Below are 56,620 nucleotides of genomic sequence, written 5' to 3' on the forward strand. Positions count from 1 at the left end.
GGCGTTGGTGACGACCAGATCGGCGGTGGGCATGTGCGGGGACTCCTCGGTCGGTACGGGCGGTCAGTCGCGCGGGAGCGCGGACTCGGTCGCTGTCGGGGTCGCGGGCAGGGGATCGGGTACGGGTTCGGCGCCGAAGCCGGCGTACACCTCCGGCCGGCGGCGGCGCAGCCAGGCGGCGAGGGCCAGGCCGGCCAGGAAGACGGCCGGTACGACGGTGGCGAGGACGGTGTTGACGGTGGCCGAGGCGCCGGTGAACAGGTCGAGGTGGGTGATGACCAGGACGATGGCGGTGGCCAGCAGCACCGCCGCGGCGACGGGCGCGACCACCGTGCGCAGCGCCCCCTCCTGGTGGCTGACGCGGCGGAAGTACAGGGGGACGGCGAGGGCGGCGAGCAGTTGCAGCGCCATCAGGCCGAGCATGCCGGGGGTGTTGACCCAGAGCAGCAGTTGCCGGTACGGGTCGGCGCCGGCCGCCGCGAAGACGAGGACCACGGCGGTGCCGAGCACGGTCTGGGCGATGCCCACCCGGTAGGGCGAGCCGTGCCGGGGGTGGACCCGGGCCAGTGCCCTGGGCAGGACGCCCTCCTCGGCGAGGGCGAGGCCGTAGCGGTTGATGGCGTTGTGGAAGGCCAGCAGGGAGGCCAGGACGCTGGTGACGATCAGGACGTGCATGGCGTCGGCCGCCCAGCCCCCGACGTAGGTGGTGATGGCGGAGAAGAACAGTCCGGCGGGGTCGCTGCCGGCGGCCTCGACGACCCGCTCGTCGCCGAACGCCTGGACGGCGGTCCAGACGATGAAGGCGTAGAACAGGCCGAGGAAGCCGACGGCGAGGTAGGTGGCGCGGGGCACCGTGCGGTCCGGGTCGCGGGCCTCGCGGCGGTAGATGACGGTCGACTCGAAGCCGGTGAACGCGGCGAAGGCGAAGGCCAGTACGGCGGCGGTGCCGGGCACCAGCACGTTGCCGGGGGCGAAGGAGGCCAGGGAGAGGCCGTGGGCGCCGCCCTCGATCAGTACCCCGGCGGCGAGCAGGGCGAGGATGCCGGTCTCGGCGACGAGGAGCACGCCGAGGACCTTGGCGCCGAAGTCGATGGAGCGGTACCCGCCGTAGCCGATGACCAGCAGGCCGGCCAGGGCGACGGGGAGCCAGGGCAGGTCCGTGCCGGTCAGCGCGAGGGCGGTGTCGTGGGTGGCGCTGCCGAGGAGGCCGTAGACGCCGATCTCCATGCCGTTGTAGCCGACCAGGGCGAGCAGGGCGGCGCCCACGCCGGCGGCGGGGCCGAGTCCTCGGGTGATGTACGCGTAGAAGGCGCCGCCGCCGCGGACGTGCCGGCTCATGGTGGTGAATCCGACGGCGAAGACGGCGAGGGTGAGGCCGGCCAGCAGATAGCCGACGGGGGCGCCGATCCCGCCGAGCACCAGGGCGAGCGGGGCCACCCCGGCCATGACGGTGAGCGGGGCGGCGGCGGAGACGACGAAGAAGGCGATGTCGCTGGTGCCGAGCGCCCCGGTGCGCAGGGCGGGCGGGGTGCCCTCGGCGGGGCGGGGGCTGGAGGTGGTGACGGGCACGGGAGGGCCCTTCTGGCAGCGGAGGGTCAGGGGGCGGGCGTGCGGGGTGTCCGACGGCAGTAAATCTAAAGGCTTTCGGTTTCCGCAATGTAACCTCCTCTTCGGACACCTGGGAAGACCCCGGAGGGGAGCGCACGACGTGGGACGGCCCCGCACACCTCTGTTGGACCGACGGCGCATCACGGCCACGGCACTGGAACTCGTCGACGAGCAGGGCGAGTTCAGCGTCCCGCAGATCGCGCGCAGGCTGGGGGTGCAGACCGGGTCGGTGTACCACCATGTGGACGGCCGGGACGGCATCGTGGAGCTGCTGCGGGAGCGGATCGCCGAGGCGATCGACGTGACCACCCTCGACCTGCGCCCCTGGGACACGGCCCTGGAGTCCTGGGCCCGTTCCTACCGGGCCGCGTTCGCCGCGCACCCCCGGGCCATCCCCCTGCTGATGATCAACCCGGTGCGGGCGCCGCGCGTCCTTCAGCAGTACGAGCGGGCGGTGGTGCTGCTGCGCGACGCGGGCTTCCCGGTCGCCGAGGTGATGCCGGTCATCGGGGCGCTGGAGAACGTGGTCCTCGGGTCGGCCCTGGACCTGGCGGCCCCCGCCGCCATGTGGGAGATCGGCGACGCGGCGGCCACCCCGCATCTGGCCGAGGCCCTGGACGCGGCCGGCGGCGACCGCGCCGACCGCGCCTTCGACCTGGCCCTGCACGGCTTCCTCACCCACGCCCGCGCACGGCTCGCCCGGCACACCGGGAGCCGGACGGAGTGACCCGCGGGGTGGTGCACGCGGGTCAGGGGTGACCCGCCGGGTCCGGTCAGGGCCGCCGGAACGCGCTCACGTCGAACCGGAGGGCCACCTTGTCGCCGATCAGGACGCCGCCCCGGGTGACGCCCCAGTCCGTGCGGTCGAGGGTCGCGGTGCCCGTGAGGGCGATGCGGAAGACGCCCCGCGGGTCGGGTCCGGCCCCGGTCAGGTCGCAGCGCACGGTGACCGGGCGGGTGACGCCGCGGACGGTCAGGGCGCCGGTGACCGCGAAGGCGTCCTCGGCCACCTGCTCGATCCGGGTCGAACCGAAGGCGATGACCGGGTGCGCCTGCGTGTCCAGGAAGTCCTTGCCGCGCAGGTGCTCGTCGCGCCGCCGGTTGCCGGTGCGGACGCTGTCCGCCCGGACGGTGAGCCGGACGGCGGACCGGGACGGGGTGGCGCCGTCCAGTTCGGCGGTGCCGTCGAACCCGTCGAACCAGCCGCGTACCCGGCTGACCAGCGCGGCCCGCGCGACGAAGCCGATCCGGGTGCGGGAGGTGTCGAGGACGTAGTGGCCGGTGAGTTCGCCGGGCCGGGCCGTGGTCGTCATGATGCTCGCTCCTGGGGCGGGAAGTGAAGTGACAGGGTGCCGGTTCAGGGGTTACGACGACACGGCCGCGCGGGATGTGAGGCGGGCGGCCGGGCTCACACTTCGGGGCGCCGCTCCGTCGAAGCGGTGAGAGCACACGCGACCGAGGGAGCTTCCGACACCATGACCACCCCGTCCGATCCGGACCTGAGCGCGCTCACCGGCGAACGGCACCACCTGATCAACCTCGCCTACCGGTTCCTCGGCTCGCTGGCCGAGGCCGAGGACGTGGTGCAGGAGACGTACGCCCGCTGGTACGCCATGCCGCCCCGGCAGCGGGAGGACATCGCCTCCCCCGGCGGCTGGCTGACGACCGTCGCCAGCCGGATCTGCCTCGACCTGCTCGGCTCGGCCCGCGCCCGCCGCGAGCGCTACGTCGGCGAGTGGATCCCGGAGCCGGTGCCCGACGGCACGGAGTGGATCAGCGGGCGGTGGGGCGGCACGGCGGTCGACCCGGCCGACCGGGTCACCCTGGACGAGTCGGTCGACATGGCCTTCCTCGTCGTCCTGGAGTCGATGACCCCGGCCGAGCGCGTCGCGTTCGTCCTGCACGACGTCTTCCGCTACTCCTTCGCCGAGGTGGCCGAGATCGTCGGCCGGACCCCCGGGGCCTGCCGGCAACTGGCCGCCTCGGCCCGCCGCCGTCTGCGCGCGGCCCGCCCCGCCACCGTCCCGGTGGCCCGGCGCGCCCATCTGGTGCGGGAGTTCAAGCGGGCCTGGGAGGCGAAGGACATCGAGGCCCTCGTCGGGCTGCTGGCCCCCGACGCGGTGGCGACCGGCGACGGCGGCGGCGTGGCCCAGGCGGCGCCCCGGCCGGTCCGGGGCGCCGAACGGATCGCGCGCTTCCTCACCGAACGGGCCCTCGCGGTACCGGGCGTCACCCTCCACGAGTCCACCGTCAACGGCCGGCCCGGCCTGGTCGCCCGGCTGGACGGCGCCACGGTCGCCGTGCTGGCCTTCGAGGTCACGGACGACCGGATCGGCCGGATCTGGGCCGTGCTCAATCCCCGCAAGCTCCGGGCGTGGACGGCGGGTTGAGCCCGGCGAGCGGCGGCCGGCGGCCGGCCCACGGGTGGGCCAGTTCCAGGAGGCGGGCGGCCCGCAGCAGCAGGTCCTCCCGCCAGGGCGCGGCGACGAGCTGCACGCCGACCGGGAGCCCGGTGGCGTCGTCGTGGTGCACGGGCACCGAGATCGCGGGCTGTCCGGTCACGTTGAACACCGAGGTGAACACCCCCATCGGGTAGCTGTTGCGGAACGCCCGCAGCGGATCGTCCTGCGGCCCGGCCCACCAGGAGCCGATCCGCGGCGGCAGGCACGCCGTGGTCGGGGTGACGAGGAGGTCGAACCCGGCGAGGAACCCCTCGACGATCCGCCGCGACAGGTGCTGGGTCCGCCGCACCCCTTCCGCGTACGCCCAGGAGTCGGTGGCCCGTGCCGCCGCGCGCAGGGCGCGGTTGTGCGGCTCGACCCGGTCGGGGTCGGCGAGCGGGACGCCGGCGCCGCCGATGTTCCAGATGGCGGTGAACGCGGCGACGAGTTCACCGGCCGGGGGCAGCGGCAGCGGGGTGTCGACGATGTGGTGACCGGCCTCTTCGAGGGTCCGGAGCACGGTGTCGACGGCCGCCGCGCAGGCCGGGTCCACGTCGATGCCGTCGAGGGGCGCGTCGGTGAGCACGCCGATCCGCAGTCCGGCCGGCAGGTCCGTCTCCAGCACGGCGGCGAAGGGCCGCCGGGGGGTCGGCGGCGACCACCAGGCGCCCGGGTCGTGCCGGGCCAGGACGTCGAGGACGGCGGCGGTGTCGGCCACCGAGCGGGTGACCGCCCCGCTGGTGCCCAGCCCCTCCACCAGTACCGTGCCGTTGGTGACCAGGCCGCGGGTGGGTTTGAGGCCGACCAGGCCGGTGCAGGAGGCGGGGACGCGGATCGAGCCGCCGCCGTCCTCGGCGTGGGCGAGGGGCGCCATCCCGGCGGCGACGGCCACGCCCGCCCCGCTCGACGACCCGCCGGGGGTGCGCTCCGGGTCCCAGGGGTTGCGCGTGATGCCCAGCGCCTCGCTCTCGGTGAAGGGCAGGGTGCCGAACTCGGAGGTCGTGGTCTTGCCCAGCAGGACGAACCCGGCGTCCAGGAACCGCCGTACCACCGGGTCGGACTCCGCGGCCGGTTCCTTCCCGGCCCCGGCGGAACCGTAGGTGGTGGGCCAGCCGGCCACCTCCACCAGGTCCTTGACCGGCAGCGGCACCCCGTGGAACGGCGGGAGGTCGTCCGCCGAGCCGGCCCGCGCCACCGCGTCGGCCGCGGCGGAGGCGGCCGCGCGGACCTCCTCGTCGGCCCGGTGGCAGAAGGCGTTGAGCCGGGGGTCGAGTGCGTCCGTACGCCGCAGGTAGCACTCCGCCACCTCGACCGGGCTCACCTCCTTGCGCCGTATGGCGGCGGCGAGTTCGACGGCCGGCGTGAACGGGTCGATCGACGAGGACATCACGAACGCTCCTTTCGTCCAGGGGGGGTCGGTGCCGTCAGTGTGGTCGCGGACCGGCCGTCGCGGCTTGGATGAATGTCGGGTTAACGTGACGCCGTGCGAGCGCCGGGAACGGATCGGGACGCCGCCGCGGTGTGGGAGATCACCATCCCCTCGCGGCCGGGAAGGCTGCCGGGTGTCAGCATGGCCGGGTTCCGCGCCCGCACCCCCGACCCCGTCGACCTGGGGGTGGTCCCCTACCCGGCGGTCACCGTGGCCCTGGACCTCGGCGACGGCCTGCTCGTCGCCGACGAGGCCAACGGCCGCCAGGAGAGCGGCAGTTCCGTGGTGGGGCTGGCGCCCGGCGGGGTGCGGGGCCGCGGCCGCGGCATCGAGTGCCTGCAGATACGGCTGTCGCCGGTCGTCGCCCACGCGGTGCTCGGCACGTCCGCGGGGTGGGGCGGGTCGGTGGTGTCCCTGGACGACCTGTGGGGCCGCGACGCCGCGCGGGTGCGGGAGCGGTTGCGGGCCGCCCGCTCGTGGGACGAGCGGTTCGCGCTCGCGGAGGCCGAGCTGGGCCGGCGGTGCGAGGCCGGGCGGGCGGTCGACGCGGAGGTCGCCTACGTCTGGGGCCGGACGGTCGCCGCGCGGGGCGCGGTACGGGTGGAGGAGCTGGCGGACGAGGCGGGCTGGAGCCGCAAGCGGCTGTGGTCCCGGTTCCGGACCCAGATCGGCCTCGGTCCCAAACGGGCGGCCCGGCTGGTCCGTTTCGACCACGCCGTGCACCGGCTCGCCGCCGGGCACGGTGCCGCGCGGGTGGCGGCCGAGACCGGCTACGCCGACCAGTCGCACCTCCACCGGGAGGTGACCGCCTTCGCCGAGGCGACGCCCACGGCCGTCGCCGAGGCGCCGTGGCTGGCGGTCGACGACCTCGCCTGGGCCTCCCCCGCGTATCTGACGGCCGCCCGCCCGATCAGTCCCGGTGGGCGCCCACGTCGCCGTTGACGGTGGTCAGCGTCATGACGGGGCCGTGCCCGGCGCCCCGCACCGGGAGGTCCACGCCGGTCCGGCCGTTGCCGGTGCGGGCGGTGACCCGGTAGGCGGGGCTGCCGTGCGGGACGGTCGCCTCGACCGAGCCGTTGGCGGTGGTCCCGGTGACGGCCGACGGGGCGGTGGCGCAGCCCAGGAGCACGTCCCCGTTGGTGGTGCGGGCGGTGAGCCGGTCCGCGGCGAGGGCGGCCGTCCGTACCGAGCCGTTGCGGGTGGACAGCCGTACGGCGGCGTCGTCGCGGCCGGAACGGGTCACCGTGACATCGCCGTTGACGGTGGTGAGGTCCAGCGCGGCGGCGACCCCCGCCACGTCGATGCCGGCGTCCCGGGCGGTGGCGGTGACCCGCGTCCCGCCGGGGACGCCCACCGTGGGCGTACGGGGGCAGGGGCCGGCGTCGCGGTCCCGGTCGGCGCAGGTCAGGTCGAGGGTCCAGGTGCCGTCGCGGTGGGACCAGCGGGGGTCGGCCCGGTCGTCCACGGTGATGTCCCGGCCGTCGGCGGGGCGCAGCCGCAGTCCGTCGCCGGTGGTGATGACCAGGGCCGCGCCCGGGGTCAGGGCGACCGGGTGCGCGTCCGCCCCGCCGCCGTCGCCGTCTGCGCCGCCGCACGACACGGCGGCCGGGAGCACGGCCAGGGCAACGGTCAGGCGCAGCAGGCACTTCGGTGTCATGCCGGTGCGGGTGCCCCGGCCCGGCGCCCTGATGACCGGGCGCGCGGCACCGCGGGGTACCGGACAGGACGTGTCCGCTACCCGTGCGCACAATGGGCGGCATGCAGAAGACGTCCTCGCGGCTGCTCGCGCTGCTCTCGCTGCTCCAGACGCGCCCGGACCGGTCCGGTGACGACCTCGCCGAGAGGCTGGGCGTCACCGCGCGCACGGTCCGCCGCGACATCGGCCGGCTCCGCGACCTCGGCTACCCGGTCACCTCCGTCAAGGGCCCGGCCGGGGGCTACCGTCTCGACGCGGGTACGCGGCTGCCCCCGCTGCTGTTCGACGACGGTCAGGCCGTCGCCCTGGCCGTCGCGCTGCGGACGGCGGCGGCCGGCAGCGGCGCGGTCGCCGAGGACGCCGCCCGCGCCCTGACCACCCTGCGCCAGGTCCTCCCGCCCCGCCTGCGCCACCGCATGGACCTGCTGAGCGTCACCGCCGTCCGGCCGCCCGGGGACCGGGACGCCGACCGGACCGACCCGGAGGTCCTCATCGCGCTGAGCCGTGCCGTCCGCGCCCGGGAGGAACTGCGCCTGGACCACCGCGACGGCTCCGCCGAGCGGCCGCGCCGGGTGCAGCCGCACCACCTGGTCACCCGGCGGGGCCGCTGGTACCTGGTCGCCTGGGACCTCGACCGCGAGGACTGGCGGATCTTCCGCGCCGACCGGGTCCGGCCCCGCACCCCGACCGGCCCCCGTTTCGCACCGCGCCCCCTGCCCGGCGGCGACGTCGGCGGCTTCGTCACCGGCAGGCTGCGCGGCGGCGACGGGACCACGGCCGACTGGCCCTGCCGGGGCGTCGTCGTCCTCGGCCGGCCGGCCGCCGAGGTCGCCCCGTTCGCCCCGGACGGGATCGTGGAGGAACTGGGCCCCGACCGCTGCCGGCTCACCCTCGGCTCCTGGTCCTGGACCGGACTGGCCGCCGCCCTCGGCCGCTTCGACACCGGCGTCGAGGTGGTCGGTCCGCCCGCGCTGCGCGAGGCGTTCGCGACGCTCGCCGCCCGGTACGCGGACGCCGCCCGGCCCCGGCCGTGACCGGAGGCGGCCGGAAGTCGCCGTACGGGCCTGGTGTGGCGGCAGGGAAAGCGGATACCGTCACGGACGGCGCACCGCAGGGCAGGACCGTCCGGTTCCGCACCGCCTCCCTCCCCCACGGCCGCCCCCGACGGGCCGGCCGGAGCCGCGGCCGAACGCGCTGCGGTGCCGCCGTGTTGCCAAGGAAGCGCCACCGCCGTGCAAGCGTCCTCGCTCCTGGAGCCGACATGTTACGACGCCGCTGGACCGGTCCCCTGCTGCTCCTCCTGCTGCTGACCGTGCTGGCCTCACCCCCCGCCGCCGCCTCCCCCACCACTGCCGACGCCGCGTCCGCGGTCCCCCTGCCGTCGCTGAAGGCGACCACCACCCAGGTCGCCTCCGGGCTGCGGCGCCCCACCGGCATCGCCGCCCCCGACGACGGCACCGGCCGGCTGTTCATCACCGAGAAGCCCGGCACCGTCCGCGTCTACCACCCGGACACCGGCCTCGCCGACACCCCGCTGATCGACATCACCTCGGCCATCGACGAATCGGGCAACGAGCGCGGCCTGCTCGGCATCGCCCTGCCCGCCGACTTCGCCGAGAGCCACACCGTCTACCTGGCGTACACCGCCAAGCCCGACGCCGCGGTCACCCTCGGCCGCTACCGCCTCGACGAGAACCGGCTGGAACCCCTGCTCTCCCAGCCGCACACCGAGTACAACAACCACAACGGCGGCCAGCTCGCCTTCGGCCCCGACGGCAACCTGTACTGGAGCATCGGCGACGGCGGCGGCTCGGGCGACCCGCTGCGCGCCGGGCAGCGGCTGGACACCCTGCTCGGCAAGATCCTCCGGATCGACGTCGGCCGGGCCTGCGCCCCGCTGGCGTACTGCGTCCCCGAGGACAACCCGTTCGTCGACACCCCCGGCGCCCGCCCGGAGATCTGGCTGTACGGGCTGCGCAACCCGTGGCGGTTCTCCTTCGACGCCGCCGACGGCTCGCTGTGGATCGGCGACGTCGGCCAGGGCCACTGGGAGGAGATCGACCACCTCGCGCCCGGCCGGGGCGGGGCGAACCTCGGCTGGTCCTGCTACGAGGGCCTGGAGAAGTTCGAGGGCGGCAACTGCCCGCCCGGCGAGCAGTACACGAAGCCGGTCTTCACCTACTCCCCCTACACCGGCGGCTGCTCGGTGATCGGCGGTCAGGTCTACCGGGGCTCGCGCTACGCCGGTCTGCTGGGCGGCACGTACATCGCCACCGACTACTGCTCGTCCACGGTGTGGGCGCTGCGACCCGACGGCCGGGGCGGCTACGAGCAGGCCGAGATCGGGCAGTTCCCCACGCAGGTGACGACCATCGGCACCACGGCCGAGGGGGAGTTCTACGTGGTCAACGACCTGCCCGGCGGGCTGCACCGGGTGTCGTTCAGCCGCGAGGAGCCCACCTGCCGCGTCGACCGCACGGTGCGGTCGTGGGGCACCGGCACGACGGTCGACCTCACCGTCACCAACACCGGCAGCACCCCGGTCGACGGCTGGACGCTGAAGTTCCCGCTGGCGTTCGGGCAGACCGTGATCTCCGACTGGAACACCGACCTCACCCAGCTCAGCAACACCGTGACCGCCACCAACGCCGCCCACAACGCCACCATCGCGCCGGGGGCGAGCGTGACCCTCGGCTATCTCGCCAGTCACACCGGCGACGCCTCGCCGCCCCCGCGGTTCACGCTGAACGACGACGCCTGCGCCATCGGCCGCTGACCGGTTCCGCTAGACGGTCTCCTCGGCCCTGGCCGGCACCGGCGCAACGGTGGGCGCGCGGCGCCACGGCGTCCACCAGTTGGCGCGGCCGGCCAGGGCCATCACCGCGGGGACCAGCAGCACGCGGACCACGGTGGCGTCGAGCAGCACCGCCAGGGCGAGGCCGGTCCCGATGGTCTTCAGGAGCTGGAGCCGGGAGGTGGCCAGGGCGCCCATGGTGACGGCGAAGGTCAGGGCCGCCCAGGTGAACAGGCGGGCGCTGCGGTCGATGCCGCGGGCCACGGCGGCCGGCCCGTCCCCGGTGCGGTCGTACTCCTCGCAGATCCGGGCCAGCAGCAGGATCTCGTAGTCCATCGACAGGCCGAAGGCGATGCAGAACAGCAGGACGGGGACGAAGACCTCCGTGTAGCCGGTGACGGTGAACCCGCCGAGCAGGCCCGCGAGACGGCCCTGCTGGAAGACGAGGACCACCGCGCCGAAGGAGGCGGCCAGGCTGAGCGCGTTCAGCACCAGCGCCTTGACCGCCAGGACCGGGCGCCGGGTGAAGGCCAGCACGAGCGCCGCCATCGCGGCGGCCACCAGGCCCAGCGCGAGCGGCAGGCGGGCGGTGACGGCCCGCTGGGTGTCGGCGAGCCGGGCGCCCGGGCCGCCGACGAGCACCGGGGCCGGGGCGGGCAGCGCCCTGAGACGTTCGGCGAGGACGCGGTTGGCGGGTGCGTAGATGTCCGCGCCGGTGGTGACCGCCAGCCAGGTCGCCCCCCGGCCGGTGAACTCCCGCCGGTCCGGGACCGGTCCGACCCGCCGGCCGTGCGCGTACCTGCCGGTGGCGGTGGTGACGCCGGTGACGCCGGGCCGGGCGGAGACGCGGCGGGCGTAGCCGTCGAGGTCGCCGGGGTGCCGGGCGGCGTCGAACCGGGGCAGCACGACACAGGCCCGGGTGAGCAGGTCCCAGGCGTCGAAATCCGCCCGTACCGTCTGGCCGGCGCGGCGAGTGTCGGAGTCCGGCGGCAGGATGCGGTCGTCGGCGAGGCCGAAGCGTACCTGCAGGAACGGCGAGGCCAGGACGAGCAGCCCGGCGGTGACCGCGACGGCGACCACGAGGGGGCGGCGGGCGACGCGCGAGGCGGTCCGCCCCCAGGCACCGAGCGGCACGGCCCCGGCGGGGGCGGGGGCGGGGACGGGGCGCCGGCGGCGGGCGAACGGGTCGTAGCGGTCCACGGCGTCCCCGCAGGCGCGCAGCAGCACCGGCAGGACGAGGAGCGTGCCGGCGGCGGCCAGGGCGACGACGATGACGCCGCTGTAGGCGACCGAACGCAGCACGGCGTGCGGGAAGGCCAGCAGCGCGGCGAGGCAGGTGGCGACGGTGGCCGCGGAGAACAGCACGGCCCGGCCCGCGGTGGCGAGGGCGACGGACAGCGCCCGGGCCGGGTCGGTGCCCGGCCGGCCGCGTTCCTCCCGGTAGCGGCTGAGCAGGAACAGGCAGTAGTCGACGGCGAGGCCGAAGCCGAGCGCGGAGGCGATGTTGATCGCGTAGGCGGACAGCGGCAGCCAGGTGTCCAGCAACCGCAGCGCGGTCCAGGTGCCCAGCACCGCGAACGCGCCGACCAGGACGGGCAGCACGGCGGCGACGGCCGACCGGAAGACCAGCAACAGCAGCAGCGTGGTCAGCGGCAGGACCAGCAGTTCGGCGCGGAGCTGGCCGTCGGCCGCCTGCCGGGCGACGGTGGCCCGTACGGCCGCCTCACCGGTCGCGGTCACCGCCAGCGGCCCCGGCCGCCCGGTGACGGCGGAGACGATCCGGGCGGCGGCGGGGGTGGTGCGCTCCTCGTCGCCGCGCAACCGTACGGCGATCAGGGCGCTGTTCCCGTCCCGGGAGCGCAGCAGCGGCCGGGGCCCGGGCCGCAGGTCCGTCCAGTAGGACACGACCCGCGCCACGTCCGGGTCGGCCGCCACGCGCCGGGTGAGCCGCTCCCCCGCCGCGCGGACCCGGGCGGTGTCGACGGCGGCGCCCGGTCCCGGCGCGCCGGACGGTCCCGGGCGTGCCGCCGCCACCAGGACCAGATCAGGGCTCCCGGCCCGGAATTCCGCCTCCACCAGCCGTTCGGCACGCCGGGATTCGGCCGACTCGGGGGTGATCTCGCCGATCACCAGCCGGTCGTGCAGCGGCGCCCCGAGCCATGCCGTCAGCGCGGTGGCGGCCAGGGCGAGGAGGAGCAGCGCCACGTCCCTTCCGCGTCGCTCGGGTCGGGGCTCGGTACGGCGTCGTCGGCGCACGCGGTCTCCTTCTTCCGGGCCCGGTCGGGCGGGGGCGGCCGCGTCCCGTCGGGCTGGTCCGTCCGTGTGAACTGCGGGGCGGGGGCGGTACGTACGGCGGCGGATGTCCGGTTGGGGCGGTGGGCGGCACGTTCGGGGCCGCCGTCGCACCGGGAGTCGACATGCGCCTGCTTCTCATCCGCCACGGCCGGACCCGCGCCAACCAGGACGGCGTCCTGGACACCGCGCCGCCCGGCCCCGCCCTGACCCCGGCGGGGCGCCGGCAGGCCGCGGCGCTGGTGGACGCGCTGGCCGGGGAGGACATCGGCGCGCTGTACGTCTCGCCGCTCACCCGGGCCCGGATGACCGCGGCCCCGCTCTCCGCGGCCCTCGCCCGTCAGGCCGTGGTGCGGGCCGGGCTGCGGGAGGTGGAGGCCGGTGCGCTGGAGGGGAGCACGGCGCCGGAGGACATCGGCCGCTACGCGGCGGTCGCGGCGGCCTGGGCGGCCGGCCGGACCGGCGTACCGATGCCGGGGGCGCCGTCCGGGGCGGCGTTCTTCCGCCGCTTCGACGGCGTCGTGGCGGAGGCGGCCGGCTGCGGGGCGGAGGTCGTCGCGCTGGTCACCCACGGCACGGCCGTCCGCGTCTGGACGGCGGCGCGGACGGCGAACGTCTCCGTGGACTTCGTACTGGAGCACGAGGTGTCCAACACGGGTGTCGTCGCGGTGGAGGGCACCCCGGAGACGGGCTGGCACACGGTGTCGTGGTGCGGCACCGCCCTCACGACCGACGCGCTGTCCGGGACGGGGGGTGCGTGAACGCCGCGGCCCTTCCGGGCGGCGTACGGCTCCGGGGGTGTTCGGCGGGCGGGACGTCCGGGAGCGCCCCCCGGGTCGCGGCGCGCCTCGGCGGCGGGGCGTCCGAGAACGCCGTGGTCCCTCCCCGCGACTCAAGGTTCCGCCCGGCACGTGTCGCGTCCCGGGCGGGGCGCCGGGCGGTCGGTGAAGGGCTGGCCGGAGAGGGCGGCGATGGCCGTCATCGTTCTCAGGGTCGTTTCGCGCAGTGCGGCGGTGGTGGGGAAGCCGTCGGGCCGCCGGTCACCCGGCAGCGCGCCGAGCGGCCGGCCGAACCGGATGCGGACGGGGTGCGGGCGCAGTCCGGCCGTGCCGAGGGGCTGCACCCGGTCGGTGCCGCTGATCCCGAACGGCACCAGCGGCACGCCGCAGGTGAGGGCGAGGGCCGCCGCGCCGGGGCGGCCGCGGTAGAGCCGTCCGTCGGGCGACCGGGTGCCCTCGGGGTACAGGGCGAGGGCCCCGCCCGCGTCGAGGACGCGCCGGCCCCGGTCGAGCGCCTCGCGCGCCGCGGCCGGCCCGGCGTCCCGGTCGACCGGCAGGAAGCCGAGCCGGCGGCAGAACCCGGCGACGGCCCGCCCCGTGGGGCCGGTGCCGGTGAAGTACTCCCGTTTGCTCAGGAAGACCAGCCGCCGCCGCACCGCCGCCATCAGGAAGAACGTGTCGCAGGCGGCGAGATGGTTGCCGGCCAGCAGCACGGGCCCGCCGGCCGGGACGTGTGCGGCGCCCTCCACGGTGATCGGGCACCAGGCGGTCCCGACCAGCCGCATCAGCGTCCGGGTGCCGTGGTAGACGTGCACGTACCGTCCTCTCGGTCCGGGGCCACCACGTCCGGTGCCAGTCGGCCGAGGGCCCGCTGCCAGGCCCCGGCGAGCTGCCGGGCCGCCGGCAGCGCGGCGTCCGCGGTGAACGCGCAGACCGCCTCGTCCCGCCACAGGGTCAGCACCGGCTGGTAGGGGAAGTCGGCGGGCAGGCAGTTCAGTCCGGTCAGGCGGCGGGCCCGGCGGCCGGCGAAGCCCAGGTCGGCGGCGGAGTGGAGGATGGTGGTCTGTACCCCGCAGCGCGCGAAGACCCGCTCCGAGAAGGCGCGGGTGCCCGCCGGGCTCAGCCGTCCGAGGGCGTGGCCCAGCGCCCAGCGGACGCCCGGGTCGCGCAGCGGCCCGGTCCGGCGGGCGATGATCCGCACCCGTTCGGCGAGGTCCCGCTCCCGCCAGGGGACGTCCAGCAGCGCGAGGGCGAACCGGTTGCCGCGGTAGGGCGTCGGACCGGCCGGTTCCAGGGCGACGGGCACCCCGATACCGCGCGGGCGGCGCCGTTCGGCGGTCCAGCCCGTCGGGTCGGCCGCCTCGGCCGCCGCGGACAGGGCGCCCAGGTGCACGTCGAGGACCGAGCAGTCCAGCGCGCGGGCCGCCGCGCGCAGCGCCGCCACGGGGACGACGGCCCGGGAGAGCACGCGCCGTCCGGCCGGTGCCCCGGGGAGCAGCGGCCGCCGGGGCGCGGGCCGCAGCAGCTTGGCCGAGGCGCCCAGGTTGCGCGCGTACCCGGCGGCGCGCGACGCGGCGGGCGGCCGTACCGGGTCCCTCGCGGGCAGCGGCGCGGCGCCGGGCTCGCGCAGGGCGAACAGCAGGCGGGCCAGCCGCAGCGCGCTGGTGCCGTCGTGCAGGGCGTGGTGCCCCCGGTAGCACAGCAGGTGGCCGTCCGCTCCGGCGCCGGTCACCAGCCAGACGCCCCAGGGCCGCCGCGCGCACGGCGCGACCTCGTTGACCAGCGCGTCGTACGCCGCCGGCCAGCCGGACGCGGCCCCGTCCGGCACCGCCAACTCCCGTACGTGGGCGTCGAGATGGTCCTCGCAACCGGTCAGGGGCGGCAGCAGGGGGAGCCGGGCGCGCAGGTGCTCGCGCACCTCCTCGCGGGCCGGTGCCGGGCCGTCCATCTCCAGGGCCGCGCCGATGTGGAGGTAGTGGGCGTCCCCCGTCATCGCGCCGATCGCCCGGTCGACCGCCGGGTACAGCGCCTCGTCGTCCGCCACCGGGACCCCTTCGTCCGTGCTCCTCCGCACCGTCACCCGCCGGCGGCCAGGTCGGGCCAGACCAGGGTCGTCGCGCCCCAGGTGAGGCCGGCGCCGAAGGCCGCGACCGCCACCCGCTGTCCCGGGGCCAGGGCGCCGTCGCGGACCGCGTGGTCCAGCAGCAGCGGCACGGAGGCCGCGCTGGTGTTGCCGACGTGCTCGATGTTGGACAGCCACCGCTCCTCGGGCACCTTCATCCGGGTGGCCAGCGAACGGGAGATCCGGGCGTTGGCCTGATGGATGGCGAAACGATCCACCTCCGCCGGCGTCCAGCCGGCCTTCTCCACCGCCCGGGTCAGGGCCCCGCCCAGGTGTTCCAGGGCCCGCCGGAAGACCTCCCGGCCGTCCATCCGGACCCGGGCGCGGGGTTCCTCGGCCGTGTACCGGTAGCGGGTGCGGGAGCCGCCGCGCGGTACCTGGATGAGGTCGGCGCCGCCGCCGTCGCTGCCCAGCACGAACGGGCCGAACGCGCCGGGTTCGCCGGGCCGGCCGGCCCGGACGACCGCGGCGGCGGCACCGTCCCCGAAGATCGGCCCGGTCGCGGGGTCCCGGGGGTCCACGACCGCGGACATGGTCTCGGCGCCGATCACCAGGACGCGTGCGAAGGTGCGGGCCGCGATGCAACCGGCCGCCAGCGACAGGCCGTACACGAAGCCCGAGCAGGCCGCCGACAGGTCGACCGCCGCCGCTCCGGACAGTCCGAGCCGCGCCGCGACCTCGGGGGCGCAGGGCGGGGTGACCCGGTCGGGCGTGGCGGTGGCCAGCAGCACGGCGTCCACCTGGCCGTGCCCCTGCGACTTCAGCGCCCGCGCGCCCGCCTCCGCGGCCAGGGCGACGGTGGCCGTCCCGTCGTCCACCCGGCGCCGGCTGCGCACGCCGGAGCGCTGGTGGATCCAGGCGTCGCTGACCCCGAGCGGCCCGGCCAGCTCGTCGTTGGGCACGACCGTCGGCGGCAGCCAGGAGCCCAGCCCGCACAGCACCGCCGCGGGGACGCCGTCGCTCGCCGGTGCCGTCATCGGGCGGCGGGCTGCCGGCGCGACTCCAGGTACGCGGCGACCTCGCCGATCGTGCCGAGGCCCGCCAGTTCGTCCTCGTCGGCGTCGAGCCCCAGTTCCTCCTGCGCGATCATGACCAGTTCGGTGACCGCCAGGGAGTCCAGTCCGGCCGCTTCGGCCGGGGCGTCGGGCCGGACGGCGTCCGCCGGCAGTTTCAGGCGCTCCACCAGGGTGTCCCGCAGCCACTCGTACATGGTTCTCCTCGGTCCGGTCGCTCGGCGGTACGCCGTCCGGCGCTCCGCGGAGGCCAAGATTCCACACGCCGCCCGGACCACCGGACGATCATCACTCCCACGGCTGACGACGCGGGACAGGTGAACTCCTTCGGGTGACGGCCCGCCGGAACGATCCGGCGCCCAACGTTTTTCGGCTCTTTCCCGCAAAGAGCGATACCGCTGACTTGTCCCGGCATAGCATGTGCGCGAAGTGTGCAGACCGAGCACAATGAGCACACAACCCAGCGGTGCCCAGGGGGGGTTACGGGGTGATGGGGACACCTGTGCGCGCTGCCGGGAGCGCCTGCCGATCCGGCGTCTGACGTCTGCTGCTCCACCGTCCGGCCGGTCATGACCCGACGGACACCAGTCTGTTCACCACAGGACCCACAGGGGGGTTGGTGTGTCCGAGAGATGACCACTTCACGTCTTGCGGCGCTCGACCGCGACGACCCGTCGCTGCTTCCGCTCGCCCGACGGCTGCTGTCCGTCGCGGAGTCGGGCCTGCCGTCGATGCTGCTCCCCGGCAAAGAGGCGTTCGCCTTCACCCTGGCCGGGACGCGGGCGCCCGACGGCTCCTGGCGGGTGGAGCAGCGCGGCACCAGCAGGCGGTACGCCGCCATCACCGCGCTCGGCGTCCAGTACCTGCCCGAGGACCGGCAGCGGGCGGTGCTCGGGGGGCGCACCGCGCAGGAGTTCACCGGTCTGCTGGTGGAGTCCCTGCCCTCGGTGACCAACCTCGGCGACGCGGCGCTGATCGCCTGGGCCGCCGCCGACACCGGGCACCCCAAGCTGTCCGACGCCCTCGCCCGGGTCGAGGCGCTGGACCACCGGGACCGGCCGCAGTACACCGTCGAGGCCGCCTGGGTGCTGTCCGCGCTCGCGGCGGCCCGCGACTCGGCCGACGTGGAGGGGCACTTCACCGCGGCGCGGGACCGGCTGCTGCGCTCCCGGACCGGCGGCAGCCCGCTCTTCCCGCACGCCACCGGGCCCGGCCTGGTGCCCGGCTACCGGGCGCACGTGGCCTGCTTCGCCGACCAGACGTACCCGCTGCAGGCGCTGGCCCGCGCCCACGCCAGCGGCCCCGGCGACCCCGAGGCGTTGGCCGCGGCGCAGGCGTGCGCGGCCCGCATCTGCCGGCTCCAGGGCACGGGCGGCCAGTGGTGGTGGCACTACGACGCGCGCACCGGCGGGGTGGTGGAGGGCTACCCCGTCTACAGCGTCCACCAGCACGCGATGGCGCCGACCGCCCTGTTCGACCTCACCGAGGCCGGCGGCGGCGACTTCGGCGCGGCCGTCCGCAAGGGACTGCGCTGGATGACCGACGTACCGGAGCTGGCCGGCCGCCCCGGCGGGCAAGAACCCTTGATCCTGGACGAGTTGGGCGTCACCTGGCGCAAGGTGCACCGGGGGGACCCGAGGAAGGCGGTGCGCGCGGTGCGCGGACTGGCCACCCGGGCCGTGCCCGGTGTGAGACTGCGGGTCCTGGACCGGGTGTACCGGCCGCTGTCGGTGGACCGCGAGTGCCGGCCGTACGAGTTCGGCTGGATGCTGCACGCCTGGCTGGGGGGCCGGATATGAACGGGCGCCGGACACTGTTCGGGTTCGAGCTGGACCCGCTGACCATGGACCAGACCGTCGAGCGCTGCCTCGCCGCCGTCCGCGAGGGCCGCAGGCTGGAGATCGGCGTGGTCAACGCGGCCAAGCTGGTCACCATGCGCCGCGACCCGCGGCTCGCCGAGGCGGTGACCAACTGCGACCTGGTGCTCGCCGACGGGCAGGCCGTGGTCTGGGCCGGGCGCGTGCTGGGCGCCCCGCTGCCGGAGCGGGTCGCGGGCATCGACCTGTTCCTGCGGCTGCTGGCGGAGGCCGAGTCGGCGGGCCTGTCGGTGTACTTCCTCGGCGCCCGCCCGGAGGTCCTCGACGAGATGCTGCGCCGGGTCGCCGACCGGTTCCCCGGGCTGAAGGTGGCGGGCAGCCGGCACGGCTACTTCTCCGACGCGGAGCAGCAGGCCGTCGCGGACGCGATCGCCCGCAGCGGCGCCCAGTTGCTCTTCCTCGGCATGACCTCGCCGAAGAAGGAGCTGTTCACCGCCGCCCACGGCACCCGCACCGGCGCCCTCGTGGTGCACGGCGTCGGCGGCTCCTTCGACATCCTCGCCGGAGTCACCCGGCGGGCCCCCGAGTCCTGGCAGCGCCGGGGCCTGGAGTGGCTCTACCGGGCGCTGCAGGAACCGCGCCGGCTGGGCCGGCGCTACCTCACCACCAACGCGGCCTTCGTGCTCATGACGGCACGCGAGCGCCTGCGCCCCGGACCGTCGGCCGCCCCGGCGAACAGGAGTCACTGATGCGCGTCGTCGTGGTCGGACAGGGATACGTCGGTCTGCCGCTGGCCATCCGGGCCGCCGAGACCGGACACGAGGTGATCGGCTACGACGTCGACACCCGGCGGATCAAGAGCCTCGCGGCCGGTGAGTCCTTCGTGGAGGACGTCTCCTCCGCACGGGTCCGCGCGGCCCTGGACAACGGCACCTACCGCCCCAGCGACTCGGCACGCGACTGCGGCGGCTTCGACGTCGCCGTGGTGACCGTGCCCACCCCGCTCCACGAGGGCACCCCCGACCTGCGGTACATCAAGGAGTCGGCGGTCACCCTCGCCCGCTATCTGCGCCCCGGCGCCACGGTCGTCCTGGAGTCGACCACCTACCCGGGCACCACCCAGGAGCTGTTCGCGCCGATCCTGGAGGAGGGCTCGGGACTCACCGCGGGCAGCGACTTCCGGCTGGGCTACAGCCCCGAGCGCATCGACCCGGGCAACGCGGTGTGGGGCTTCAAGGAGACCCCCAAGGTCGTCTCCGGGGTCGACGAGGCGTCCCTGGAGGCCGTCCAGGGCTTCTACGCCGGGCTCGTCGACACCACCGTGCCGGTCCGCTCGCCCAAGGAGGCGGAGCTGGCCAAGCTGCTGGAGAACACCTTCCGGCATGTGAACATCGCGCTGGTCAACGAGATCGCCATGTTCGCCCGGCACCTGGACATCGACGTCTGGCAGGCCATCGACGCCGCCTCCAGCAAGCCGTTCGGGTTCATGAAGTTCACCCCCGGCCCCGGGGTCGGCGGCCACTGCCTGCCGATCGACCCCTCCTACCTGTCCTGGCGGGTGCAGCGCGAACTCGGCCAGAGCTTCCGCTTCGTGGAGCTGGCCAACGACATCAACAACCACATGCCCGAGTACGTGACCCGGCGGATCGCCGACCTGTTCAACACCAGGCGCCGGTCGGTCAACGGCTCCCGGGTGCTGCTGCTCGGCCTCGCCTACAAGAAGAACACCGGCGACGCCCGCGAGTCGCCCGCGCTGCGCGTCTCCCAGCTCCTGCTGGACATGGGCGCGCAGGTCCGGGCGGCCGACCCGCACGTGGTGGAGAGCCTGCCGGTGGACACCCGGCTGGTGCGGGTCGAGGTCGAGGCCGAGGAACTGGCCGCCGCCGACGTGGTGGTGCTGCTCACCGACCACGACTCCTTCGACTACGACCTCATCGCCGAACACGCCCCCGTCGTCCTCGACTGCCGCCGCAGGCTGCCGTCCGGACCCACGATCGAGGTGCTCTGAGCAATGCCGCGCATCATCTGTGTCGCCGGGGCGCGCCCCAACTACATGAAGATCAAACCGGTGATGGACGCGCTGGAGCGCCGGGGCGCCGAGGTCCTCCTGGTCCACACCGGCCAGCACTACGACCCGGCCATGAACGACGTGTTCTTCGCCGACCTCGGCATCCGGCCACCGGACCGCTTCCTCGGCGTCGGCTCCGGCAGCCACGCCGAGCAGACCGGCCGGGTGATGACCGCGTTCGAGCCGCTGCTCGACGAACTCTCCCCGGACCTCGTCGTGGTGGTCGGCGACATCAACTCCACCCTGGCCTGCGCCCTGGTCACCGCGAAGGCGGGCCCGCTGCTGGCGCACGTCGAGGCCGGACTGCGCAGCCGCGACTGGTCCATGCCGGAGGAGGTCAACCGCGTCGCCACCGACCGGGTCAGCGACTATCTGCTGGCCCCCTCCCCCGACGCGGCCGGCAACCTGCGCGCCGAGGGCTACCGGGAGGACCAGATCCACCTGGTCGGCAACGTCATGATCGACACCCTGCTGGCCAACCTGGAGCGCGCCCGCGCCTCGGACGTCCTGGACCGCTCCGGGCTGACCCGGGGCGGGTACGGCCTGGTCACCCTGCACCGGCCCGCCAACGTGGACGACCCCGGGGTGCTCGCCGGGCTGCTGAAGGCGCTGGGCGAGATCGCGGACCGCTGCCCGCTGGTCTGGCCGGTGCACCCCCGCGCGGCCGGCCGGCTCGCCGAACTGGGCGTGCCCGGCGGCATCCGGCTGGTGCCGCCCGCCGGATACCTGGACTTCATCGCGTTGCAGGACGCGGCCCGGATCGTGCTGACCGACTCGGGAGGTGTGCAGGAGGAGACCACCGCGCTCGGCGTGCCGTGCGTGACGCTGCGGGAGAACACCGAGCGGCCGGTCACCGTCGAGGAGGGCACCAATGTGCTGGCCGGACGGGACCCGGCCCGCGTGGTGCGCACCGTGCACGGGGTACTGGACGCCCCGCCCGCGCCGCGCCGGCCCGAGCTGTGGGACGGCCGGGCCGGCGACCGGATCGCGGAGGTGCTGCTGCGCGGCGGCACCGCGCGCACCCGGCCGCGGCCCACCGACCTCCCGGAGACCGCCCCCGGACCGGAATCCCTGGCCCGGTCCGCACCCATGGACCGAACGTTCCCCATATGATCCGCTGGCAACAAATGACCGTCGAACGTGTGGTCGCTAGGGGGAACCACCATGGATCTCGCTGAGATCTTCCGGGTGCTGCGCAGGCGCTGGCGGGTGCTGCTGCCCGGACTGCTGCTGACCTCGGCTCTGGTGGCCGCCGTCACCGTGCTGGTCCCGGTCGACTACCGGTCGCAGAGCACGGTGGTCCTGCTGAACTCCGAGAAGGCCACCCGGGCGTACGACGGCAACCCCTTCCTGAGCACCCAGACCTCGCTCACCGGCATGGCCGACAGCCTGGCCCGCAGCCTCACCTCCGACGACGCGCTCAGGGAGCTGAAGTCCCGGGGCGCCCGGGGCACGTTCGAGGCGAAGCTCGCCGACAACGCCCAGGGGCCGCTGATGTGGCTCACCGTCACCGGCACCGACCCGGACACGGTGCTCGCCTCGGACAAGATCCTGACCGCGTACGCCAAGGAACGCCTCGACGAGTTCCAGCGGCGGCAGTCGGTCGACCCCCGGGCCATGATCCGGATGACCACGATCGTGCCGCCGCAGAAGCCGGTGGCGCAGTCCAAGGCCCGCCTCCAGTACATGATCATGGCCGGGTTGCTGGGGCTGGTCCTCACCCTGGTCGCCGTCTTCTACGTGGAGGCCCGCAAGCGGCCGCGGGCACCGGAACCGGCGGCGCCCGGCCCCGCCCCGGCGGAGCGGGAGACGGCGGCGCCGGACCCCGCTCCGGCCGCGGACGAGACGCTCGCCATCCGCCGGCCGCCGAGCTGGTCGCGGACCGCCGGGGACGACGGCACGGACACCGCGCGGACCGGGGCGGCCCGGCCGGTGGCGACGGTGCCGTCCGCAGCGCAGCCACGCGACGAGGAGTCGGGTCATGGACACCGCCCGCGCTCCGGACAGTGAACCGGGCGAGGCCGGCGAGGCCCCCGCTTCCGGCTCCTTCGGCCGCAAGGTCCGGTCGGCGGCCCGCTGGAGCCTGATCAACACCGTCGTGCTGCGCCTGGGCAACTTCGCCACCGGCATCGTCCTGGCCCGCTTCGCCCTGGGCCCCGCGGAGTGGGGGGTCTACGGCCTGGCCCAGACCGTGCTGCTGGTCCTGCTCTCCGCCAACGAGCTGGGCGTGGGCCTGGCCATCGTGCGCTGGGAGGGGGACCCCCGGCGGTTCGCGCCGACCGTGCTCACCCTGAGCACCCTCTCCAGCGGCCTGCTGTACGTGGCGCTGTTCGCGGCGGCACCGGCGGTGGGCGGTCTGCTGGGCTCGCCGGACGCCGCCGGGGTGCTGCGGGTGATGTGCCTGTGCGTGGTGATCGACGGGATCGCGCAGGTCCCGGCGGGCTTCCTGACCCGGGAGTTCGCCCAGGGCAAGCGCATGGTCATCGACACGCTGAACTTCGTGGTGAGCACCGCGGTGACGCTGCTGCTGGCCTTCGCCGACCGGGGCGCGATGAGCTTCGCCTGCGGGGCGGTGGCGGGGAACCTGGTGTCGCTGATCGGCTGCCGGCTGGCCGCGCCCGGCACGCTGAGGTTCGGCTGGGACCCGGGGCAGGCCCGCGCGCTGCTGCGGTTCGGGCTGCCGCTGGCCGGGGCGAGCATGCTGGCCCTGGCGGTGGTCAACGTCGACACCATGGTGCTGGGCGCCGCGCTGGGCAATGTCGCCCTCGGCTTCTACGTGCTCGCCTTCAACATCTCCGGCTGGCCGGTGCGGATCATCTCCGAGGCCGCCCGCCGGGTCTCCTTCGCCGGGTTCTCCCGGCTGGCCGGTTCCCCGGCCGCGCTCGCCCAGGGGTTCAGCCGCGCCCTGGGCGTGCTGATCACCGGCACGGTCCCGCTGTGCGTGCTGCTGGCGGGGCTCGCCGAGCCGGTGATCCGGCTGGTCTACGGCAGCCAGTGGACGCCCGCCGCCGGGGCGCTGCCCTGGCTGATGGTCCTCGGGCTGATCCGCATCGGCAGCGAACTGGCCTACGACTGCCTGGTCGCCATGGGGCAGCGCCGGTCCCTCTTCCTGGTGCAGGGCCTGTGGCTGGTGGCCCTGGTCCCGGTGCTGCTGGTCGCCGCCCGGCTCAACGGCGTCGTCGGGGTCTCCCAGGGCCATGTGCTGGTCGCCGGGGCGCTGGTGGTGCCCGTCTTCCTGGTCGCCCTGGGCCGTGGCGGGATCGGGCCCGGCCTGATCGCCCGGGCCTGCGCGTGGCCCTTCCTCGGCGGCGCGGTGATGGCCGCGATCGTCCTCGCGCTGCGGCACCCGTTCGGCGACGGACCGCTCGGCCTGCTGGCCGTCTCCGCCGTCGCCCTGACCGGGTACGCGGTGTGCGTCCTGCCCAGCCGGGACTTCCTGCGCGGCACCGGCCCCGGGGACCGGCGCCACCGCGGCCGGCACCGGATGTCCGCCCCGGTCCCACCCGCCCCCCAGGACACGAGGTGAGCCCGATGACCCGGCACACCGGCCGCAACCCGCTGGCCGCGTTACTGCTCACCGCCGTGCTGGCGGTCCTGGCGGCGGCCTGCTCGGAACCGGCGGGGTCCGCGGCGCCGCCCTGCCGGTCCGGCGCGCCGGCCTGCTCCCCGAGCACCACCGCGCCGCCGCCGAGCCCCGAGCCGTCCACCCCGGCCGTCGGCCCGCCGAGCGGCCCGGCCACCTCGCCCGCGCCCGCGTCCCCGGCGACCAGCCGCCCCGGCACCCCGTCCCGCACGCCCTCGGCCGGAGTCGACGGTTGTGCCTCGCCGCGCGCCTGCGGCTTCCCCGACGCCGCCGGCACCGGCCACCGCACCGCCCCCAGGACCCGCAAGTCCGGCCATCTGACCGTCCGTACCGACGGGGCGGTCATCCGGGGCTGGGACCTCGCCGGGTCGCTCGACATCTACGCGGACGACGTCACCGTCATCGACAGCAGGATCACCTCGGACAACTGGTGGGGCGTCAACCTGCGCCCCGGCCACCGCGGCCTGCGCGTCCTGCACTCCACCCTCACCGCCGTCCCCGGCGAGGGCCCGGACAACGGCGGCGTCGACTACGCGGTGTCCAACATGGGGACCAGCCCCGTCGAGGTCGGCTGGTGCGACGTGTCGGTGTTCGGCGACGCCCTCTCCACGGGACAGGGCGACCTGCACGACAACTACGTCCACGACCTCGCCCCCTTCGTCAACCAGGGCGGCGAGTGGCAGCACACCAACGCGGTGATCAGCGGCGGCGGCAACACCGGGCACCTGATCGTCCGGCACAACACCCTGCTCAACCCGACCCGCGTCGACCAGGGGGCGTCCGGCGGCATCGGCCTGTTCCCGGACAGCGGCCCGGTCCGCAACGTCACCGTCGACCGCAACTGGATCGCCGGGGGCGCCTACGCCCTCTACGCCGGCGGCGAGGGCGCCACCGGCATCCGCGTCACGGACAACGTCTTCTCCACCCAGTTCCACCCCGCCTCCGGCGGCTACGGCCCGGTCGCCCACTGGAACGCGGACGGCACCGGCAACGTATGGCGCGGCAACCGGATGTCCGACGGCCGTCCGGTCCGGCCGGAGCCGGCCGCGTGAGCGCCCGCCGGGTGGCGCGCGCGCCCTGGATCCTGCTGAAGGCGCTGTTCGGCTGGCTGGTGCTGTTCGAGGCCAGGAACAAGGTGGTGCTGGCCCCGACCGCGGTGGCGCTGCGCCGGTTCGAGGACGCCGAGACCCGGCGGCTGGCCGCCGCCGGTCCGGTCCCGCCGCCGGCGCTGGTCGCCACGGTGATCGCCACCCACCGGCGCCCCGAGACGCTGCGGGCCGCGGTCCGCTCGGCGCTGGACCAGACCGTCCGCGACCAGGTCGTCATCGTGGTCGACGACGGCGCCGGACTGCCCCCGCTGCCCGCCGACCCGCGGCTGTTCGCCGTCTCCCTGGCGCGGAACACCAAGGTGGCCGGGGTGGTGCGCAACGTGGGCATCCGCCTCACCCGGTCCCGGTACGTGGCCTTCCTGGACGACGACAACCTGTGGGAACCCGACCACCTCGAACGGGCCCTGGCCGTGCTGCGCTCCCCCGGCGGCCCCGACGGCGTCTACACGGCCCTGCGCCGGGTCCTGCCCGACGGCAGCGAACGGGACGTACTCTCGGTCCCCTACGACCGGCGCCGGGCCGCCCGCGAGGCGTTCCTGGACACCAACGCCTTCGTCGCCCGCCGCACCCGCGCGCTGCGCTTCAGCCGCCTGCGCCGGACCCCGGAGGTGCTGCCCCGGGAGGACTGGGAGCTGATCCACCGCTACGCCCGCCGGCACCGGGTGCTGCACCTGCCGCACCCCACCGTCCGCTACCTGGTGAACCCGTCCAGCTTCTACACGCGGTGGCGACCGACCAGGTGAGAACCGATCCGTTTCCCGTCCCCGACCACAGGTGGTTGATCCCATGCCCCACTCCCGCGCCCTGCGGAACAGATTCGTCGACGCGCCCGGCTCCCTGGGCGAACGGCTCCGGCTCGCCCGCTGGGAGCGGTTCCGGCGCTGCTTCCCCGGCATCGAGAACATGAGCGTGGTGGACCTGGGCGGCACCGCCGAGATGTGGCTGCGCGCGCCGGTGCGCGCCAAGCACGTCCACCTGATCAACCTGGAGTCGCACCCGGCCGGCCTGCCCGACTGGATCACCGCGGAGAACGCCGACGTCACCGACCCGGAGGTCGCGGCCGGGCTGAGCGCCGAGGGCGGCTACGACCTGGTCTTCTCCAACTCGACCATCGAGCACGTGGGCGGCCACAGCCAGCGCCGCCGGTTCGTCTCCGCCGTCGAGCGACTGGCGCCGCTGCACTGGGTGCAGACGCCGTACCGGTACTTCCCCGTCGAACCGCACTTCGTGGCGCCCGGGTTCCAGTTCCTGCCGCTGGCCGCGCGGGCGCGTCTGGTGCGGCGCTGGCCGCTGGTGCACAGCCGCCCGGACAGCCCGGAGTCGGCGATGGACGCCGTGGTCAACATCGAGCTGCTGACCCGGGCGGAGCTGCGCTACCTCTTCCCCCGGTCGGTGATCCTCAGCGAGCGGGTGCTCGGCGTGCCCAAGTCCCTCATCGCCGTACGGAACAGGGCGGCCTGAATCCCGGTCAGGGACCCGGCGTCGCCCGCAGGGCGCCGGGCCTGGCCAGCGCGGCGGCGGCCGCCCGGGCGGCCGGGCGGCCCAGCGCGGCCCGCGAGGTCTCCCGCAGCAGCACGGCGGCCCGGAACGCGGCCGTGGCGAGCGGGCCGTGCCGGCGCCGGTACAGCCGGACCCGGTTGAGGGTGAGCAGGGTCCACAGCCGGGGCGAGACCTGGGAGTCGCCGCCCAGGTGGACGGCCTCGGCGGTCGGCTCCAGACGGGTGGCGAAGCCCCTGTCCCGCGCCCGCAGGCAGTACTCGGTCTCCTCCGAGTAGAGGAAGAACGACTCGTCCCACCGGCCGCAGACGGCCAGGCAGTCGGCCGATACGGCCATCAGCGCGCCGGTCGCCCAGTCCGCGCGGGTGGGCTCCCGGTAGGCGGCGGGGTCGGTGACGATCTCGCTGAGCGCCGGGAAGCGGCCGGCCCGGGTGTTGCCGAGGACCGCCTCGCCCAGCGCCCGCAGCACGCCCGGCTCCCGGCGCAGCGAGTGCTGCGGCACCCGGCCGCCCTCCTCGTACAGCAGCGGGACGACGATGCCGACGCCGTCGACGAGGCCGTCGACGAGGCGCTTGGCGCAGCCCTGCCGCATCCGGATGTCGGGGTTGCACACCAGTACGGCCCCGTGGTCGCCGGCCGCGTCCAGGGCGGCGTTGACCCCGGCCGCGTACCCGGCGTTGCGGCCGGTCTCCACCACGACGGCGCCGGGGGCCAGCGTCCGCAGCAGGGCGACGGTGTCGTCGCAGGAGTCGTTGTCGGCGACGACCAGCCGCCAGTCGAGGCCGGCCATGCCCTCGGGCAGCGCGGCGAGGAAGCCGGGGAGCACCGGGGCGCTGTTCCAGGTGACGACGACGACGGTGACGGGGCTCATCGGGACTCCGCGAGTTCGGGTAGCGGGGCTTCGGGGGTCTTGCCGGGTGCGCGGACGGCGGCGGACGCCTCGGCGGCCTCGGCGGCCTCGCGGCGGATGAAGCCGAGGAAGCTGCCGCCCGCGCCCAGCAGCAGGAAGAACATGCCCGCGTACATGGGGAAGCTGAGGGCGTCGAAGGTGGCGCTGATGACCAGGGCGACCAGGGCGGAGGCGAGGAACGCCTGGCCCAGTTCGCGGTCCGACTCGGTGCGGGCGAGCCGGCGGACGGCACCGCCGGTGTGGATCTGGGTGACGATCAGGGCGAGGAAGGCGAGCAGTCCGACGACGCCCATTTCGGCCAGGATCAGCATGTACTCGTTGTCCGTGAAGAAGTACAGGTCGGGGGTGAAGGTCCCGAACCCGCGCCCGAACCAGGGGTGTTCCTTCAGGTAGGGCACGATGGCGCCGTACTTGACGGTGCGGGCCTGGGTGCTGCTGTCGGAGTCGGACAGGAAGCTGGCGAACAGGTTGGTGATGGTGCCGATCAGCCCCGGCACGATCACCTTGAAGCAGGCCACCGCGCCGAGGATCAGGCCGATCGCGGCCCAGCGGCGCTGCGGCTTCCAGCGGGGCACCAGCACCAGGATCGCGATGAACGCGCCGATGATGGAGGTCCGGGACACCGTCAGCGGCAGCGCGCCCGCCATGACCGCCACCGGGCCCCAGCGGCGCACCGCCCCGGCGTGCCGGCGCACCGGGTCGAACGCCTGGTGCACGGCGAAGGGCACCAGCAGGGCCAGCATGCCGCCGAACTCCAGCGGGTGGGCGGTGGTGGAGCGCGGCCGGGTGAAGGAGCCGCGGTCCATGGCGCTGATCCCGGCGCTGCTGGACTGCAGCCCGGGGATGCTGAAGGAGTCGGCGACGTTGGTGGCGGCGAAGAAGTCGTAGTAGCCGATCAGGGCGACGACCGTGCCGAGGACGACGAGCCGCCGCATCAGGGTCTCCAGCCGGTCGCGCTCCTGGATGCCGGCCGAGGCCAGCACCACCAGCGCCACCCACACCAGCAGCCCGATCAGGCCCCGGTCGGCGCCGAGGATCTCCTTGTGCGCGCTGCCCCGGCCGGCCGCGGTGAGGTAGGACAGCAGCACCGCCGCGGCGAGCGCGCACATGACCACGCGCGGCAGTCTGGTGCCCCGCGCGGGCAGGATGCGTCCGCCGAGCCAGGTGGCGAGGTACCACAGCAGGCCGAGCAGGGCGAAGACGTTGGCGGGGGTGCCGACGCCGCCCAGCGCGGGCAGGGTCAGGTTCGACGGGACGAAGACGGCCAGCACCAGGTAGCCGGTGAGCACGGTGGTGGCGTCGAGCCGGCGCACCAGCAGGCCCTTGGGGCGCTCGGGCGGCCGGGCGCGGTGGCGGCGGGGCACGTATCCGGCCAGGGCGCGGCCCCGGCGGCGTACCACGGCGACGCCCTCGGCCAGGATGGACAGCAGGAACGCGGCGACCAGGCCGACGATGACGACGGCGGCGATGCCCTGGTAGCGGCTCTTGGACCGGGAGACCGGTGGCTGCGGCTGCACCACCGGCGCGGACTGGACCGCGTACACCGCGGGCACCTTGGAGGCGTTCTGGAGGGCGGTCAACTGCTCCCCGGCGAACCCGGTGAGGGTGGTGGTCTCCCGGTACACCTTCGCCGCGTCGGTGCCGGTCACGCCGAGGGTGAGCAGCGGGCCGTCGGCGTCGGCCGCGAAGGCGACGGTGTACGGGTCGGTGACGCCCCGGGAGCGCAGTTCCTTCGCCGCCTCGGCCGACTGCAGGGTGCGGATCAGCACGTCGGCGGTGACGACCAGCGGACCGCCCGCGTTCGACAGCGGGTTGCCGAAGGTGGGCGGGAGTTCGGCGGTCGCCGTGGAGTCCAGCAGGGTGACCGAGCTCTGCGACTCGTAGGTCACCGGGACGGTCCGGTACAGGTACAGGCCGGCCAGCAGGCTGAGCAGGGTCAGCGGGACCACGAAGTACCAGCGGCGGCGCATGATGGCCAGCAGGTCGGCGAGGCTCATCGGCTCTCCCCCCGGTCGCGGGCGGCGGGGCCGGGCCGGGGGGCCCGGGTCCGGCGCGAGCCGGGTGATTCGGTGGCGGCGGGCCCCGGCGCCTGCGAGGATCGGTGCCGACGGAAGGATTGCCTGTGTCGCCCCGTGACGTCGCCGAAGCGCTGCTCCGCCGCTGGTACGTACTGCTGCTCGGGCTCCTGCTGACGGCCGCCGGAGCCTATCCGGTGCTGCATCCCGCGCCGCGGTACGTCAGTTCGGCGGTGGTCGTCCTCAAGCCGCCCGCGACCGGCAACCAGCCCAACCAACTGACCAACCTCCAGCCGCCGTTGGCCACCTTCTCGTACGGGGTCGTGCAGCGGCTGCGGTCCCCCGCCGGCCGCGCGGAACTGGCCGCCGCGGGGGTGCGGGGGCCGTACGAGCTGATCCCGCGCAACAGCGGCACCAGCGCCACCCCGCAGTATCTGATCCCCTCGCTCCAGGTGCAGGCGCGCGGGGCCGGGGCCGCCGAGGCCGACGCGGTGGTCCGGCGGATCATCGACGTCTACACCCGGCACGTGGACGGCATCCAGGCGGCCGAGGGCATCGCTCCGCGTACCCGGATCAGCGCCTCGGTGCTGGTCGCGCCGAGCGCCGCCCCGGTGGTGGGCGACCGGACCCGGGGGCTGGCCGGGACGGCGCTGCTGGGCGGGACCGCCTCGGTGCTGGTCGCGCTCTGGTGCGACCGGTGGGCGCGGCGCCGCGCCCAGGGGCGTGGCGGCCGGCCGGAACCGGTCCGCGGGGCCGGCCGGGTTCCGGTGGCGGGCTGAGCCGAACCGGGCGCGCATCAGATCCCGCGCCGCTTCCAGGACTCCCACCACAGCCACTCCCGGCCGCGCTCGGCCACCGCCGACCAGATCAGCGGCTGGAGGTAGGGCATGGCCCTGGGGCCGATCCGCCGGCGCAGCCGCAGCGCGCGGTACTCGGGCAGGCGCCGGTACCCGGGCAGGCAGTGTTCGGCGAAGGCCACGCACTCCTCGACCGGGACGACGGCGGTGCGGCCCCGGTCGTAGGCCCGGTAGGCGCGGCGCAGGGCGAACCGGGCGAGCCGGGTGTGCACCTGCTCGGCGAGGCGGTCGGCGTCCGGCAGCCGGTCGCCGCACTTGGCGAGCACCGAGTCGAAGGCGACCAGCCGCTGGCGCAGGTCGTCGAGCTGCCCGCCGAAGTCGGTGGTGGACATGTTCTGCCCGTGCACCCGGTAGAACGCCTGGTCGGCGCCGCGTACGTAGCCGACGTCGGCGTGCGCGGCCAGCCGCATCCACATCTCGATGTCCCCGGCGTGCGGGAGGGCGGGATCGTAGCCGCCGACCTCGCGCTGGAGGCTGGTGCGGACGACGACCTCCGGTGAGGTGATGCAGCCGGTGCCCTCGCGGAACCGGCGCTCCAGCCACCACCGCCCGGGGTAGACCACCGAACCGGTGGCGCGGGTGCGGGCCTCGGGCAGCGGTCCGCCGTGCCGGAAGCGCAGCGGCCGCCCGTAGGCGAACCCCGCCTCCGGGTGGGCGTCCAGCAGGGCGGCGGCCCGGACCAGGGCGCCGGGCACCAGCCGGTCGTCGGCGGAGAGCAGGGCCACGTAGTCGCCGTCCGCCCACTCCAGGAGGCCCTCGTTGTAGGTGGCGATGTGCCCCTTGTTGGTCTCGTGGACCCGGACCTCGATCCGCGGGTCGGCGGCGGCCAGCTTCCGCGCGACCTCGGCCGAGTCGTCGGGCGAGGCGTCGTCGATGACCAGGACCCGGACGTCGACGCCGTCCTGCTCGTCGAGGACGCTGCTCAGGCAGTCGGCGAGGAAGTGGCCGTACTTGTAGCAGGGGATGACGACACTGACGGTGCTCATCGTGGGTGACCCATCACTTCTTCGGGCGGCGGACGGATGCGGCGGTCAGGGTCCAGCTCCGGGACTCCACCGCCTCGCGGTGTCCGTCCCGGGCCTCGACCGTGATCCGGAACCGGGTGCCGTCCGGCAGCGGCGTGGAGAGGTGGACGGCGGCCCTGCGGCTCGCCCGGTCGTACGAGGTGACGGCCTGGACGCCCAGCTTCTCGGCGGCGGCCCGCTGGGCGCCGGGCAGGATGTCCAGGCTCGCCCGGACGGAGGACACCTCGGCGCCGGCCGGCACGGTGAGCGTCAGCGGGTGCGCGGCGTCGGCGGTGTACGTCACCGTGGACGCGGTCGGCTCCGCGGTGCCCTCCGCGCCGAGTGCGGCGCCCGGGTCGTCGGCGGTGAAGACGGGGCCCACCCAGTAGTTCGCCGAACCGTAGGAGCCGGTGGGGAAGGCGGGGTCGGCGCCGTACTTGTAGCGGCCGTTGGGGTGGGCGGCGGTGTCGGCGGTGGCGGTCAGCGGATAGGACTGGTGGGCGGAGGCGAAGTAGCCGCCGTCCACCGCGTACCGGCCGTTGGGCGCGTGGTAGGAGGCGATGTACGCGGTGCCCGCGGTGACCTTGACCGGGGTGGCGAAGACCAGGGTCTGCCAGCCGGAGGCGGTCTCGTCGACGAAGGTGCCGCCGGCCAGCAGCGTGCCGTCGTCGGACCACAGGCTGCCGGTGTGGGGGCCGGTGTTGCCGGTGCCCTTGTAGAAGGTGACGCCGGTGACCCAGCCGTCGGCCGAGGAGGTGAACCGGGTGCCCAGTTCCACCGAGTTGGTGTCGGCGGTCATGTCGGTGACGGCCGGCTCGGCGGACGGGCCCCACAGCGTGCACGGGCAGGTGACCGGGGGCGGGGTGGAGCTGGTGGTGAACGACCAGGTCACCGGTTCCGGCATGGTGTTGCCCCAGACGTCGGAGGCCCGTACGGAGGCGGTGTAGGTGGTGTGCAGGGACAGTTGGGTGGACGGGGTGAAGGTCACCCGGTCCGCCGCGGTCACCTTCACGGTGCCCGGCACGGTGGTGCCGCCGGGGCCCCGCACGGTGAACGTCAGGCCGTCGGAGTCGACGGCCGCGCTGAGCACAGCGGAGACGGAGGCCGTGATCGGGGTGTCGGTGGCCCCGGAGGTCGGTGAGGTGGAGGTGACGGTGGGCGGGACGGTGCTGGCCGTGGAGGTGTCCAGCACCACGTCGACCCAGTAGTTGCTGCCGTCGGACTGGGTGGAGGGGAAGGTGCTGGCGGAGCTGTACTTGTAGACGCCGTTGCCGCCGTCGGTGCCGGACTTCAGGGCGGTCAGCGGCGCCAGTCCCGCGTCCTTGCCGGTGAAGTACCCGGCGTCGTAGGAGTAGCCGCCCTTGGGGGCGAAGTAGGAGGCCACGTAGGTGGTGTTGGCCTTGACGGTGACCGGGGTGGCGAAGTTCAGCGTCTGCCAGCCGGAGGCCGTCTCGTTGCCGAAGGTGCCGGTGGCCAGCCTGGTGCCGGAGGCGCTCCACAGGCTGCCGGTGTGGGTGCCGGTGTTGGCGGGCGACTTGTAGAACCGCACCCCGGTGATGGAACCGGCCACCGTGGTGCGGAACTTGACGCCCAGCTCGACCGAGCTGCCGTCGCCCGAGTTCAGGGTGCCGGGCACGGACGAGGCCGGCCAGACGGTGCAGGGGCAGGTCTGGGGGCCGACGGTCAGCGCGATGGTGGTGACGGCGCCGATGTTGACGCTGTCGTCGACGGCGCGGACCTTGAGGGAGGCGGTGCCGGGGGCGGTCGGGGTCCAACTGTAGGACCAGGACGCCAGTCCGGTGGCGGCCTTCCAGGTGGTCCCGCCGTCGGTGGAGACCTCCACGCGGGCCACCACGCCGCCGGTGTCGGTGGCGGTGCCCTTGATGGTGACCGGTTTCAGCGCCGGTACGGTGGCTCCGGCGCTCGGCGCGGTCACGGTGACGGCCGGGCCGGTGGTGTCGGTGGAGGCGGTGGCGGCGACGAGGTTGCTCTGCCGGGTCAGCGGCTGGACGCCCATGTCGGCCAGGACGTTGACGGTGGCCTGCTGCATCCGGGCGTCCTCGGTGACCACGGTGTCCTCGGGGTCGTAGGTGGGGATGTTGGTCAGTCCCCAGGACCACTGCACGGTCCCGGTGCCGAACACCAGGGCCCCGGAGTCCTGGTCGCGGAACTCGACCAGGCTGTGGGTGGCGGTGCCGTTGCCGTAGACGTTGCCCCAGTCCATGCGGAGCTTGCCGTCGTCGATGTCGACGGTGGTGGAGGAGACGTCGATCGCCCCGGCGGGCCGGGTGCTGTTGTCGATGTCGCTGTCCCACTCGTAGCCGAGGGTGCCGGTCGGGAAGGTGGCGGTCTGGCTCGCGCTCAGCCCGGCGATGGAGGTGTTGCGCCAGATCCGGTTCCTGCCGTACGAGCCGGGCACGGTGATGGCGTCGGCGCGGTAGCCGTTCACGGTGAACATGGAGCCGGTGAGGATGTTCGGCGGCTGGTACGCCTGCCCGTACTGGGTGCTGGCCGGGTCCATCCAGGTGCCGGTCCAGGTGCCGCTGGGGTCGGCGACGCCGTTGTTCTGGGCCATCTTGGTCATCTTGTAGCAGACCAGGGTGCGGTTGGCGGTGTTGGTGCCGTCGTTGCTGGGGGCCAGCCGGGTCTTCCAGAAGACCTCGTTGCCGCTGAAGAAGCCCTGCCGCACCCCGGCCTTGCGGGCGTTGAGCACGTTGGTGTACTGGCTCTGCGTCCAGTACTCGTCGTGGCCGGAGGAGATGTACACCTTGTGCTTCTTCAGCAGGGTGGCGCCGTTGACCGACACGTCCACGCCGGACAGGTAGCTGACGTCGTAGCCGTTGCGTTCCAGCCAGGACAGCATCATGTACTCGGAGCCGTAGATGCCGTTGTCGCCGCCGATGTCCAGCGGCCGGTTGTAGCTGACCTCGTAGGCCCGGCCGTCCGGCGCGGGTCCGGCACCGCCGTACAGGTCCTGGCCGCCGTAGTCGTTGTACGCCTGCCAGGTCTGGTCGCTGGTCTGCACGACGATGTCGGAGGTGGAGGCGTCGTCGCGGACGACGAACGGGTACGGCATCATGCCGTCGCCGTCGGTCTGCGCGAGGTTGGCGATGTAGAGGCCGGAGACGGCGTCGGCGGGCACGGTCCAGGTCGCGGTCACCGGCCAGTTCCCGCAGTCCACCAGGCCGGTGCTGCTCTTGGGCAGGCAACCGGCGGGCTTCGTCGTGTAGTTGGCCGGGTACGTCACCTCCGCCTGGGCGGCGGTGGACATCCGCCGGGCGCCGTCGCCGCCGTACCAGCCCAGCCGGTAGACCTCCACGTGGTACGGCACCGGCGACTGCACCTTGAACTGGACGGTGTCACCGGCCCGCACGCTCTCCTTGGTGGTGAAGCCCTTGATGTCGCCGTAGGCGTTGGGCGCGAACCAGTCGGTGGTCGGGCTGCCCGGCTTGGAGTTCTCGCAGACGATCGGGTTCGAGCCCGTACCGCAGGGATCGGCCACCGCCTGCGCGGATGCCGCCGGCGGGAGCACCGCCCAGATCAGCGCCGCCACGACGGCCAGGCGGGTGCCCCGGATCCGTCTCGTCCATCTGTTCATGTGTACCTCTCAGCGGTGCTGTGCGGGCCGTGCGGGGTGGGGCGGTGGGGCCGGTCGGCGGCCTTCGGGGGCCTTCAGCGGCCTTGAGTGGTCTTCGGCGGTCTTCAGTGGCCGAGGGCGCGGGCGAGGACGTCCACGACGCGCTGCTGCTGGCCGGGGGTGATCTGCGGGTAGAGCGGCAGGGACAGCATCCGGTCCGCCGCCCGCTCGGCGTGCGGGAAGTCGCCCCGCGCGTACCCGAGGTACCGGTACGCCGGGGTGAGGTGGACCGGGTCGGGGTAGTGCACCCCGGCGCCGATGCCCTCGGCGCCCAGCTTGCCGACGACGGCGTCCCGGTCGGCGCCGGTGACCTGGACGACGTACAGGTGCCAGACGTGGGTGGCGCCCGGCGCGGTGACCGGCAGGACGACCCGGCCGGCCGCGGCGAGGCCGGCGAGGAGCGCGTCGTAGCGGGCGGCGGCGGCGCGGCGGGCCGCGTTGCCCTCCGCGAGCCGGGCCAGTTTGGCGCGCAGGACGACGGCCTGGAGGGTGTCGAGGCGGCTGTTGAATCCGGGCACGTCGTGGCGGTACTTGGCGACGCCGCCGTGGTTGGCGGTGGCGCGGACCAGGCCGGCCAGGTCCTCGTCGTCGGTCAGGACGGCGCCCGCGTCACCGTAGGCGCCCAGGTTCTTGCCCGGGTAGAAGCTGGTCGCCGCGATGCCGCCGCGGCCCGGGGTCCGGCCGTCGCGGGTGGCGCCCTGGCACTGGGCGGCGTCCTCCACGATCCGGACGTGCCCGGGCAGGCGGTCCGCCAGCGCGGCGACGTCGGCCATCTGCCCGTACAGGTGGACGGGGACGACCGCGCGGGTGGCCGGGCCGGCCGCGGCGAGGGCCGCCTCCGGGTCGAGGAGCAGGGTGCCGGGCAGGCAGTCGGCCAGGACCGGGCGGGCGCCGATGCGGGCCACCGCGCCGACGGTGGCGATGAAGGTGTTGGCGGGCACCACGACCTCGTCGCCGGGTCCCACCCCGGCGGCGCGCAGCGCGAGTTCGACGGCGTCGGTGCCGTTGGCGACGCCCACGCAGTGTCCGACCCCGCCGAAGTCGGCGTACTCGCGTTCGAAGAGGCGGACCTCCTCGCCGCCGATGAACGCGGTCCGCGCCAGCACCCGTTCGAATCCGGCCCGTACCTCGTCGGCGACCTCCTCGTGGGCCGCCGCGAGGTCGACCAGCGGAATACGGTTCATCTGACGGGTCCCCCCTGTGCGTACGCGGTGCGGGTGTCGAGTTCGGCGAGCGCCGGGGCGGGCGCGGCGCGCAGCCTGCGGGCCGGGCTGCCCACCCAGACCTCGCCCGGCGGTACGTCGTCGAGCACGCCGCTGCCCATGCCGACCAGCGACCAGTCGCCGACCGTGGTGCCCTCCCTGACCAGCACCCCGGAGGCCAGGTAGACGCCCCGCCCGAGCCGGACGTGCCCGCCGAGGCGGACCCCGGCGGCGAGGGTGGCGAAGTCCCCGATCACGTCGTCGTGGGTGAGCACGGTCCCCGGCATCACCGCCACGTGCGCGCCGACCCGGACCGCGGCGGTCAGCACGCAGTGCGCGAGCAGCACCGAGCCGGGCCCCACGGCCGAGCTGGCGGAGACCGACGCCGCCGGGTGGACGACGGTGGCGTACCGCTCCTCGGGCAGGCCGAGGCGCCGGACCAGGCGGGCGCGGGCCGCGTAGTCGCGGACGTTGCCCACGCAGATCACCACCCGGGCCCGGGGCAGGGCGTGGACGAGGTCGCAGTCGCCGAGGACGGGCACGCCGTCCACCTCGGTGCCGTGCAGGGCGGGGTCGTCGTCGAGGTGTCCGCGCAGGGTGAACCCGCCGGTGGCGAGCGCCGCCTGGGCGGTCTCCCGGGCGAATCCGCCGGCGCCGACGATCAGCAGGTCGGTCATCGGCGGGCCCGTTCGCCGAGTGCCGCCACGACCCGGTCCTGCTGGGCCTCGGTCATGGTGTGGAACAGCGGCAGGATCAGCGAGTCGCGGCTGAGGCGCTCGGTGACCGGCAGGGGCGCGCACGGGTGGTCCGCGTAGGCGGGTTCGAGGTGGGCGGCCATGATGCCGCGCCGGGCGGAGACACCGGCCTCGGCGAGCGCGCCGAGCAGCCCGTCCCGGCCGCCGGGGAAGTCCTCGTCGAGCAGCACCCAGTAGGACTGGAAGTTGCCCTGCCCGTGCGCGGGGTCGCGCACCGGGGTGAGGCCCGGGACCTCGCGCAGCAGCCGGTCGTAGCGGGCGGCGAGTGCGCGGCGGCGGGCGATCATCGCGTCGAGCCGGCCGAGCTGGACCAGGCCGACCGCGGCCTGGATGTCGGTCATCCGGTAGTTGAAGCCGACCTCCAGATAGCTCTCCAGGACGGGCTTGTCGCTGGCGTGGCGTTCGGCGGCCGAGGCGTTCATGCCGTGTTCGCGCAGCCGGCGCAGTCGGGCCGCGGTGCCGGCGTCGTCGGTGGTGACCATGCCGCCCTCGCCGGTGGTGACCAGTTTGCGGGGGTGGAAGGACCAGGCGGCGAGCAGCGCGCCGTGGCCGACGGGCTTGCCGCCGACGGTGGCGCCGATGGCGCAGGCCGCGTCCTCCACCAGGGGCAGGCCCCAGTCGGCGCAAGCGGCGCGCAGCGCGTGCACGTCGGCCGGGACGCCGCCCTGGTGGACGGCGAGGACGGCCCGGGTGCGGGGGGTGCGCACGGCGTCGACGGTCGCCGCGGTCACGTTGCCGGTGGCGAGGTCGACGTCGGCGAAGACGGGCTGGGCGCCCACGTACCGTACGGCGTTGGCGGTGGCGATGAACGACAGCGAGGGCACCACCACCTCGTCGCCGGGCCCGATGCCGAGCACGACCAGGGACAGGTGCAGGGCGGTGGTGCAGGAGCTGACCGCGACGGCGTGCTCGGCGCCCACCCGCTCGGCGAAGGCCCGCTCGAAGGCCGCGACCCTGGGGCCCTGGGCGACCCATCCGGACAGCACGGCGTCGGAGGCGGCGCGTGCCTCCTCCTCGCCGAGCCAGGGGATCATGACCGGGATGCGGTCCGCCGGGCTCACTGGGCGGCCTCCCGCTCCGCGCGCCACCACCGGACCAGGTCGTCCAGGCCGGTGCGCAGGTCGATCCCGGCGGTGAACCCGAGCCGCTCGGCCGCCCGGGAGGTGTCGGCCAGGCGCCGGGTGACGCCGTTGACCGCGCGGGCCGGGCCGTGCTCGGGCTCCAGGCCCCGGGCGCCCATCGCCGCCAGCAGGGCCTCGGCCAGGTCCTTCAGGGAGGTCTCGGTGCCGCTGGCGATGTTGAACACCTCGTCGGTGAGGTCCGCCTCGGCGGCCAGCACATTGGCCCTGGCGATGTCGCGGACGTCGACGAAGTCCATGGTCTGGGTGCCGTCGCCGAGGATCAGCGGCGGCTCGCCCGCCTCGATGCGCTCCATCCAGCGGATGAGGACCTCGGTGTAGAGGCCGTGGATGTCCATCCGGGGGCCGTACACGTTGAAGTAGCGCAGCGCCACGTAGTCCAGGCCGTACATGGCGTGGAAGCTGCGCAGCATGCCCTCGTTGAACGCCTTGGCCGCGCCGTAGAAGGTGTCGTTGTTGTAGGGGTGGTGGCGTTCGGTGGTGGGGAAGGTCTCGGCCATGCCGTAGACGGACGCCGAGGAGGAGGCGACGACCTTGGCGACGCCGGCCTCGGCCGCCGCCTCCAGCACGTTGAAGGTGCCGTCGACCAGGACCTCGTTGGCCAGCCGGGGTTCCTCCGCGCACTGGGTGATGCGGATGGCGGCGAGGTGGAACACCAGGTCGGCGCCCTCGGTGACCTTCCGCACGGTGGCGGTGTCCCGGATGTCGCCCTCGACGACCTCCACCACGCCGCTGGTCAGCGCCTGGGCGAGGTTGGCGCGCCGGCCGCGGACGAAGTTGTCCAGCACCACGATCTCGCGGGCGCCGCCCGCCGCCAGGAGGTCGACCAGGTGCGAGCCGATGGTGCCCGCTCCCCCGGTGACCAGGATCTTCTTGCCTTCTACGGTGCTCAACTGCGGTGCCCTCTCGATGGGTTCGGCGGTGGTGCCCGGGAGACGTGCGGTCAGTGGCCGGCGCGCAGGCCGACGACCGCGCCCTGGAACTGGAGGCTGCGGGAGGCCGCCTCCAGGATGTCCAGCACCCGCAGTCCCGCCCGGCCGTCGGTCAGCGGCGCCCGGCGTTCGCGGACGGCGTCGGCGAACTCCTCGACCATGGAGCGCAGCGCCTCCTTCTCGCCGAGGGCGGGGGCGACCATGTCCCCGGAGCGGTACGACACGAGCATGTCGCGGCGTTCGTCGACACCGATCTCGTGCGGGGAGGCGAGGTCCACGCCCCGGTCGTAGACGGCCACCCGCTGGAGGGGGTTGAGGTCGTCCCAGAGCAGGGTGCGTTTGGCGCCGCCCACCATGGTGGTGCGGACCTTGGTCGGGGAGAGCCAGTTGACGTGGACGTGGGCGATGGCGCCCGTGTTGAGCCGGAGCGTCAGATAGGCGACGCAGGCGTGTCCGGCGCCGATCGGGTCGGCGCCGTGGGCGGCGACGGCGACCGGTTCGACGGTGTCGGGGAGGATGAAGTCCAGGATGGACAGGTCGTGCGGGGCGAGGTCCCACAGGACGTCGATGTCCTTCTGGACGAGTCCGAGGTTGATGCGGACCGAGTCGACGAAGTGGATCTCGCCGAGTTCGCCGGAGCGGACCGCCTCCCGGATGCGGCCCACGGCCGGGGTGTAGCAGTAGGTGTGGTCGCACATCAGGGTCAGGCCGCGCTCCTCGGCCTCGGTGACCAGGCGCATGCCGTCGGCGTAGGTCGCGGCGAGCGGCTTCTCCACCAGGACGTGCTTGCCGGCGCGCAGGGCGGCCAGGGCGATGTCGAGGTGGGTGCCGGCCGGGGTGGCCACGGCGACGGCGTCGACCTCGGGGTCGGCGAGGACGGCCGGGTAGTCCGCGGTGGCCTGGACGGTGGAGTAGCCGCCGAGGACCCGCCGGGCCCGCTCCACGTCGAGGTCGCACAGGTGGCGCAGCCGGAAACGGTCGCTGGCCTGGAAGTTGCGCACGAGGTTGGGGCCCCAGTAGCCGGCGCCGACGACGGCGACCCCCAACGGCTGCTGTGTCACGTCGGTCTTCTTTCCTCGGTCCATCAGTAGGCCCCCGTTCCGCGCACCACCGCGGACCCGGTGCGCGCCAGGATCGACAGGTCCAGGCCCATCGACCAGTTGTCGACGTATCCGAGGTCGAGGCGGACGGCCTCGTCCCAGGGCAGGTCGGAGCGGCCGCTGACCTGCCAGAGCCCGGTCAGGCCGGGTTTGACCAGCAGCCGGCGCCTGAGGTCCGGCGGGTAGCCCTCGACCTCCTCGGGCAGCGGCGGGCGCGGGCCGACGAGCGACATGTGGCCGCGCACCACGTTGAGCAGTTGCGGGAGTTCGTCCAGGGAGCTGCGCCGCAGGAACGCGCCGACCCGGGTGATGCGCGGGTCGCCCTTGACCTTGAACAGCAGGCCGTCGCTGTTCTGGTTGAGGTGGGCCAGTTCCGCGCGCAGTACCTCCGAGTCGGGGCGCATGGTACGGAACTTGAGCATCGTGAAGTGATCGCCGTAGCGGCCCACGCGCTGCTGGCGGAATAGGGCCGGGCCGGGGCTGTCCAGCCGGACGACGAGGGCGACCAGCAGCATGGGCAGCGCCAGCAGCAGCAGGAGCACGGCGGCGCAGCAGCGGTCCAGTGCTTCCTTGGGCAGCCGGGCGGCTCCCGAGAGCCGGGGCGCCTTGATCCGCAGCAGGGGCACGCCGCCCGCGGGCCGGACCGCCAGGCGGGGCGCGGCGATGTCGGCGAGCATGGGGGCCAGCAGGAAGTCGACGCCCTGCGCGGCGGCCGTCCAGGACATGCGGCGCAGCACGGAGGAGTCCAGTCCCTCGCTGGGGAACACCACGACGGTGCCGATGCCGAGGGCCCGGACCACGTCGGTCATGTCGCCGACGCCGCCGAGCACGGGCAGCCCCGCCCTGCGGATCTCCGAGGCGTTCTCCGGGTCGCTCAGGCACACCCCGGTGACCTGGAGTTCCTGGGCGCCGCCGCGTCGCATCACGGCGACCAGTTCCAGGACGGCGCGGGCCGGGCCGACCAGGAGGGCCGAGCTGCGTTCGCGGCCCCGCGCCCAGCGGCGGTGCAACCGGCGGCGCAGGACCCAGCGGGCCGGCAGGGCCAGCCCGGCGAGCGGCAGCGCGCCGAGGGCCATGTCGTGCAGCAGCGCCGGATCGTGGGTGACCAGCCAGTACACGGCACCGGCCAGGGCCGGCAGCGTCAGCGCGCCGCGCAGGACCCGCCGGTACTCCTCGGCGCCCAGGCCCAGGACGCCGCTGTCGTAGGAACGGTGGGCGACCATCATGACGATCCAGGTCGGCGGCAGCACCAGGGCCACCGTCCACCGGCCGTAGGCACCGTGGATCACCCCGGACGCGGTCACGGCCACCAGGCCGTCCGCCACCAGCAGGACCGTCCGGTACTTCCGCTCCCAGGGTCTTCGGCGGGCTTGCGGACGTCTGCGTTCCACTTCCACCGGCTCGTGCGTGACCTCAATGGTCATGGCCCCCACCACACGCGCAGCTCCCCCCGACCGCGAGCATGCGGAACGTCAGTCACACGTCCGCAGCCAGGGCTGGATCGACACCGGTGTGTCTCCTCCACACCCCGGCACCGACGTACGAGACAGCCTTGGCGGTTCCCCAACCGCCGCCTGGCCCTTGCCTGTTGGTACATCCTTGCTCGCGCGCCGGCTTCGAGGGCCGCGCTCCGGCATGCGGTGCGCGGACCGTTCCCCTCCCCCAACTCCGGCCCAGCGGACGTCAATCTAGACTATTGACCGCAGTCGCGGGAACAGTTGGACTAAACACACCTCGCGCGGGTACGGCCGGCCGCATACTGCCGAGGTGACGAGCATTGTGATCCCGGCGCACAACGAGGCGCGGGTGATCGGCCGGCTCCTCGAAGCGCTGCTGGCCGACTCCGGCGAGGACGACACCGACATCGTGGTGGTGTGCAACGGCTGCACCGACGACACCGCGAGGATCGCCGCCGGGTACGGCCCGCGGGTACGGGTCGTGGAGATCCCCGTGCCCTCCAAGCACGCCGCCCTGCGCGCGGGCGACGACCACGCGCTCGGCTTCCCCCGGCTCTACGTGGACGCCGACGTGGTGCTCACCTCCGCCGGGGTGCGGGCGCTGACCGGGCCGCTGACCGACGACACCTCCGGCGTCCTCGCCACCGCTCCCGCCCGGCGCGTCCCGCTGCGCGGCTGCGCCTGGCCGGTACGGGCCTACTACCGGGTGTGGCAGCGCCTGCCGGCCGTCCGCGAGGGCCTGTTCGGGCGGGGTGTCATCGCCGTCTCCAAAGAGGGCCACGCCCGGATCGCCGCGCTGCCGCCGCTGATGGCGGACGACCTGGCCGCGTCCCTGGCGTTCACGCCCCGGGAGCGGCGCGTGGTCGACGCGGCCGAGGTGGTGGTCCGGCCGCCGCGCACCTGGCGGGACCTGATGAGGCGGCGGGTCCGGGCCGCGGTCTCCACCACCCAGCTCGAACAGCGGCAGGGCCCGGGGAGCCCCTCGGCACGCACCGGTGTGGCCGACCTCACCGCCCTGCTGCGCCGGGAACCGGAGCTGCTGCCCTGCGTGGCCGTGTTCCTCGCGGCGGCGCTCCTGGCCCGCCGCAGGGCCGCGAAGGCCGTCCGGGAGCAGGACTTCGGCACCTGGCTGCGGGACGACAGCAGCCGGCAGGACTGAGCGCACCGCACGGGGGGTTTTCCGTCCATGTACCTCACCGACCGCTCCGCCCCGCCGGAGGCGGACACCGGACCGGGCCGAAGACGCGGCCGGCGGGCCCGGGTCGCCCCGGTCGTACTCGTCCTCGGCACGGTCAGCCTGATCACCGACGTCTCCTCGGAGATGGTCACCGCCGTGCTGCCGCTCTACCTCGTCACCACGCTCGGCTTCAGCCCGGTGGCGTTCGGCGCCCTCGACGGCGTCTACAACGGCGTCAGCGCGCTCGTCCAGCTCCTGGGCGGCCATCTCGCCGACCGGGTCCGCGACCACAAACTGCTGGCGGGGCTCGGGTACGGGCTGTCCGCCCTGTGCAAGCCGCTGCTGATGCTGGCCGGTTCGGCCGCCGCGCTCGGCACCGTCCTGGCGCTGGAGCGGACCGGCAAGGGCCTGCGCACCGCCCCGCGCGACGCGATGATCTCCCTGTCCACGCCGGTCGCCCACCAGGGCCGCGCCTTCGGTGTGCACCGGGCGATGGACACCACCGGCGCACTGCTCGGGCCGCTGGCCGCGTTCCTCATCCTGCGCGCGGCGGCCGACGGCTACGACGCGGTGTTCGGCGTCAGCGCCTGCGTCGCCACGCTCGGCGTGCTCGTCCTGGTGCTGTTCGTGCCCGGCCGGCGCCGGCGGCCGGAGCCGCCCGGGGCCGGCACCGCCCCGAGCACCGCCCGCCCGCCGGTACGGCTGCGCGAGGCGCTGGCGCTGCTGAGACTGCCCCGCCTGCGGGCGATCGCCTGCTGCGCCGCGCTGCTCGGGCTGACCACCGTCAGCGACGCGTTCGTATATCTGCTGCTGCAACGCCGGGCGGGCATCGGCGAGGAGTGGTTCCCGCTGCTGCCGCTGGGCACCGCCGCGGTGTTCCTGCTGCTGGCCGTTCCGCTGGGCGCGCTGGCCGACCGGATCGGCCGGCACGTCGTCTTCCTCGCCGGGCACCTGGGCCTGCTCACCGCCTACGCCCTGCTGCTGTGGGCCCCGGCCACCCCCCTGCTCGTGCCACTCGTGCTCGGTCTGCACGGCGTCTTCTACGCCGCCACCGACGGGGTGCTTCCGGCCGCGCTGGCCGGGATCGTGCCCGAGCACCTGCGCGCCAGCGGCCTGGCGATCGTGGGCACCGGCCAGGCCCTGGCCCGGTTCGGCTGCTCGCTGGGGTTCGGCGCCGCCTGGACGATGTGGGGGGACGGCCCCGCGCTGACCGCCGCCGCGATCGGCCTGCTGTGCTGCGCGACCGTCGCCGCCCTGGTGCTGCGCCCCGCCCGCCCCACCCGATGACCACCACCCGACCAGCAGCGAGGACCCCGATGACATCGCTACGCCGCCGCCTGTTCGTCCTCGTCGCGGCGGTCCTGGTGCTCGCGGGCGCGGCGACCGGCATGGTGCTGCGCGCCGCCGACCGCGCGGACCGCGCCGACCGCCCGCGAGCGGGCGACCCCGCCGTGAGCGGAGGGCCGGTGACCCTCGGGCAGCGGGACCGGCTGGCGTTCGTCAACGGCACCCCCGGCCCGCACCGCACGGCCGTCACCACGGTGCCCGCCGCCGACCCGGAGGGCGCCCGCACCGCGTCCGGCCTGAAGTGCGCGCGGTTCTACGCGGCGGCCGGCACCGGCGTCTGCCTGCGCTCCGACCCCGGTGTGCTCAAGCAGCGCAACCGCGCCCTGCTGCTCGACTCGCGCCTGCGCGTCCAGCGCACCTTCGCCCTCGCGGGCACGCCGAGCCGGGCCCGGGTCTCGCCCAGCGGCCGCTTCGCCGCCTGGACCGTGTTCGTCTCCGGCGAGTCCTACGCCTCGACGTTCTTCTCCACCCGGACCTCGATCCTCGACACCCGCACCATGCGGCTCGTACCGAGCCTGGAGGAATTCGCCATCACCCTGGACGGCGAGCCGTACCGCGCCGCCGACGTCAACTTCTGGGGCGTCACCTTCGCCACCGACGACGACACCTTCTACGCCACCCTCAACACCGCCGGCAAGACCTATCTGGTGCGCGGTTCGGTCTCCGGCCGCTCGGTCACCACCCTCACCGAGAACGTGGAGTGCCCCTCGCTCTCCCCCGACGGCACCCGGGTCGCCTTCAAGAAGCGGGTGCTGTCCCGGACCGACCTGTGGCGCGAGTACGTCCTCGATCTGCGCACCCTGCGCCGGACCCCGCTCGCCGAGCGCCGCAGCGTCGACGACCAGGCCACCTGGCTGGACGACGACACCCTCGCCTACGCCCTGCCCGCCGACGGCGCGGTCGGCCGCAGCGACCTGTGGACCGTACCGGCGGACGGCACCGGCGCCCCCCGGCTGCTGCTCGCCGGGGCGTCCTCCCCGGCGCCGCTGTGAGCCGTCCGCGCGGGTTCTCCCGCGGCGCTGTCGCTCCGGCCGCCGCCCGTTCGACGTCGACCGTCCCGGTGTGACGCACCGCCCGTTCCGGCGCCGGTGACCCCAGCACCCTCCTGAGCCGGTCAGGAGGTCGCGGGGCGGTCCGAATCCTGGATCAGGGAGCGGAGCAGGGCGTGCTGGCGGCGGACCTGGTCACGGCCCCGGTAGGGCTCGCGCCGGCCCTCGTACTCGCTGGAGAGCCAGCCGCGCCAGCCGGCCGCTCGCAGGGTGGCGACGATGTCGGGCCAGGGGATGTGCAGGTCGGTGAGGGTGTCGTCGATCTCGAAGAACTTGGCCTGGATGAAGTGCACATGCGGCAGCACCTCGGCGAGGTCCGCCATGGGCACGGCGAGCGGCTCCAGGAACGCCGGGCGCTTCTTGCCCTCGAAGCCCTCGTGGCCGTCGTCGACCGGCGCGGTCTGGAAGATGCCGGTGTCGATGAGCAGCTTGAAGTGGTCGCTGCCGGTCCGGTCGATGAAGTCGAGGTAGCCCTGGGTGACGGGGTGCTTGATCGGGGTGGGGCTGTGGATCTCGGGGCAGATCACGATGTCGAGGTCGGCGGCCAGGTCGAGGACGCCTGCCACGGCGGGCTCCCAGACGGGGTGCGGGTCGAGATCCGGGGTGACCACGCCGAACTTGGGGCGTACGGAGGTGAACCCGAGCAGCTTGGCGAGCCGGAGGTCGCGGGCGAGCTGGGCGCGGGCCTCCTCGGCGGTGAGGTCGCGGTCGCGCCACATGGCGGTGTCGACCCAGGAGCCGTAGTTCGTCGGCGTCAGCCCGTACCGGTCCAGCAGGCGGTGCCAGGTGTCGACCCAGGCCGGGTCGGGCTCGGGGTAGCCGGGAATGTTGCCCTCGCCGAGGATCTCGATGCCGGTGGCGCCGAGGTCGGCGATGTCGGCCATGGCGTCCTCGAGGGTCATCGAGGTGTAGAGGTCGCCGGAGAAGCTGTAGAGGGAGACGCCGTGGCGCAGCCCGTCGGCGGGGTCGGCGCCGGGCACGATCGTGGCGGTGGCGGCGGAGCGGAACACGGAGGGTCCGGCGACCTCGGGGATGTAGGGCCGGCGCAGGTGGACGGCGACCTCCACGCGGTGGGTGCCCGCGCTCAGGCCGCCCGGGTGGTCGACGCCGAGCACGGCGGTCTCGTCCAGCGGCCACCGTACGTCGGTGGAGGCGCGCAGTTCGTCGAGCGTGAAGGTACGCCCTTGCAGCGTCCAGCGCTGGGCCTCGCGCGGGAACGCCCGGCCGTCGACGGTCACGTCGGCGCCGTCGACGAGGCTGCCGGCGACGCCCCGGTAGTTGGGGTTGCGCAGCAGCATCTCAAAGCCCGTGACACCGGTGTCGCCGGTCGTGTTGCGGAAGCCGCGCTGCTGGATGATCGGGCGTTCGAGCATGGTGGTCCTTCGGTACGGAGAAAAAGGGTGGGGGCGGGGGTGCAGGGTGGGGGGTGTGAGATGTGCGGGGTGCGGGGGTGCGGGTCAGGCGGGGTGTTCGCGGTTCTCCAGGCCGTACAGGGCCATGCAGGCGGCCTGGGCCAGGCAGAGCGCGACGGGGAGTCCGACGAAGGCCCACTCGATGGCCCGGCCGGCCTCCGCCGAGACGTGGTCGGCGCGGTATCCGCCCCAGGCCAGCGCCCACGCGAAGAAGGCGCCGCCGAGTGCCGTGCCCACCTTGGTGGCGAAGCTGTAACCGGCGTAGAGGAGGCCCTCGTCGCGGCGGCCGGTGAGGGTCTCGTGGTGGTCGACGGTGTCGGAGACGAGCGCGGGGGCGGCGACGAAGCCGAATCCGCCGAGCAGGTTGGCGACGAGGAAGACGGTGAGGAAGACGGCCGGCCGTCCGTCGAGGAAGAACAGCGGGACGTACAGGGCGGCGGTGGCGGCGAGGCCGTAGTTGATGCCGCGGCGCTTGCCGGTACGGCGCAGGAACCACGGGGTGAGGACCGAGCCGACCAGGGCGGAGAGGGAGAAGGTGAGCAGGATGTAACTGGTGGCCCAGGCGTCGTGCAGGACGTCACGGGCGTAGTAGACGGCGCCGGCGGTGATGATGCCCAGGCGGACGAAGGCCAGCAGGGACGCCGTGCTCACGCCGAGCCAGTGGCGGTTGCGGGGCAGTGCCGCCAGGGCGCGCCAGGTGGCGGCCTCCCGGGGCACCGGCGGTGCGGGGCGTTCCCGGCACAGCAGGGCGACGATCCAGTACAGCAGGGTGCCGACGGCGCCCAGGACGACGGCCATGCCGGTGAAGCCGCGGCCCCGGTCGTCGCCGCCCAGGGCCTGGACCAGGGGCATCACGGCGAGGGAGACGGCGATCAGGCCGAGCGAGGCGCCGATGAACCGGTAGCCGCTCATCTTCAGACGGGTGTCGGCGTCGTCGGTGAGCATGGGCAGCATCGCGCCGTAGGGGACGTTGACGAGCGAGTGGCTGATGCCGACGGCGACGAAGGTGGCCGCCGCCCAGACCACGGCGGTGGTGCCGCCGCCGGGCGAGGTGAAGGCCAGGGCGAAGACGACGCCCAGGACGGGCGCGGCGAAGATCAGGTAGGGGCGGGCGCGGCCGAAGCGGCTGCGGGTGCGGTCCACGGCCAGCCCGACCACCGGGTCGATGACCGCGTCCGCGATCCGGCCGAGCAGCAGGATGGTGCCGGCGGTGGCGGCGCTCAGGGCGGCGACGTCGGTGTAGAAGAACAGCAGGAACGCCGTCAGGGTGGTCCAGGTGAGGTTGGACGCGAGGTCGCCGAGGCCGTAGCCGAACTGGGCGGCCCGGGACAGGGGGCGCGGCCCGGCGGAGGACGGGGTGGCCACACCGGTGGCGGGAGAGGGCACGGCACTCATCGTCGAGTCCCTTCGGGAGACAGAGGGCGTGCCGCCGCTGCGCCCGGAAGTCGGGGAACGGGGGGCGGCCGCCGATGACCGCGGCGGGCCTCGTCCGGAGTCCGCTCGCTGTCGACGGAACTTATGCACGCCATCAGCAGAAGTCAATGCTTCTGGGGTACCCATAGGGTCGCCATCGACAGGACGGATGGTGCAGGCCGGGGCATCGGCCCGGCGGTCGCCGGTGAGGTGTGCGCGTTGCCGGCCTGCGCGTCCGGCAACGCACCCCCCGCCACCCGCAGCGTCACACCCCGGCCACCAACCGGTCCGGCTCGACCGCCGACGGCCGCCCCCCGGGGGCCCACGCGGCGAGCGCGTCCGCCGACAGCAGCATGTCGACGGCGAGGTGGGCGCCGCCCACCACACCCCCGGTGTCACCGGTCACCGCGGCCCGTACCGTCAGGTCCGCGGCGGCCAGCGGCAGCGCCCGGCTGCGTACGGTGTGGTCCGCGACGCGCAGGAAGGTGTCCCCGCCGGCCACCGCGCCGCCGCCGAAGACCACGCAGTCGGGGTTGTAGAAGTTCACCAGCGCGGCCATCAGGCTGCCGATGCGCTCCGCGGCCCGTGCCACCGCCGTCAGGCACCACGCGTCGCCCGCGACCACCCCGCGGCCGATGTCGGCCGGGGTGATCTCGCCGGTGGCGCGGTGGATGTCGGCGAGGTAGCGGCTGCGCCCCTCGTGGACGGCGGTCACCGCGTCGCGGGCCAGCGCCCAGCCGCCCGCCAGGGCCTCCAGGCAGCCGGTGCGCCCGCACCGGCACATCACGGAGTTGTCCTCCAGGACCCGGGCGTGCCCGATGTCGCCGGCGGCGCCCTTGCTGCCGCGGTGCACCCGGCCCCGGCTGACGACGCCCGCGCCGATGCCGGTGCCGGCCTTGACGTAGATCATGTGCTGGTCGTCGTCCAGGCCGGTGCTCCTGGCCTCGCCGAGGGCGAGCAGGTTGGCGTCGTTGTCGACCCAGACCGGCACGCCGTGGCGCCGCTGCATCCGGCCGCGGATGTCGTACCCGTCCCAGCCCGGCATGATCGGGGGCTGCGAGGGCCGGCCCGTGGCGAACTCGACCGGTCCGGGCACGCCGATCACCACCGCCCACAGTTGCGCCGGGTCGTGTGCCTTCAGCAGCTCGGCGAAGTACTCGTCGAGGAAGTCGAAGGTCCGCTCGGGGCCGTGGGCGACCGGCCACTCCAGGTGGCGGTGGTCCAGCACCCGGGCGTCGAGGTCGGTGACGGCGACGTCGAGCGCGGCGGCGCCGAGCACCGCGGAGAGCACCAGGCCCTCCTCCGACCGGAAGCGCAGCCGCCGGGGCGCCCGGCCGCCGCTGGACGGAGCGACGTCGGCGTCCTCCAGGAGGCCGAGGGAGATGGCCTCCTCCACCCGCTGGGAGATGACGGTGCGGCCCAGCAGCGCGGCCGCGCCCAGTTCGGGGCGGGTCCGGGCCCGGCCGCGGCGCACCAGGCGCACGACGGTGGCCAGGGCCTCGTACTGGTCGATGGCGGTGGGCGGTCGGCGTGACATGCGGACATCATCGCGCACTTCCGCCGGAACGAGGTCCGCACTTGACGACTTTTGCATGTGACGTGCAATAGTGGCGCTCGCGGCTCAGCCGTCGTTCGTTCGTCATCGCTCACAGGACAGAAGCCGGAGGCTGCCATGACGCAGCAGATTCAGGCCGCGGTCGTGGGGACCGGATTCATGGGGTCCGTGCACGCCCGCGCCGTCACGGCGGCCGGAGGCCGGGTGCGGTGGGTCGCCGGCAGTTCGCCGGCCCGCGCCCGCGAGCTGGCCGGGGCGTCGCCCGGCGCCGAACCCGCCACGTTCCAGCAGGTGTTGGACTCCGACGTGGACGTGGTGCACATCTGCACGCCGAACCACCTGCACCACGACATGGCGCGGCGGGTGCTGGAGGCCGGCAAACACGTGGTCTGCGAGAAGCCGCTCGCCCTCTCGGTGAAGGAGGCCGCCGACCTGGCCGGGCTCGCCGAGCGAGCGGGGCGGGTGGCCACCGTGCCGTTCGTCTACCGCTACTACGCCTCGGTACGGCTGGCGCGTTCGATGATCTCGGCCGGCGGCCGGGGGCCGTGGCTGCTGCACGGCTCGTACCTGCAGGACTGGCTCGCCGACCCGGAGGCGGACAACTGGCGGGTGGACGGCGCCCGGGGCGGTGACAGCAGGGCCTTCGGCGACATCGGCATCCACTGGTGCGACCTGATGGAGTTCGTGACCGGGCAGCGCATCACGGCGCTGCGGGCGGTGCTGGGCAGCGCCCATCCGGTGCGCGGGGGCCGCCCGGTGACCACCGAGGACGGCGGTGTGATCTCCTTCCGCACCGACGCGGGCGCGCTGGGCTCGCTGGTCGTCAGCCAGGCCAGCGCCGGCCGCAAGAACCGGCTGTGGTTCTCCTTCGACGGCCCCGACGCCAGTTACGTCTTCGACCAGGAGCGTCCCGAAAGCCTGTGGGTCGGCGGCCGGGACGCCAACCGCGTACTGCTGCGCGACCCCGCCCACGCCGGCGGCCGGGCGGACGCGCTGCCCGCCGGGCACCCCCAGGGCTACCACGAGTGCTTCGCCGACTTCGTCGCCGACACCTACGCCGCCGTCCGGGGCGAGGCCCCCGACGGACTGCCCGGCTTCGGCGCCGGTCTGCGCGCCGCCCGGCTGACCCAGGCGGTGCTGGACTCGGCCGCCGACACCACCGACTGGACGGAGGTCCCCGCGTGAAACTGGGCATGCTCACCGCCTGTCTGCCCACCTGGCCGCTGGAACGCGTCGCCGCCTGGGCGGCCGACACCGGTTACGAACGCCTGGAGGTCGCCGTCTGGCCCGGCACCGGCGGCCGTGACTTCGAGGCCGCCCACATCGACGTGGCCCGCTTCGACGCGGCCGAACACGACCGCGTACAGGGGCTGTTGCGGGAGACGGGGCTGGAGATCTCGGCGCTGGCGTACTACGAGAACAACCTCCACCCCGACCCCGGGCGCCGCGCGGAGATCCGCGCCCACCTCAAGCACGCCGTCGACGCCGCCCGGGCGCTGGGGGTGCCCTACGTCGGTACGTTCATCGGCCGGGACCCCTCGCTCAGCGTGCCGGACAACCAGCGCGAGGCCGAGCGGGTCCTGCCCGAACTCGTCGACTACGCGGGCGAGCGCGGGGTACGGCTCGTCATCGAGAACTGTGTGATGGAGGGCTGGCACCCCGACGGCCACCCGGGCAACATCGCCTACTCCCCCGAGCTGTGGGAGTGGATGTTCTCCCTCGGCCTGTACCTCAACTGGGACCCCTCGCACCTGATGTGGCTCGGCATCGACCCGCTGGCCACCATCGCGCCCTACGCCGACCGCATCGCGCACGCCCAGGCCAAGGACATCGAGCTGGACCCGGTGGCCCGCAACCGCTACGGCTTCTTCGGCACCACCGCCAAGAACGGCGACCCCTGGGCCACCGGCTGGTGGCGCTACCGGGTGCCGGGGCGCGGCCAGGTCGACTGGGCCCGCGTCGTCGACCGGCTCTACGAGACCGGCTTCACCGGCACCCTCTCCGTCGAGCACGAGGACCCCCTGTGGGGCGGCACCCCGGAGAAGGTCTGCCAGGGCCTCACCATCGCCCACCGCACCCTGCGCCCCCTCGTGGTGGCCTGACCCTCACACCCGGAGCTCCCCCATGTCCCTCCCTTCGGCACCCGCCTACGACCTCGTGGTCGTCGGCAGCGGCCCCACCGGCAGCGCCTACGTCCGCGAGGTGTACGAGCGGCACCCCACCGCCCGCGTCCTGCTCCTGGACGCCGGCCCTCGGCTGACCGACGACCCCGGCCGCCATGTGAAGAACATCCCCGACCCCGGGGAACGCGCCCGCGCCCAGCGCGCCTCGGAGGGCCCCGGCCCGGCAGGCCGCCCCGGCACCCGGCTCCTCGGCGCGCCGGAACTGCCCGCCGCCGCGCTCTCCACCAACGTCGGCGGCATGGGCGCCCACTGGACCGGCGCCTGCCCCCGCCCCGGCGACGGCGAGCGCATCGGCTTCCTGCCCGCCGCCGAACTGGACGCCGACCTCGCCCGCGCCGAACGGCTCCTGCACGTGGACGCGCACGTCTTCGACGGGGCGCCCTTCGCCGACGAGGTGCGCGCACGGCTCTCCGCGCTGTTCGACCCCGGCCGGGCGGCGGACCGGCGGGTGGCCGCGATGCCGCTGGCCGTCACCGCGCGCGCCGACGGCGCCCATGTCTGGAGCGGCACCGACGTGATCCTCGGCGGGGCGGCGCACGACGAGCGGGTGGAGATCGCCGACCGCTGCCTGTGCCTGCGCGTCGACCTGGACGGCGACACGGTGACCGGGGTGACCGTACGCGACCAGGTCACCGGCGAGGAACGGGGCGTCGGGGCCCGCGCGGTGGTCGTCGCCGCGGACGCCCTGCGCACCCCGCAGTTGCTGCACGCCTCCGGCGTCCGCCCGCCCGCGCTGGGCCGGTACCTCAACGACCAGCCGCAGATCGTCTACGCCGTCCGCCTGCCCGACGACGTGGTCGCCGCGCACCGTGCCGTCACCGGCCGCACCCGGGACGAGGACGGGGCGATCGTGCCGCAGAGCGGGGTCAGTTGGGTGCCGTACACCGACGCGCAGCCCTTCCACGGGCAGGTCATGCAGCTCGACGCCTCCCCCGTGCCGCTCGCCGACGGCGTCGAGGTGGCGCCCGGTGCCGTGGTCGGCCTGGGCTGGTTCTGCGCCAAGGACATCACGCCCGAGGACCGGGTGGAGTTCTCGGACACCGAGACCGACGCCTACGGGCTGCCCGCCCCGCGCATCCACTACCGCTACACCGACGCCGACCTCGCCGCCATCGAGCGGGCCAAGCGGGCCGTCGCCGAAGCGGGCGCCGCCGTGGGCATCCCCCTGGACGACTCCCCGGTCCTGCTCCCGGCCGGCAGCTCCCTGCACTACCAGGGCACCACCCGCATGGGCCCCGCCGACGACGGCACCAGCGTCTGCGACACCCACAGCCGGGTGTGGAACATCCACGGCCTGTGGCTCGCCGGCAACAACGTCATCCCCACCGCCACCGCCTGCAACCCGACCCTGACCTCGGTCGCCCTCGCCGTGCGGGGGGCCCGGGCCCTGGTGGAGCACCTGGGGTCGGCGGTCGGCCACGTGGCAACCCCGGCCCGCTGACACGGCCCAGCGCGCCTCACGACAGAATGCCCGCGCTCCGTGCGGCGGCCAGCCAGTCGGGAAACTCCCCGAGGAGCTGGTCGTAGAGCCGATGGTCCGGGATGGCCCGCGGATTGCGTCCGGCGTGGAAGAAGCCCGCGTTGTCGACGGCACGGTGCGAGGGGACGGCGAGTGTGTCCAGCTTCCGCAGGAACGCGAACTCGTTGTCGTCGGGGTCGCCGAAGCCGATGAACTGCCAGAACAACGGAAGACGGGCGGCCTTGCAGAGGTAGCGCTCGGCGGCGGCCTTGCTGGTGGGGCCGCCGTCCGTCTGGAAGACGACCAGTGCGGGGCACCGGCAGCCGGACTCCATGTAGTGGTCGATGACCGCGTCCATGGCCCAGTGGTAGTTGGTGCGCCCCATGTGACCGAGGTTCTGGTGCAGCTTGTCGATACGCCTCCGGTGCCTGCCCAGCGTCAGATCCGTCGAGCCGTCGACGTCGGTGGAGAAGAAGACCACCGGAACGGTGCCGTCGTCATCGAGGTGGGCCGACAGTGACAGCACCCGTTCGGCCAGGTACTGCATGGTGCCGTTCCGGTAGTACGGGCGCATGGATCCGGAGCGGTCCAGTACGAGGTACACCGCGGCCCGCACATCCTCCAGCCCGTGCCTGCGCACACTGGCGCCCGCTGTCTTGTACAGGCTCACCAGATCGGGAGCCTTCTCCAGCACCTTGGTCAGGCTGATGGCCGCGGCGCCGTCACCGCCGTCCGTGGAAATCATGCGTCCAGAGTGGCGTCCCGCCGCTGGATACGAGCGGCATTCACCGATTCGATGCGAACGGATTGGATCGGACGCGCACCATTACGACGCTGTGCCCCGCGCGGCGTCCTCCTTCGGTTGCGGCTTCATGGCACCCCGCCCACGCGTACGGTCCATCTCCCGCCATTCCGGCCGCAGTCCAGCCAGGTTCGTGGTGAGGAAGTACGCGGCGGCGCCGGCGAGCAGCACCGGCACGAGTCCGACTGCGGTCACCGCCGCTCCGGCGATCAGTCCGCCGAGCGGAATGCCGGCCCAGGCCAGCGAGTCACCGAGCGCGTTGACCCGGCCCAGCATCCGGCGCGGCACGCGCTCGACGAGGACGGCCCCCAGCACCGGGTTGATGAAGCCGGCACCGAGCCCACCGACCGCGATGACGGCCAGTACCACCGCCAACGGGGCGTCGAGGGCGAGGATCAGGAACCTCGGTGCCCCGAGCACGAGGAACCCGGTGAGAACCACCAGCCGCCGCCGCAGCCGGTGCGCGACCACTGCGGCGATCAGGCTCCCGCCGACCGCTGCGGCCCCCATCACACCGCCTGTCAGGCCGATCGCGGTCGGCCCGATGCCGGACTCCCTGGCCCAGACGGGTACGAGCACCGAGTTGAACGCCGCGTCCAGCAGATTGGTGATGGCGACCATGACGATGACGGTGAACAGCAGCGGCTCGCCGCGCAGGAAGGTGAAGCCCTCGCCGAACCGCCGCCAGTAACCCGGTTCCGTTCCCCCGGCCGACGAGGGGACTTCCTCGGTCGCGTACCCCATGCCGCGCGGCAGGACGATCTTGATGATCACAGAACCGAGGGCGAAGCAGCCCGCGTTGACTGCGAGTCCGGTCAGGGGACCGAGCAGCGCCACCAAGGATCCGCCGACCGCCAGGCCAACGGTGGAGGCGAGCCGCTCGGTCACACCGGCCAGACCGGTGGCCCGCTCCAGAGGCACCCGGCCGCGCTCGGCCGCCTCCGGGACCATCACCTCCTTCGCCAGGTCACCGGGCCCCCGGGCCGCGCCGATCAACGCGACCAACACCAGCAGAAAGGGAAAGGACAGCAGGTCCAGGGCGTGGGACAGAGGAACCGCGACGGCGGCGGTCGCACTGGCCAGATCGGTGGTCCAGGAAACGGCCCGCGGGCCGATCCGGTCCACCAGCGGCCCGGTGAACGCCTTGACCACCACGTAGGGAGTCATCTCACAGAAGGCGACCAGTCCGGTCAGGGTGGCGCTGCCGGTGGTGACGAGGACGAACCAGGGCAGTGCCACTACGGAGATCCGAGTGCCGGTCAGCGACACGGCCATGGCCGCCAGCACCCCGCCCAGCGGCCGTAAGGACCTTCTGCCGGGTATGCCACCGGCCCCCGTGGCGTCATCGCTCATGACATCGGGCTCCCTTTCTCTTCCTGAGGGCCGGAAGGAAGCGATGACGCGGCGAACGCATCCGGTTCGGACAGGATCTGCGTGATCACGGTGACCCGTCCGGCTTCCTCGCGCGTGAGCCGCGAGGTCCAGTCGCTCATGGCGAAGGTGTTCCGCCATGTGCAGGCCGTCGTCCGGCCGCACCGGGCTGCCCACTGCATCAGCCATGCGTCACACGGTAGACCGCAAAGGGTTCTTCGCAAAGAGGCACTCGTGAAGGGACCTCGCACGTAGGTGAACACGAACACACGCTTCATGTAACGAAGCACGAACACACCGTTGCGGCTGTCCTGATTCCCTCCCTCCGAACTGGCGCAATCACGTGCAGGACCTCCGAAGCCCCGCCGAGCCGCCCGTGGGGTCAGTCCCCCGTGCGAGCTACACGCAGGTGTCCACCGGAGGGTGATGCTTTCGGGCCGTCGAATTCATAGCTTTCTCACAGATCACGGCCCCCCGGTCGCGGAATTGGCGTAGAGGAAAGCACATGACCGATCTGCACCGTACCCTGTCCTGGCAAACACTGATGGCGGAAAAACAAATCGCTCGCGAGGAAAACGACACCTTGACGTATCAAATGTCGAAAGACTGGTTCGCCATTGTGACTCCACTGCGGGGCTCGTGCCAGATCGAAGGTCGAGACGACTCCGGCCGACGACGCACCACGCTCATGGCTGGAGATATCTGCCGGATCGTGCCCAACAACCCGGTCCGGCTTACTCGCGCACCGAGAGAGCGCCTGCCATTAGAAGTCGCATATATCCAGATGCCTGCGGAGATCCTTCGGCACGCCAGGGATGCACAACCCACCACCACTGTGCGTGACCTGTCCACATTGCACACGTTACGCGCCTTCGAACCGCACGTCGCGTCGATTATGACGGAAATGCTGCACGCCCGGACGACGGGTGCAGGTGACCATTACGCGGCCAGCGCAGCCCGCTACCTGGCAGCATATTTGCTCCACCCGCGTCACCGTGCATCGCCCAGTGCGGGAGGTCTTAGCCCGGAACAACTGCTCGCAGTGACCACATACATGGAGGAGAACTTGGCGTCGAACATCACGCTCGATCAACTGGCCAAGGAAGCGAGCATCAGCCGATACCACTTCTTACGCCGATTCTCCACCAGCACGGGAAAGACACCTATGCGCTACCTGACAGAATTACGCATCGATGCAGCACGTCATCTGCTCGCAGTAGACAGTGAGACGATATCCCAAGTCGGCAGGCGCTGCGGCTTCCCCAACGCGGAGAATTTCGCCCGCGTGTTCCGCAGGCACGTGGGGTGCTCACCATCGCAGTACCGGCAGCGCGGGCAGCGTGGGTGACTCACAAGCGTACCGATCGCGTATCCAGTGACGGACCAGGAGTCACCGGCTCGCTGGCGAGCGCGTCCAAGCGATCGGGGGGACTTTGCCGGCCCCCTGCCTGTCGCCGGGTAGTCCGTGCCGGCGTAGAGCATCGGGTCGGCCGGGTTGATGCACGGTCCGCCCTCGATCCACGCACGAATACGCCGTTCCACCGTTCGACTGCCGCAGCGGATCCGGCCGCGGCGCATGAGCGACGGCCCGCGTTA

Annotated in this window: 49 protein-coding genes (1 of these 49 cut by a window edge); 23 read left to right on the forward strand and 26 right to left on the reverse strand. The window is 74.1% G+C overall.

Annotated elements, in window-relative coordinates:
- Together IE316_RS08170 and IE316_RS08175 are read right to left on the reverse strand one after the other, a co-directional pair.
- Positions 1-33: the start of an amidohydrolase gene (locus IE316_RS08170; RefSeq protein ID WP_190203478.1), read on the reverse strand. It extends 1,539 nt beyond the left edge of the window; 33 of the gene's 1,572 nt are visible here — the first part of the coding sequence; the start codon lies at positions 31-33; its stop codon lies beyond the left edge, outside the window.
- 30 nt (positions 34-63) lie between these two features.
- Positions 64-1,569, reverse strand: coding sequence for an APC family permease (locus IE316_RS08175; RefSeq protein ID WP_190203479.1), 1,506 nt, complete (start codon positions 1,567-1,569; stop codon positions 64-66).
- Positions 1,570-1,708: 139 nt separating this feature from the next.
- On the opposite strand from IE316_RS08175, the gene IE316_RS08180 reads away from it, so the two are divergent.
- The gene (locus IE316_RS08180; protein ID WP_190203480.1) at positions 1,709-2,335 is read left to right on the forward strand and encodes a TetR/AcrR family transcriptional regulator; all 627 of its coding nucleotides are present in this window, start codon (positions 1,709-1,711) and stop codon (positions 2,333-2,335) included.
- A gap of 46 nt (positions 2,336-2,381) precedes the next feature.
- On the opposite strand, the gene IE316_RS08185 is transcribed toward IE316_RS08180, so the two are convergent.
- Positions 2,382-2,921 (reverse strand): YceI family protein, encoded by a 540-nt coding sequence (locus IE316_RS08185; protein ID WP_190203481.1) that lies wholly within the window; start codon positions 2,919-2,921, stop codon positions 2,382-2,384.
- 162 nt (positions 2,922-3,083) lie between these two features.
- On the opposite strand from IE316_RS08185, the gene sigJ reads away from it, so the two are divergent.
- Complete coding sequence (sigJ, locus tag IE316_RS08190) at positions 3,084-3,998, forward strand: RNA polymerase sigma factor SigJ (protein ID WP_190203482.1); 915 nt, start codon at positions 3,084-3,086, stop codon at positions 3,996-3,998.
- Here sigJ and IE316_RS08195 read toward each other — a convergent pair.
- On the reverse strand, positions 3,961-5,436 hold the full coding sequence (locus IE316_RS08195; RefSeq protein WP_190203483.1) for an amidase: 1,476 nt from the start codon (positions 5,434-5,436) through the stop codon (positions 3,961-3,963). The two genes, sigJ and IE316_RS08195, sit on opposite strands and share 38 nt — an antisense overlap.
- Positions 5,437-5,532: 96 nt before the next feature.
- Between IE316_RS08195 and IE316_RS08200 the strand changes: the two genes are divergently transcribed.
- A complete protein-coding gene (locus tag IE316_RS08200) occupies positions 5,533-6,420 on the forward strand; it encodes a helix-turn-helix domain-containing protein (protein ID WP_268257633.1) in 888 nt (295 codons plus the stop codon).
- On the opposite strand, the gene IE316_RS08205 is transcribed toward IE316_RS08200, so the two are convergent.
- The gene (locus tag IE316_RS08205; RefSeq protein ID WP_190203484.1) at positions 6,389-7,135 is read right to left on the reverse strand and encodes a DUF4097 family beta strand repeat-containing protein; all 747 of its coding nucleotides are present in this window, start codon (positions 7,133-7,135) and stop codon (positions 6,389-6,391) included. The genes IE316_RS08200 and IE316_RS08205 overlap by 32 nt on opposite strands.
- 101 nt (positions 7,136-7,236) lie before the next feature.
- Between IE316_RS08205 and IE316_RS08210 the strand changes: the two genes are divergently transcribed.
- Positions 7,237-8,208, forward strand: a complete 972-nt coding sequence (locus IE316_RS08210; RefSeq protein WP_190203485.1) for a helix-turn-helix transcriptional regulator — start codon at positions 7,237-7,239, stop codon at positions 8,206-8,208.
- Positions 8,209-8,435: 227 nt separating this feature from the next.
- Positions 8,436-9,950, forward strand: a complete 1,515-nt coding sequence (locus IE316_RS08215) for a PQQ-dependent sugar dehydrogenase (protein ID WP_190203486.1) — start codon at positions 8,436-8,438, stop codon at positions 9,948-9,950.
- Between the two features lie 9 nt (positions 9,951-9,959).
- Here the strand turns inward: IE316_RS08215 and IE316_RS08220 are convergent, their stop codons facing one another.
- Positions 9,960-12,173, reverse strand: a complete 2,214-nt coding sequence (locus IE316_RS08220) for an MMPL family transporter (protein ID WP_190203487.1) — start codon at positions 12,171-12,173, stop codon at positions 9,960-9,962.
- A gap of 212 nt (positions 12,174-12,385) precedes the next feature.
- On the opposite strand from IE316_RS08220, the gene IE316_RS08225 reads away from it, so the two are divergent.
- Positions 12,386-13,021 carry a histidine phosphatase family protein gene (locus tag IE316_RS08225; protein WP_190203488.1) on the forward strand — a complete coding sequence of 212 codons (636 nt, stop codon included), beginning with the start codon at positions 12,386-12,388 and terminating at the stop codon, positions 13,019-13,021.
- Positions 13,022-13,152: 131 nt separating this feature from the next.
- On the opposite strand, the gene IE316_RS08230 is transcribed toward IE316_RS08225, so the two are convergent.
- The 4 genes from IE316_RS08230 to IE316_RS08245 are packed head-to-tail and all read right to left on the reverse strand — an operon-like array spanning position 13,153 to position 16,371.
- Complete coding sequence (locus tag IE316_RS08230) at positions 13,153-13,854, reverse strand: lysophospholipid acyltransferase family protein (RefSeq protein WP_229910271.1); 702 nt, start codon at positions 13,852-13,854, stop codon at positions 13,153-13,155.
- Entirely contained in the window at positions 13,824-15,083 is a 1,260-nt protein-coding gene (locus IE316_RS08235) for a wax ester/triacylglycerol synthase domain-containing protein (RefSeq protein WP_190203489.1), read from the reverse strand. The genes IE316_RS08230 and IE316_RS08235 overlap by 31 nt, the downstream gene beginning before the upstream one ends.
- Before the next feature lie 32 nt (positions 15,084-15,115).
- Complete coding sequence (locus tag IE316_RS08240) at positions 15,116-16,138, reverse strand: beta-ketoacyl-ACP synthase 3 (protein WP_190203490.1); 1,023 nt, start codon at positions 16,136-16,138, stop codon at positions 15,116-15,118.
- Positions 16,135-16,371: an acyl carrier protein gene (locus IE316_RS08245; RefSeq protein WP_190203491.1), complete on the reverse strand. Its 237-nt coding sequence runs from the start codon at positions 16,369-16,371 to the stop codon at positions 16,135-16,137. The genes IE316_RS08240 and IE316_RS08245 overlap by 4 nt, the downstream gene beginning before the upstream one ends.
- A gap of 435 nt (positions 16,372-16,806) precedes the next feature.
- Here IE316_RS08245 and IE316_RS08250 point away from each other — a divergent pair, with 435 nt between their 5' ends.
- Genes IE316_RS08250 through IE316_RS08290 form a run of 9 tightly spaced genes read left to right on the forward strand, consistent with a single transcriptional unit; the run spans position 16,807 to position 26,212 of the window.
- Complete coding sequence (locus IE316_RS08250) at positions 16,807-17,973, forward strand: hypothetical protein (protein WP_190203492.1); 1,167 nt, start codon at positions 16,807-16,809, stop codon at positions 17,971-17,973.
- A complete protein-coding gene (locus tag IE316_RS08255; protein WP_190203493.1) occupies positions 17,970-18,740 on the forward strand; it encodes a WecB/TagA/CpsF family glycosyltransferase in 771 nt (256 codons plus the stop codon). Before IE316_RS08250 ends, IE316_RS08255 begins: the two co-directional genes overlap by 4 nt.
- Complete coding sequence (locus tag IE316_RS08260) at positions 18,740-19,999, forward strand: nucleotide sugar dehydrogenase (RefSeq protein WP_190203494.1); 1,260 nt, start codon at positions 18,740-18,742, stop codon at positions 19,997-19,999. Before IE316_RS08255 ends, IE316_RS08260 begins: the two co-directional genes overlap by 1 nt.
- Positions 20,000-20,002: 3 nt before the next feature.
- Positions 20,003-21,172 (forward strand): non-hydrolyzing UDP-N-acetylglucosamine 2-epimerase, encoded by a 1,170-nt coding sequence (gene wecB, locus IE316_RS08265; RefSeq protein ID WP_190203495.1) that lies wholly within the window; start codon positions 20,003-20,005, stop codon positions 21,170-21,172.
- Between the two features lie 51 nt (positions 21,173-21,223).
- Complete coding sequence (locus tag IE316_RS08270; protein ID WP_190203496.1) at positions 21,224-22,069, forward strand: chain length determinant protein; 846 nt, start codon at positions 21,224-21,226, stop codon at positions 22,067-22,069.
- Entirely contained in the window at positions 22,041-23,585 is a 1,545-nt protein-coding gene (locus IE316_RS08275) for an oligosaccharide flippase family protein (protein ID WP_190203497.1), read from the forward strand. The genes IE316_RS08270 and IE316_RS08275 overlap by 29 nt, the downstream gene beginning before the upstream one ends.
- 5 nt (positions 23,586-23,590) lie before the next feature.
- Entirely contained in the window at positions 23,591-24,694 is a 1,104-nt protein-coding gene (locus IE316_RS08280) for a hypothetical protein (RefSeq protein WP_229910272.1), read from the forward strand.
- A complete protein-coding gene (locus IE316_RS08285) occupies positions 24,691-25,494 on the forward strand; it encodes a glycosyltransferase family 2 protein (protein ID WP_229910273.1) in 804 nt (267 codons plus the stop codon). The genes IE316_RS08280 and IE316_RS08285 overlap by 4 nt, the downstream gene beginning before the upstream one ends.
- Before the next feature lie 43 nt (positions 25,495-25,537).
- Positions 25,538-26,212, forward strand: a complete 675-nt coding sequence (locus tag IE316_RS08290; RefSeq protein WP_190203500.1) for a class I SAM-dependent methyltransferase — start codon at positions 25,538-25,540, stop codon at positions 26,210-26,212.
- 7 nt (positions 26,213-26,219) lie between these two features.
- Here the strand turns inward: IE316_RS08290 and IE316_RS08295 are convergent, their stop codons facing one another.
- Entirely contained in the window at positions 26,220-27,119 is a 900-nt protein-coding gene (locus IE316_RS08295; protein WP_190203501.1) for a glycosyltransferase family 2 protein, read from the reverse strand.
- Positions 27,116-29,155: an O-antigen ligase family protein gene (locus tag IE316_RS08300; protein WP_190203502.1), complete on the reverse strand. Its 2,040-nt coding sequence runs from the start codon at positions 29,153-29,155 to the stop codon at positions 27,116-27,118. The genes IE316_RS08295 and IE316_RS08300 overlap by 4 nt, the downstream gene beginning before the upstream one ends.
- 125 nt (positions 29,156-29,280) lie before the next feature.
- On the opposite strand from IE316_RS08300, the gene IE316_RS08305 reads away from it, so the two are divergent.
- Positions 29,281-29,952: a hypothetical protein gene (locus tag IE316_RS08305; protein WP_190203503.1), complete on the forward strand. Its 672-nt coding sequence runs from the start codon at positions 29,281-29,283 to the stop codon at positions 29,950-29,952.
- A gap of 17 nt (positions 29,953-29,969) precedes the next feature.
- On the opposite strand, the gene IE316_RS08310 is transcribed toward IE316_RS08305, so the two are convergent.
- The 8 genes from IE316_RS08310 to IE316_RS08345 all read right to left on the reverse strand — a co-directional run bounded on the left by IE316_RS08310 (position 29,970) and on the right by IE316_RS08345 (position 41,223).
- Positions 29,970-31,016 carry a glycosyltransferase family 2 protein gene (locus IE316_RS08310; protein ID WP_190203504.1) on the reverse strand — a complete coding sequence of 349 codons (1,047 nt, stop codon included), beginning with the start codon at positions 31,014-31,016 and terminating at the stop codon, positions 29,970-29,972.
- Positions 31,017-31,029: 13 nt separating this feature from the next.
- Positions 31,030-34,632: a DUF4082 domain-containing protein gene (locus tag IE316_RS35915; protein ID WP_190203505.1), complete on the reverse strand. Its 3,603-nt coding sequence runs from the start codon at positions 34,630-34,632 to the stop codon at positions 31,030-31,032.
- A gap of 104 nt (positions 34,633-34,736) precedes the next feature.
- Positions 34,737-35,855, reverse strand: a complete 1,119-nt coding sequence (locus tag IE316_RS08320; protein ID WP_190203506.1) for a DegT/DnrJ/EryC1/StrS family aminotransferase — start codon at positions 35,853-35,855, stop codon at positions 34,737-34,739.
- Positions 35,852-36,550 (reverse strand): NeuD/PglB/VioB family sugar acetyltransferase, encoded by a 699-nt coding sequence (locus IE316_RS08325; protein WP_190203507.1) that lies wholly within the window; start codon positions 36,548-36,550, stop codon positions 35,852-35,854. Before IE316_RS08325 ends, IE316_RS08320 begins: the two co-directional genes overlap by 4 nt.
- On the reverse strand, positions 36,547-37,689 hold the full coding sequence (locus tag IE316_RS08330) for a DegT/DnrJ/EryC1/StrS family aminotransferase (protein WP_229910274.1): 1,143 nt from the start codon (positions 37,687-37,689) through the stop codon (positions 36,547-36,549). Before IE316_RS08330 ends, IE316_RS08325 begins: the two co-directional genes overlap by 4 nt.
- Positions 37,686-38,660, reverse strand: a complete 975-nt coding sequence (locus tag IE316_RS08335; protein ID WP_190203508.1) for an NAD-dependent epimerase/dehydratase family protein — start codon at positions 38,658-38,660, stop codon at positions 37,686-37,688. The genes IE316_RS08330 and IE316_RS08335 overlap by 4 nt, the downstream gene beginning before the upstream one ends.
- A gap of 50 nt (positions 38,661-38,710) precedes the next feature.
- Complete coding sequence (locus IE316_RS08340; RefSeq protein WP_229910275.1) at positions 38,711-39,760, reverse strand: Gfo/Idh/MocA family protein; 1,050 nt, start codon at positions 39,758-39,760, stop codon at positions 38,711-38,713.
- Between the two features lie 23 nt (positions 39,761-39,783).
- Complete coding sequence (locus tag IE316_RS08345; protein ID WP_190203510.1) at positions 39,784-41,223, reverse strand: sugar transferase; 1,440 nt, start codon at positions 41,221-41,223, stop codon at positions 39,784-39,786.
- Between the two features lie 343 nt (positions 41,224-41,566).
- Between IE316_RS08345 and IE316_RS08350 the strand changes: the two genes are divergently transcribed.
- From IE316_RS08350 to IE316_RS08360, 3 genes are read left to right on the forward strand one after another with little or no spacing between them, the layout of a single operon-like run.
- The gene (locus IE316_RS08350) at positions 41,567-42,415 is read left to right on the forward strand and encodes a glycosyltransferase family 2 protein (RefSeq protein WP_190203511.1); all 849 of its coding nucleotides are present in this window, start codon (positions 41,567-41,569) and stop codon (positions 42,413-42,415) included.
- A gap of 27 nt (positions 42,416-42,442) precedes the next feature.
- On the forward strand, positions 42,443-43,720 hold the full coding sequence (locus IE316_RS08355; RefSeq protein WP_190203512.1) for an MFS transporter: 1,278 nt from the start codon (positions 42,443-42,445) through the stop codon (positions 43,718-43,720).
- A gap of 29 nt (positions 43,721-43,749) precedes the next feature.
- Positions 43,750-44,772: a TolB family protein gene (locus tag IE316_RS08360; RefSeq protein WP_190203513.1), complete on the forward strand. Its 1,023-nt coding sequence runs from the start codon at positions 43,750-43,752 to the stop codon at positions 44,770-44,772.
- Positions 44,773-44,894: 122 nt separating this feature from the next.
- On the opposite strand, the gene IE316_RS08365 is transcribed toward IE316_RS08360, so the two are convergent.
- The 3 genes from IE316_RS08365 to IE316_RS08375 all read right to left on the reverse strand — a co-directional run bounded on the left by IE316_RS08365 (position 44,895) and on the right by IE316_RS08375 (position 49,191).
- Positions 44,895-46,202: a C-glycoside deglycosidase beta subunit domain-containing protein gene (locus IE316_RS08365; protein WP_190203514.1), complete on the reverse strand. Its 1,308-nt coding sequence runs from the start codon at positions 46,200-46,202 to the stop codon at positions 44,895-44,897.
- An 84-nt stretch (positions 46,203-46,286) separates the two neighbouring features.
- Positions 46,287-47,627, reverse strand: coding sequence for an MFS transporter (locus tag IE316_RS08370; RefSeq protein WP_190203515.1), 1,341 nt, complete (start codon positions 47,625-47,627; stop codon positions 46,287-46,289).
- A 292-nt stretch (positions 47,628-47,919) separates the two neighbouring features.
- Positions 47,920-49,191, reverse strand: coding sequence for an ROK family protein (locus IE316_RS08375; RefSeq protein ID WP_190203516.1), 1,272 nt, complete (start codon positions 49,189-49,191; stop codon positions 47,920-47,922).
- Between the two features lie 135 nt (positions 49,192-49,326).
- On the opposite strand from IE316_RS08375, the gene IE316_RS08380 reads away from it, so the two are divergent.
- From IE316_RS08380 to IE316_RS08390, 3 genes are read left to right on the forward strand one after another with little or no spacing between them, the layout of a single operon-like run.
- Positions 49,327-50,394 (forward strand): Gfo/Idh/MocA family protein, encoded by a 1,068-nt coding sequence (locus IE316_RS08380; RefSeq protein ID WP_190203517.1) that lies wholly within the window; start codon positions 49,327-49,329, stop codon positions 50,392-50,394.
- Positions 50,391-51,311: a sugar phosphate isomerase/epimerase family protein gene (locus IE316_RS08385; protein WP_190203518.1), complete on the forward strand. Its 921-nt coding sequence runs from the start codon at positions 50,391-50,393 to the stop codon at positions 51,309-51,311. Before IE316_RS08380 ends, IE316_RS08385 begins: the two co-directional genes overlap by 4 nt.
- Before the next feature lie 22 nt (positions 51,312-51,333).
- Positions 51,334-52,833 carry a GMC oxidoreductase gene (locus tag IE316_RS08390; protein WP_190203519.1) on the forward strand — a complete coding sequence of 500 codons (1,500 nt, stop codon included), beginning with the start codon at positions 51,334-51,336 and terminating at the stop codon, positions 52,831-52,833.
- Between the two features lie 16 nt (positions 52,834-52,849).
- Here the strand turns inward: IE316_RS08390 and IE316_RS08395 are convergent, their stop codons facing one another.
- The 3 genes from IE316_RS08395 to IE316_RS08405 all read right to left on the reverse strand — a co-directional run bounded on the left by IE316_RS08395 (position 52,850) and on the right by IE316_RS08405 (position 55,146).
- Positions 52,850-53,596 (reverse strand): vWA domain-containing protein, encoded by a 747-nt coding sequence (locus IE316_RS08395; protein WP_190203520.1) that lies wholly within the window; start codon positions 53,594-53,596, stop codon positions 52,850-52,852.
- A gap of 81 nt (positions 53,597-53,677) precedes the next feature.
- Positions 53,678-55,006 (reverse strand): MFS transporter, encoded by a 1,329-nt coding sequence (locus tag IE316_RS08400; RefSeq protein WP_190203521.1) that lies wholly within the window; start codon positions 55,004-55,006, stop codon positions 53,678-53,680.
- On the reverse strand, positions 55,003-55,146 hold the full coding sequence (locus IE316_RS08405) for a hypothetical protein (protein WP_190203522.1): 144 nt from the start codon (positions 55,144-55,146) through the stop codon (positions 55,003-55,005). The genes IE316_RS08400 and IE316_RS08405 overlap by 4 nt, the downstream gene beginning before the upstream one ends.
- 383 nt (positions 55,147-55,529) lie before the next feature.
- Between IE316_RS08405 and IE316_RS08410 the strand changes: the two genes are divergently transcribed.
- The gene (locus IE316_RS08410; RefSeq protein ID WP_190203523.1) at positions 55,530-56,372 is read left to right on the forward strand and encodes an AraC family transcriptional regulator; all 843 of its coding nucleotides are present in this window, start codon (positions 55,530-55,532) and stop codon (positions 56,370-56,372) included.
- Positions 56,373-56,620 lie beyond the last annotated feature (248 nt).

This window comes from Streptomyces fumanus, assembly GCF_014655295.1.
GTDB classification, from domain to species: Bacteria; Actinomycetota; Actinomycetes; order Streptomycetales; family Streptomycetaceae; genus Streptomyces; species Streptomyces fumanus.

What these genes read in the sequence shown, in the direction of transcription:
- IE316_RS08185 (WP_190203481.1), bottom strand. Translation starts at nt 2,921, where the DNA reads ATGACGACCACGGCCCGGCCCGGCGAACTCACCGGCCACTACGTCCTC.
- sigJ (WP_190203482.1), top strand. Translation starts at nt 3,084, where the DNA reads ATGACCACCCCGTCCGATCCGGACCTGAGCGCGCTCACCGGCGAACGG.
- IE316_RS08195 (WP_190203483.1), bottom strand. Translation starts at nt 5,436, where the DNA reads ATGTCCTCGTCGATCGACCCGTTCACGCCGGCCGTCGAACTCGCCGCC.
- IE316_RS08205 (WP_190203484.1), bottom strand. Translation starts at nt 7,135, where the DNA reads ATGACACCGAAGTGCCTGCTGCGCCTGACCGTTGCCCTGGCCGTGCTC.
- IE316_RS08210 (WP_190203485.1), top strand. Translation starts at nt 7,237, where the DNA reads ATGCAGAAGACGTCCTCGCGGCTGCTCGCGCTGCTCTCGCTGCTCCAG.
- IE316_RS08215 (WP_190203486.1), top strand. Translation starts at nt 8,436, where the DNA reads ATGTTACGACGCCGCTGGACCGGTCCCCTGCTGCTCCTCCTGCTGCTG.
- IE316_RS08225 (WP_190203488.1), top strand. Translation starts at nt 12,386, where the DNA reads ATGCGCCTGCTTCTCATCCGCCACGGCCGGACCCGCGCCAACCAGGAC.
- IE316_RS08240 (WP_190203490.1), bottom strand. Translation starts at nt 16,138, where the DNA reads ATGACGGCACCGGCGAGCGACGGCGTCCCCGCGGCGGTGCTGTGCGGG.
- IE316_RS08245 (WP_190203491.1), bottom strand. Translation starts at nt 16,371, where the DNA reads ATGTACGAGTGGCTGCGGGACACCCTGGTGGAGCGCCTGAAACTGCCG.
- IE316_RS08250 (WP_190203492.1), top strand. Translation starts at nt 16,807, where the DNA reads ATGACCACTTCACGTCTTGCGGCGCTCGACCGCGACGACCCGTCGCTG.
- IE316_RS08255 (WP_190203493.1), top strand. Translation starts at nt 17,970, where the DNA reads ATGAACGGGCGCCGGACACTGTTCGGGTTCGAGCTGGACCCGCTGACC.
- IE316_RS08260 (WP_190203494.1), top strand. Translation starts at nt 18,740, where the DNA reads ATGCGCGTCGTCGTGGTCGGACAGGGATACGTCGGTCTGCCGCTGGCC.
- wecB (WP_190203495.1), top strand. Translation starts at nt 20,003, where the DNA reads ATGCCGCGCATCATCTGTGTCGCCGGGGCGCGCCCCAACTACATGAAG.
- IE316_RS08270 (WP_190203496.1), top strand. Translation starts at nt 21,224, where the DNA reads ATGGATCTCGCTGAGATCTTCCGGGTGCTGCGCAGGCGCTGGCGGGTG.
- IE316_RS08275 (WP_190203497.1), top strand. Translation starts at nt 22,041, where the DNA reads ATGGACACCGCCCGCGCTCCGGACAGTGAACCGGGCGAGGCCGGCGAG.
- IE316_RS08280 (WP_229910272.1), top strand. Translation starts at nt 23,591, where the DNA reads ATGACCCGGCACACCGGCCGCAACCCGCTGGCCGCGTTACTGCTCACC.
- IE316_RS08290 (WP_190203500.1), top strand. Translation starts at nt 25,538, where the DNA reads ATGCCCCACTCCCGCGCCCTGCGGAACAGATTCGTCGACGCGCCCGGC.
- IE316_RS08295 (WP_190203501.1), bottom strand. Translation starts at nt 27,119, where the DNA reads ATGAGCCCCGTCACCGTCGTCGTCGTCACCTGGAACAGCGCCCCGGTG.
- IE316_RS08300 (WP_190203502.1), bottom strand. Translation starts at nt 29,155, where the DNA reads ATGAGCCTCGCCGACCTGCTGGCCATCATGCGCCGCCGCTGGTACTTC.
- IE316_RS08310 (WP_190203504.1), bottom strand. Translation starts at nt 31,016, where the DNA reads ATGAGCACCGTCAGTGTCGTCATCCCCTGCTACAAGTACGGCCACTTC.
- IE316_RS35915 (WP_190203505.1), bottom strand. Translation starts at nt 34,632, where the DNA reads ATGAACAGATGGACGAGACGGATCCGGGGCACCCGCCTGGCCGTCGTG.
- IE316_RS08320 (WP_190203506.1), bottom strand. Translation starts at nt 35,855, where the DNA reads ATGAACCGTATTCCGCTGGTCGACCTCGCGGCGGCCCACGAGGAGGTC.
- IE316_RS08325 (WP_190203507.1), bottom strand. Translation starts at nt 36,550, where the DNA reads ATGACCGACCTGCTGATCGTCGGCGCCGGCGGATTCGCCCGGGAGACC.
- IE316_RS08345 (WP_190203510.1), bottom strand. Translation starts at nt 41,223, where the DNA reads ATGACCATTGAGGTCACGCACGAGCCGGTGGAAGTGGAACGCAGACGT.
- IE316_RS08355 (WP_190203512.1), top strand. Translation starts at nt 42,443, where the DNA reads ATGTACCTCACCGACCGCTCCGCCCCGCCGGAGGCGGACACCGGACCG.
- IE316_RS08360 (WP_190203513.1), top strand. Translation starts at nt 43,750, where the DNA reads ATGACATCGCTACGCCGCCGCCTGTTCGTCCTCGTCGCGGCGGTCCTG.
- IE316_RS08365 (WP_190203514.1), bottom strand. Translation starts at nt 46,202, where the DNA reads ATGCTCGAACGCCCGATCATCCAGCAGCGCGGCTTCCGCAACACGACC.
- IE316_RS08375 (WP_190203516.1), bottom strand. Translation starts at nt 49,191, where the DNA reads ATGTCACGCCGACCGCCCACCGCCATCGACCAGTACGAGGCCCTGGCC.
- IE316_RS08380 (WP_190203517.1), top strand. Translation starts at nt 49,327, where the DNA reads ATGACGCAGCAGATTCAGGCCGCGGTCGTGGGGACCGGATTCATGGGG.
- IE316_RS08390 (WP_190203519.1), top strand. Translation starts at nt 51,334, where the DNA reads ATGTCCCTCCCTTCGGCACCCGCCTACGACCTCGTGGTCGTCGGCAGC.
- IE316_RS08395 (WP_190203520.1), bottom strand. Translation starts at nt 53,596, where the DNA reads ATGATTTCCACGGACGGCGGTGACGGCGCCGCGGCCATCAGCCTGACC.
- IE316_RS08400 (WP_190203521.1), bottom strand. Translation starts at nt 55,006, where the DNA reads ATGAGCGATGACGCCACGGGGGCCGGTGGCATACCCGGCAGAAGGTCC.
- IE316_RS08405 (WP_190203522.1), bottom strand. Translation starts at nt 55,146, where the DNA reads ATGAGCGACTGGACCTCGCGGCTCACGCGCGAGGAAGCCGGACGGGTC.
- IE316_RS08410 (WP_190203523.1), top strand. Translation starts at nt 55,530, where the DNA reads ATGACCGATCTGCACCGTACCCTGTCCTGGCAAACACTGATGGCGGAA.